This window comes from Kitasatospora sp. NPDC040550 (assembly GCF_055594965.1).
This window is the reverse complement of the sequence record NZ_JBVIWC010000045.1, coordinates 1-44265: the sequence shown is the minus strand read 5'-3', so window position 1 is coordinate 44265 and position 44265 is coordinate 1. Positions and strand designations below refer to the sequence as shown.

Genomic DNA, 44265 nt, shown 5'->3' with positions numbered 1-44265 from the left:
GGTCGGGGGGGGGGGGGGGGTGGGTGGGAGGGGGGGAGGGCTCTTTTTTGGACCAAACCCCCCTTCCCCGGCTTGGGGGGGGGGTGGGGGGGGGGGGGGGGGGGTTTTTCCCCCCCCCCCCCCCCTCCACTTGCTCGACCTCGGCGTTCGTGAGCGGGGGAAACGGCTGGTCCGGGAGACAGCCGTGGGGATCGCCTGTGGTTCCGGTGCCCCACGCGAGGTTGTGCAGCCGTTCCAGGAGTGCGTCGTTGTCTGCAGCGGTGCGGCGGAGGGCATCGGTCACGGGGCGGAACTGTAAGTGGGGTGGATACCTGGGGCTCCGTAGTGGAGGTGACCGTTCGGGGATTGTCATCAGTGCTTGAGGTGGTGGTGTTCAGGCGCCGAGGCCGATGTGGGAGACGTAGGTGTAGGCGCCCCAGTCGGAGTCGAGGTCGGCAATGACGTCGTCCCAGATCTCCTCCAGCTTCGTCTCGTCGCCGTCGACCATGGCGTCGACGGCCTCGTCCCAGACGTAGCGGACCTGGATGGTGCGCAGGCGGAGGTTGTCGCGGCGGCGGGGCTGGTCGACGAGGTCCTGGTTGACGGGGTGGATCTCGACTCGGGTGCCGCGGCCGGCGTTGTTGAGGTGCTGCTTGAAGCCGCCGGGGTTGGTGAGGACGTTGTGGGCGCGCAGGTTCCAGTAGGCGGTGTCGATGGCTTCGAGATTGTGGGGGCGGGGGCGCTGGGTGCCGTGGGTCCAGGCTCGGATGGTGCGGGGGGTGGCGGTGATGCCGGCGTCGCTAAGGGCCTGGGTGCCGCCGGTGGTGGTGGTGAGATAGCGCATCCGGGCGAGCAGGCCACGGCGGGTGGTGGGCGGGGATTTGATGCCGCCTTCGATGATCATGCGCTCGAGGGCGTCTTCGAGGGCGCGGCCGAGGGCGATCTTGCCGTGGACGTTGCCGGGGTCCAGATGGGCGCCGTACTTGCCGAAGTTCTTCCATCCGTCGGTCGACACGTTCAGGCGGCCTTTCGGGTGCGCGGGAGGGTGTACTGGTCCTTGAGCTTCATCTGGGTGGTGAGGCGGCCCTCGGTGAACACGGTGCGCCAGTCGGTGCTGTCGTTGGTGGTGTGGAGTTCATCGGTGCCGCGCAGGGCGACGATGGTCAGGCCGTGGGTGTGGGCGCGGTGGGCCTTGTACCAGAGGTTGGCGAATGCCTGGGAGCGGATGATGTGCATCCAGTCCGGGCGACGCAGGTCGCGGTTGTGGGTGGATTCGCCGATGGTGGAGACGAACTTGGCGTAGATCGCCTTCACGTAGGCCTCGGTGACGGTGTCGGCGGTGGTGATGGCGTTCTCGCGGGCGAGGGTCAGGACGCGGCGGTACTTCTCCAGCAGGCTTTCGCTGGCGCCGGAGGTCCAGGCTTCGGTGATGTGGGGGGCGTCGGCGAGGCCGAGCTTGTGGCAGCGGATCAGCAGGCGAACGGTGGCGTCGTCGAGAAGCACCGGGCCACTCTCGCGGCGGTTTCCGATCGGGTCGGGCAGGTGAGGGTGCTGCCAGATGGGGCGTTTGGGCAGCAGGTAGATACCGGAGCGCTTCGGGTCGAAACCACCGTCGGGCTGATGCTGCAGGGCGCCGATCGGAAGGTGGGTCTTCAGGGCGGTGCAGTAGGCGGCGTTGGTGTCCAGGACATCGACCGCCACCGGCAGCAATCGGCCCTTGCGCAGGTCGTCGAGCAGGACGACGTTCTCCCACTTGTGGCGGCCCTCCCAGATGTCGTCGGCGCCGTTGCGGGACTTCTTGCGCAGGAAGTCCAGGGTCTCGGGATAGACGGTGTGTTCGTAGGTGGCGCCGACGCGGGTCGCGTCGAAGAGTTCCATCCCGTTCGGGATGGCCTTGTTCTCCAGCGCGACGATCGCGGCCTCGGTGTCGCGGCCGTGCTCCTCCAGGGCCTGGTCAACCGCCGAGCTGATCATGTCGAGGTAGTAGCTGTAGTCCCGGTCCGAGTAGCCGGCGCCGCGGGCGGCGGCCGCCCGGGCGCTGCCGGACCGGGCGGGGCGCAGCGGCTGGTTGCCGGTCTCGAAGGTGGCAGGAACATCCGCGGCAGGGCTCTGCACGGCGGGCACGTGGGACGAGCCGTGGGCGCCCTCGGCAGCCAGGGTCGTGCCAGGAAGCGGCGTAGCGGGCTCCGGGAGGCCTTCGGTGGTCGTGTCGGGTGTCTGGGGAACCTCCGTTGCCTGAGCGGGTCCGGTTGCGGGCGCGGCGGGGTCCGGATGGGCCTGCTGGGAGGACGCGGCGGGGCCGGCAGAGGGCGCGGCGGGAGCGCCAGATGCAGCGGCCAGGGTCGCGGAGGACGCGCCGGGCGCGGCCTCGTGGTCGGGGGTGGGGTCGGTGAGGCGGGCGTGGGCCGGGTCGGCTGCCAGGGTGAGGGTGGCGAGGCGGCCGAGGTCGCGTTCGGCAACAACGAGGCGGACACGGCCGCCGCCGGTGCCGAAGGTGGTGGGGGCCCTGTCGGGGGTGAGGGTGAGGGTGACGTCAGCGGCCAGGGCGTGGATCAGGTCGGGGTTGTCGGTGTCGAGGGCGGCGAGCACCGGGAGGTGGTGGGTGCGGGCGAGGTGGGCCAGGGCCTGGCCGGCGTCGGCGAGGGCGGGCGCACCGGACAGCGGCAGGCGGGGGTCGGGGGCGGTCTGGAGGCGGTCGACCACGACGAGGGCCAGCTCGGGGACGTCCGCGGCGGTGGTGGTGATCGCCTCCGCGTCCAGGCCGGTACCGTCGTCGATCAGCAGCGGGGCCGCGGCAAGGAGTTCGGCGGTCTGGGCAACGGCCTGGCGCTCGGTGTCGTCGAGGGTCTGGGCGCGCAGGCGGCGGTAGTCGACCGGGGTGTGCGCGGCGATCACTCGGGCGGCGATGTCGGCCCGGGTCAGCCCGGAGGCCGCGTACAGGACGGTGCGCTGCTGGTCGAGCGCGGTGGCACGGGCTGCGCTGATCGCCAGCAGGCTCGCCCCGGCGCCGGGGGCACCGGCGACCAGGTAGAACCGGCCCAGCTGCAGACCGCCCAGCGCGGTATCCAGGGTGGGGATGCCGGTCGGCAGACCCACCGACGAAGCCTGCTCGCCGCCCCCGGCCGTAGCCGTGGCGGGGAGCAGGGTGTCCAGGGCCGCCCCCAGCGGGGCAAGCCGACGGCGCGGGGCCGACGGCACCACGGCGGCGGGCGCGGACGCAGGCGCAGCGGCCGCAGCTGACGGACCGTCGGACGAGGCGGGTTCGGTGGCTGCAGCGGGCCCAGCAACTGGAGCGAGAGAGGCGGCAGCGGGCCCGGTGGCCGTTGCGAGGGGGGCGCTCGCGGGGCGAGACCCGGCGGCCGGGGTCTGCACGGCCATGGCCTCCGGTGAGGCGGCGGGAGCGGTGATCGGCGGGGCGGGTGCGATGACCGCTGCAGTGGGAGGCACCGCGGACGCACTGGACGGTGGCGGTGTCGCAGTGGCCGGGAAGAGGGCAGTGGCATAGGCCAGAACGGCTACAGGCCGCTTGTGGCGCAGTAGCACCTGCGGGGTACCGGCGGCGGCCTGGGCGACCAGGTCGCCCAGGACGGGGCGGGCCTCGGCGATACCGAAGGCCGGCGAGTCGGCCGTGGCCAGGCCTGCCGTAGTGGCCAGGTGGGCGGAGACGAGCAGGGCCCGTTCCCCCTCGCCCCGGGTGAGTTCGGTGATGGTGCCTTGCTCGGCGTCCCGGATGAGCTGAGGTAGCAGCGACCGGGCCTTGTGCACGCCCAGCGACATGGCTGGCACTCCCGGACCGGCGGTGATGGGATCGGGCGGCGGAACGGACGCGGCAGGCACCAGAGACTCCAAACGGCGCAGCAGGAACAGCAGCCAAGAATGTAACGCAAACCCTAGCATGTGCGATACATAAAATAGGGTGTGCGGTGAGCTGCGGGATTCGAGCAGGTCGTCTGTGGTTCCGGTGTGCTGTCTGCCGATCAGATATGTAATGGTACATCGTCGCCGGAACGCAGAAAGGTCCGTGCAAGGACGCGAGTGGGAGGTTGCGGCGGCTGTCAGCGGGTCGGGAGCGGACGGGCGGAGTCGCCGGGTTTCGACGTCGACGAGCCTGCGGCTCGGTCTGCCCGACTGAGGGCCCGTAGGCGAAACGGGGCGACTGGTTCCAGTAGTCATACGAGAGCGAGTGCGTGGATGTCGCGCTGTTCCGCAGCCCGACGGCCGGTCCTGGCACCTGGCCGACGCGTGCGAGACCTGTGCCAGCGCCATCCCGCACGCCGCGCGCGTGCCCACGCGCCCGACGACGGCGGCACCGGCACCCGGATCGGCATGCAGGCGGCCGCGCGGTGGGGAGGCCCGCACCGCCGCCGAGCAACGGCTCGCCGCCCGGGCCGCAGTCGCCTACACCGATGCCTCCCTGCCGTCCGGGACGAGCGGCGAGGCACGGGTGCTCGCCGTGCTGTGCGCGCTGCGCGTACGGCCCACCGGCCTCGCTCCCCCACCGCCCGGAATCACCAGGTCGCTGCGCCTGCACGCGCCCGCCGGAGCGCTGGCCGAGCTGCAGGAGGCCCGGTGGCTGCACTACCTCGGCAGGCCCTGCGGCGGCCCGGCCGTGTTCGTCCCCGAACTCGCTGGCAGCCGCGGCCGCACACGAGCCGGCCAGTGGGCCCTGCATGTTCTCTCCGACCGCAGAGCAGCGACGCTCAGGGTTTCCGTGCGACTGGCCGCGCTGACGGTCGCGGCCTAGGCGGAGCCCTCCGGCACGTCGCACCTTCTGGAGCCGGAATCCGCCGCCCGTGGCTGCGGACTGAGCGGGCAGGCCTTCCGGCATGCTCTGGACGAGGTCGGCGCCGCTGGCCTCCTCGACAGCTGGCAGCTGCTTCCAAATGGGTTGGTCCGCTGCTCCCCCACAGTTCTGCCCCCGGCCCCAGGTGGGTTTGAGCTCGGCTGCGGCGAGAGTCCGCAATGACGGCTCCGCCCGGGCTTCGTGAGCGGTGTCGCTTCCGGACTTGTCGCTGCTCAGATACCCACTGGTGCCAGCTGTGGTGGCGTGGCCGGGGATTCAGCGTCTGTCCGACCAGCCGCCTCGTAGACCTCAGCCCATATTTCGGCCTCGGAGATGGCCCGGAGCGAGACCGTCTCCTTGTATCCGTTGTAGGCGAGGCCGTTGTCCAGGACCGGCATCCAACCGCGGGCCCGCCAGGACTTCACCGTGGCTTGCTCCAGCACGTTCGCATCCCGCCCGACGGGAAACCCCATGGTCTTAAGGAGTGTCCAGCCGTTGCGACGGTGCTCATACAGTCGGTTGTTCTTCGGGTGGTCCTCGCATATGCCGATCTTGGCCGCACCGAGATCGAGCTTGACCACCAGGTAGAGTAAGGCTGGCCTGTCGGGCTTAAATCCGTACTCAGCACACGCAGCGCACGGTCCGCTTTGGAATCGCATGTTCAGGTTGGGCGCACAGAAGTGCCCCTTGGCAAGGCATGTGCCGGGCCACTTGGCGGCGTCGTTCTCGTAGGGGATGGCAGGATCCGGCTCGTAGCCCCATGATCGGGCCAGCTTCCGCGCCTTCTCGTCCGGGAACTTCATCTTCCCGCTGCAGTACTCGCATCCGCGCTGGCCGGAGCGGATGTTGTCTAGCCTCGGTTTGTCGACCACGTTCCAGCAACGCATGCACCATCCACGAACTGGCTGCTTCACATCGCGAATGATCTCCATCGGAAGGATCAGGCCCCTGGAGATCATGTCGGCACGGCGCTCGTTCGCCCTGCGGCGGTCCCGGCAGTACTGACAGGCAGAGTCGCCGCGCAACGCACGCACCTGGCTGAGGTAGGTCGGGAAGGGCGTCTCCCGCCCTGAACACCCCTCGATGAGGCATCGGACATTGAACGGTTTCGATGTCACGCCCGGGTACTGGTCTACCGGCTCGCAGCCGGCCTCGGCGAGCTCTGCGGTCGCCCCAGCATGGTCGGTCTTGGATCGCTTGGCCATCCCGCCATCATGGCGCCCTCCCCTGACAGATCGTCAGTCCCTGATTACACAATCAGCCCGTCGAAAAGCGACTGGGCATGGACTGAATCCGGTCATGTTGGGGCCGCCGCCAGCGGCTCACAGTGGGACGGCGTGAACCACGGCGGACAACCATGAACCTCCACGGACAACGAAGGGGCCTGGCCGAACCCGTGCGGGCCGGGAGCACCTGTCGTTTCGTCAGGGTCGGCTCGCGCCACACTTCCAGCATGCCGAGCTTTCATGACAGGAAGGCGATCGGTGACGCCCACGAGCGACGCGTCACCGAGGAACTCAACCATCGCGGCTGGGATGTCAGCCCCTGGGGCCAGGGAGTCATGGGCGAACCCGTCCGCCTGGCCCTCCGCAACACCGACAGCTTCCTTCGTTGGACACCCGACCTCATCGCGGCCCGTGACAGGCAGGTCGTCATGATCGACTGCAAGAGCCGAATGACCAGCCGGACCAGCAGTCGGCACGCCATTGAGAACGCCGCCGTCACCGCCCATCTCCAGCTCGTCGCCTGGACCCGGCTGCCGCTGTACTACGCCTTCGACAACCTCGACCTCCTCACCCCCAGCGACGCCCTCGGCACGGGCATCCACGGACCGCGGACCACCGCCGGCTCCGGCGCGCCCTACCTCCTCGTCCCCACCGACCGTGCCCTCGCCTTCGACCACGTTTTCGGCCCGACCCGGCGCAGCTCGCTTCCGGACGCAGCCTGAGCCCGTACCCGCCCCGACCGCCAGTTGGCTCGCCCAACCTTGCCCGCGACTCTCCCGGACTGTCAAAGCACAGTGAGACTCCCACGACGGAGCATCCAGATCAGCGGGCTGGGCAACCGGAATGCCATCACTGGATCACTGCCCGAAGTTGCAGGTTCATGACTGATCAGCGTTCTCCTCATCGGTTGGTCCCTGGTCAGTGAAAGTGGCTCCCCGGTACTCGGCGTGATTCCGATCCACGCATCCGGCAACGTGGAGGGGGGCGGGGTGGCGGGTTCGGGAGTCCCAGACCAGGGACTGGTGGCACAGGGCGGCAGCAAGAGCGGCGAGTTTCTCCGCCGGGTACGGTCCAGGCTCGGGGACGGTGATCTGGATGGCTGTGAAGCTGCTCCAGTCTTTGGCCAGGAGCGCGGTGCGCTGGTGCTCGGGGATAGTGAACCGCGTGTGCTGGGACCCGTTGACGGAGGTCTGCCCAAATCCGCTGTAGGTCCGGGATGCCTGGGCCAGGTACCAGCTGGTGACGCCGGTGGTGGTCGTGCGCTGGTGCAGCCACTCGTCCGGTGTTGCGGGGCGGTGGGGGTCTCGGCGCCGGCCGTCCGCGCGGTCGACGGGGGTGGGGACTTCGCTGTAGGAGGTGTTGACGCAGACGGTGGCAGCGACGCGGCCCTCCTCTTGGAGGGTGTCGCTCGGCAGGGCGCCCTCGCCGAGGCGGGCGTGCTGGAGTCCCGGCCAGATCGTGCGGCAGGCCTCGGCGTCGACGAAGACCACGACAGGGGTGGTGCCGGGGAGGATCCTGAGGGCGGCACGGATCTCCTCGCGCACGAGTTGGGCGCCGTCCTGGTGGCGGGCGTGCCCGTCGATGCCGATCGGTCCTGAGCCGAAGGCCGCTTCCGCATCGGGAACGGGCAGCCATGCGTGGTGTCGGCGGCTGTACATCTCCAGGCGCCACGGCACGTCGGGGTCGGGGTGTGTGTGCAGGGCGGTGAGGACTTCGACCATCTGGGTCTTGTCGGCGGAGCCGAGCGTGCGGGTGCTGCTGCGTTGCTGGCGCAGGTGCAGTCCCACGAGGACGGCGGGGTGGTCCAGGCCGACGGCGTCGGCCATGCGCCGGTCGACGGCTCCGAGTCGCAGCAGGAGGTCGCTCAGCCCGTTGATGGCGGGGTAGTCCAGGCGCGGCCGCGCGCGGGAGGCCTTGGCAGGCTCTGCCTGGTCGAGGCCTGTGTCGGTGTGGCCGGTGCTGTCGGTGTGGAGGCTGTCCTCAGTGGTGTCGTCCTTGGGCTTGGGACGCTCCTTCTGCGCGATGAACTGGGAGACCATGCCGCGTTGGTGGAAGTGCCGGCGCAGGTCGCGCTTGGGGTCGTAATCGGCGCCCTGGTCGCGGCGGGTGGTCTTCTTCTTGGGGTTCCAGAGGGTTTCGACCCAGACGCCGCTCAGTCCTGCGGCGGGCAGGTCATCGAGGAAGGCCAGTTCGCGGTCCCAATCGGGGCGGGTGGTGGCGGTGAGCGCGGGCAGCCGGCGCAGCCGGACGCTGACCCTTCCGGTCAGAGGGCAGTCCTGTTCGTCTTGCCAGTGTTCGATGTCGTCTGGGGTGTCCGCGTAGGGGGTGAGGGCTGCGGTCATCCGGTCGCGGGTGTATTCGTGGTCGTAGAGAGCGAGGATGCGCACGTGCTGGTGCCCGGTGCCGGCGAGTGCCTTATCGAGATCCTCGCGCAGGACGGGGCCTTTGGCTGTGCGGGTGACCTGGTGGCCGGTTCGGGTGTAGGTGACCTGCTCGAAGCCGTACTTGGCGCCGAGGGCGGCGTTGATGTGCCGGGCGAGGGCGAGATTGAAACGGGTTCCTGTTCCCTTGCCGAGGGGGTGGTCGGTGGGTGCGGGGACGAGTGCGCGGACGGGGCCGCCGATGGCCGCGAGTTCTGCGTTGCTGCACAGGGTGATGCCTTCGAGTTCGCAGGCGTCGACGACCTGGGCGGTGTAGCCGCGGATGTAGGGCTGCCATCTGTCTTCAGTACGGCGGTGGCCGACGGGCAGGCGGAGCACGGTGCTCTTGCCTCGGGCGACGAAGGCGGTGCGGGTGCTGGCCCAGTGGGTGGCCAGGCGGCTGGAGGTGGGCAGGATGTGGACGGCGATGCGGGATTCGCCGGGCAGGGTGACGACGCGGAAGTCGAGTTTGTGCATGGCGGCGCCGGTGGTCTGGCGGCGCCCGGCGGTGTTGGTCAGGACGTGGTTCCAGGCCAGGAGGCTGCCGTTGGTGTCCATGAGCCACTCCAGGTGCGGCCCGGGCGATGCAGGGGTGTCCGGCTGGGGGTCTTCGCCAGTTGCTGATGACGCAGCGGTATCAGGTTCCTCCTCCGGTTCTGTTTCCTCGCCGACGGAGGTCTTCAGCCGGGGTGGGGGCGGGGGGAGGTGGAAGCGGTGCTTGGCGAGGGCCGCGGCGAGGTTCCAAGCTGCGACGCGGAAGAACCATTGGGGGGCCAGGGGGCGACCGGTTGAAGCGTCAGTGATGAAGTCGGCGAGGTTCCTTCGGACTTCTTCGCATTGTCCGAGCAGCGGAGCGAGGGTGTTGGCGTCGTCTCCGCCGCGGATGTGCCGCTCCCAAGCGCGGACCGCGCGGTGAAGCAGGCGGCGGTCGATGGGCTTGGTCGTGGCGAGCATCGTCGGTACGGCGGTTTCGGCGTCGGGCTGTCCGAGCGCGTCCGGCATGATCACCACGGGCTGGTTGGTGACTGCGGACAGGGCCGTGGCGAGGGCTGCGTAGGCAGGGCGGACGGGCCGGGCGCCGTCGTGGTCGCGGTAGCTGGGAAGGTGGCTCCAGGCGACGGCGAAGTCCTCGCTGAGGGAGTAGAGCACGACCTTTCCCAGGCGCTTGGGGTCCAGGGTGTAGGCGAGGGTCGTCAGCATACGGTGTCCAGGTCTGCGCGGTGGATGGCGTGTTGGTCGGCGAAGGTGAAGAACCCGTCGGTCGATGCCTTGTTGGTGGCGACGACGGTGCCGAGTTCACCGCTGCGCCTCCATGCAGTTCGCAGCTCGCGCAGGAGGGTCGGCAGGTCGGAGTTCCCCTTGCCGTCGACGAACGCGGCGTCTACGAGGTGCAGGCGTCCTGGGGTTCCTCCCCGTCGGGCGCGGCCGACCAGTTGGATGATGGAGGCTACGAGTTCTGCGGTGATGGCGAGCTTGGCGCGTTTCGGCAGTGCCTTGAAGTAGCGTTCCCCTGCCAGGAGTTCGTCGAAGTAGGCGCTGGCAGTGGCTTTGGCCTCGGCGAGGACGGTCCAGGGCTGGTGGTGGGCCCTGCGGTCGTCGAGGGCACGGGCTCCGACGTGGGCGAGCAGTTCGTCGGGTTCGTCGACGATGGACATGGGGCGCACCGCGAGCCAGATCGATCCGATGCGGGAGCGGTGTTCGCCGGGGGCGAGGATGTTCAGGCTGCGCTCGGCCCGTTGGATCGGCGCGATGAGGATGCGGGCCTGCGGCATGCCGCCGAAGTCCTCCAACTGGCCTGCCGGGATCTCGGTCCAGTGGCGCTGGCGGACTGTCGTGGCGATGTTCGGATCTGGGTCGGGGCGGACGGCTACGGCGAGGAGGCCCGGGGATGCCCCTGCGTCAGTCAGGCCGTCGGCGAGGTCGTGGCAGCTGACGTAGGAGGTGGTGGCGAGCAGGATGGTGTCCTGGATGCCTTTGGGGTTCGTGGCCTGGAGTTGCTCGAGTTCGCGTTTGAGTTCGCTCCAGAGGCGTTTGCCGAGTTCATAGGTGGCCTGGCGTCGTTTCTTCCCGGAGAGGCCGGAGATCCGCAGGAGTTCGGCGGTGTTCTCTCCGGGGATCGCCCTGAGGTCGATGACGACTTCGCTGCCCTCGTCGGGGACGACGAAGGACGGCTTGGTGTGGACGTGGTGGCGGTGTGCGCCGGGCAGGTAAGCGGTGGCGGAAAGGCCGAGCACGATGCGGCGGTGTCCGGCGTGTGCCAGTGCGGTGGTCTGCCCAATGTCGGTGATGTAGCGGTGGGGGTCGCCGCCGAAGGCGACGGCGGACAGGCGGGTGTTCTGCGGGGCGTCGGTGTTGACGTCCTCGGTGAAGGCGAAGACCAGTCGGCCGAGCGGGCCGTGCGGGACAGCACGCCAGGCGTCGTATCCACCGAGGGCGGAGGCGATCTCTTCCGCTGCGCTCACTCCGGCGAGTTTGAGCTGGGGGGCGTCGTAGACGAATCGGTAGAGCATGTCTCTCAGCGGGATCAGGAACATGCGGCGGACCAGCCGGTCGATGGCGTCGAGGCGGGTTTTCGCTGAGGGAATCCAGGTCCGCAGGAGGTCGTCGAGGCGCTGGCGGGCGTTATCGAGGGCGCCGGCTTCGTCCTGGTGGCCGACGATGGCGCGGGCGGCGGTGGCGAGGTCGCGGAGGTGTTCGGGCAGCAGGTGGGTGTCGGTCTTCCCCCACACCGCTTCGAGGAGGACCGTGTGGCTGCTCGTGCCGGCGGGCAGCGGGGTGGACCCGATCTGTGCGGGGTCGTTGTCGAGGAGGGGGGCGAGCGTCGAGGCCAGCCAGGAATCCCACCGCTGCGGCACGATCCACCGGCGGCCGGCGTCGCGCCGCAGGCGGCGGCTGGGTCGCGCGGTGGGCTCGTCCGGGACGTGGTCGCTGCGGCCGAGGTCGCCTCTGGCCAGGTGCATGGAGTACGTCTCGGCCAGTCTGCGGCATCCGGAGACGTTCAGCCGGGCGCGTTCCTCCAGTGCTCCGGGCAGGCGGTGGAACGCGGCGACCAGTTGCCCGTCCATGTCGAGGAGCGGCCGGTCGTGCGAGCGGTCCCCCCAGGCGAGGGTCAGGCCCCGGCCCGCGTGGGCGAGGACGGTCGACTGGAACGCGTCCAGTTCGTCGATCACCACGATCTGGCAGCGGCGCAGGATGAGTTCCTCGACCGAAACGCGTTCGCTGACCGTTCCGTCGGCGAGCTCCAGGGGGATGTGCATCCGCCCTTGGTGGAGGTTCGCGTGGGTGGTGACGATGATGCGGGCGGTGGTCGCCGTGCGGGTGAGCCGGAACTTGCCGCAATCCTGACGGAAGGGGCACACCTTCGGCTGCGGCATGGTGCGGTAGTCGTCCTGCCGGGGCGGACGCACCGGGGTGAGGTTTCGGCATGGTTCGCTGCCGGGCGACCAGGTGTCCACCTCCTCGTCCACGGCTGCCAGTGCGGGCAGTTGGCAGGAGTATCCGATCCGGGCGAACACCCAGTCGACGTAGTCGCGGTCCTTGGAGTTGCGGACCGTACGCTCCAGTTCGCGGGCGAGGCTGTTGGGCGACATGAGCGGAACGACGGCCTCACCGGGCTCGAGGCCGAGTTTGGTGAGGGCGCCGGACGCCTCGAGGTCCTCCTCGATCTGTCGTGTGATCTTGAGGGCGGCCGAGTTGGTGTCGACGACGATGGCGAGTGTGAGTCCCGATTCCAGCGCCCAGGTGGCGGTGCCTCGCATCATGACACTCTTGCCGGAGCCTGTAGGCGCGCTCAGCACCTGGGTAGGGCCGGCCCGCAGTTCGAGTTTCCCTTCCAGGCGCCGGCCGTTGCGGTCGCGCATGCGCTTGAAGAACGGCCTGAGGGTCTGTTCCCGGAACGCGGTGCGGGACTTGTCGTCCAGGCGGCTGCTGAGGCTGAGGAACTCGGAGATGTCCAGGACGGCTTCGGGCAGGTCCTCTGCTGTGGCGAGGGGCAGGGCGGGCGGCCGGTGTTCCGGGACGTGCTCGTCGCCGAAGGTATAGGAGGCCAGGATCGGGGCTCTGAGGCCCTGGGCCATTGGGACGTTCAGGGTATTGGTGTGTTCGCCGGCCAGGGCGATGGGTTGCGGGCGCAGCCCCTCGGCCGCGATGGTGTCCATCTCGTCGAGGAGTCGGTCGGCGAACGCGCGGGGCGCGATGCCGTGGTGGAAGCGGACGTGTTCGCGGTCGTCAAGGAGCCGGACCCCGGGCACTTTGTCCTGTTCGAGCTGCTCGACGGCGTGGGAGCGGAAGGAGCTGTCGTTCGCGACGTCGTTGTCCCGGTGGCGCAGCATCCTGGCAAGGCGCCGCTGGTCGTCGGTCTTCAGGGCGGGGTAGCCGCTCCAAGCGTCGTACTTTCCCGTGAGCAGGTAGTGGGCGGCGGTGAGGGTCGCGGCGTCGGGTGCGCGGAAGTGGGCCTGGGCGCAGGCGAGTGCGCAGGCGAGGAGTCGGGGAAGAAGGTGTTCCTGGCGCTTCGTCTGCTGGGGTGCGGTGGTGGTCACGTGGCCTTCTTCCGCGCTCGTGCCAGTTGCTTGGCGACTTCCCTGTTGACGTCTTCGACGAGCCACACGGTGTAGTCGGGCAGGAGGTCCTGCAGTTCGATCTTCTGGCCGTGGCCGCGGTGGTCGGGGATCACGATGGTTTTCGCGGCCAGGGGCTTGTCCCTGATCTTGTCGGCCAGTGCGCTTGCGCTGGCCACGTCCTTGAGGTCGACCGCCAGCGACCAGCCGAGGCAGGCGATGGTGAATTCGACGTCGTAGAGGTCGCGGCCGGGCCACAGGGCGACTTCCAGCGGTTCCTTGCCGTGCCATTTGAGGTAGAGGCGGAGTTCCTCAACTCCGGGGACGACGATGAACCGCCAGACCGCGTGCTCGACGCACACGGTCCGCTGCGGTCCTTGAGTGCGGCGTTCGCGTGCGGCCGGGGTCCTCGGTACGCGCGGGTCACGGCGCTGCAGCCTGGGCCGACCGTCGGCGGTCGTGCCGGTGCGGATACTGTAGTGGGCCTGGTGGTACTGGTAGGTGCAGCGGACCTGGGAGCCATTGACGCGCATCGGCCATTTGCACACGGGGCACGGCCACCACCAGCGGCCATCGTGGACGCGGTCTGCGGGCAGCGGGGTGTACGGGACGGGCATGTCGATGCCAGCTTCCACGCACAGGTCGGCGATCTCCCCCACTCCCCCGACCGGGTGCTCGACGACGAATCGGCGGCGGGCCACGTACAGGCGGTCGTCGGCTCCGGTCTTGATCGCGAGGAAGGCCTCGTTCTGCACGGCCTCCTGCCGGGTCCAGGTCCAGCTCGGCAGCCAGCCACGTCCCTGGTCGCCCTTGTGCAGGAGTTCCATGATGGCGGTGCAGCCGTCGGACCAGACGTCGTCGCTGAGCTCGTCCCACTCCAGGACGGTCAGGCTCCCCAGCGGGTCGTTCTCGAAGACGTCCGGAGCCAGCCGACTCATCGGCCGACTCAGACAGTCGACGAACTCCGCCGGGGTCAGCGCCCGCTGCTGCGGGCACAGGGAGTTGACTACTCCCGTCATACTCATGATTTCACGCCAGGCACGGGATTCCTCGTGCCGGACCGTCCACGCGTGAGCCGCGCGAATAGCCGCGGTCAGGATCTTCGTCCTGCGCCGGCTCAAGGCAGTATCGAGCACCGCCGCATCTCCTCCATCACACTTTACTGAGTGTCCTTGACAGAGCGCACTAAGTGACGAGAGAGATCATGCGGGACGGGTGAGGCGTGCGAGCAACACACGCACTCCGGGCGTGTCGCATCTGCGAAGCCCTCCGAAGAGACGCTGACCTGCGATGCTTCCGCGGTTGGAGCTCCGAGCAGACACCTGAACCAATCACACCATCGGGTGAACGCGCCTACAGCAGGTCGACACCGCCCGGAGACGAAACGCGACAGCTCATCGATGCCAGGCGGACGGCTTTCCTCCCCGGGCGAGTTCAGACGAGGTTCTGCGGCGCCGGCCCTCGTAGACGCGCCCCCAGAGGACGGCGCAGCGGCGTCCGCCCCGCCGTCAACAATGTCCTGACCGACCTCGTCGCGCTTTCCGGTCCCGCGGTCTCCCCCACGGCGCGGGCCGACCGCCACCACGGTCGGACGAGGGCTCAGCCGTGCGGAACCGGAGCGCTGGGGCGAGGCCGGAAGCCGCAAGAACAGGCACGTGCCCTTGAGGCTTCCAGTGCCTGTTCCGAAGTCGCAGTGGGCTGGGGTTGCATCCTGCAACACTGGGCGGTTACAGGGGCGGATGGCGATGCAGGGCTCAAGACCGGTGGAGTGCATGGGGCTGTGGTTCGAACGCATGGCGGCGATTCCCGGCGTGGGTTTCGCTGGTAGCCCGGGGGTTTTTCGCGCATCGATTCCCGGAGTGAATGATCGCCCGGACGAGTCGTACGGCTCACCGATGTGGCTGACCGCCTTAGGTCGCACGTCGGCGACACCTGCCAGTCGGCACGTTCCAGCCGAGGCGCAGGGCACCGAGTTGGCCGTGCGGGTCTGGGAAGCACTGGAGGTTCCAGGGTCCGCGATGGACTACCACTTCGTCCTGCAGGACGCGGTCAGTCGGCTGTGGGGTTCGCGCCGGTCGAACCCTGACGGACTGGAGTTGCTTGAAGTATTCGCGCTGCTCGACTTGGAGTTGATGGAGGCCGCTCCTCAGGCTGTGTCGTTCGACGTCGCCAGCGCTGAGAGATCGTTCGTGCATGTGACTTCTGTACCTAGGCTGATCGATTTGCTCGAACGTGAGGGCGCCGTCGTGGAAGCGCTCGGACTGGCACAGCGGCTGACCCAGTTCGATCAGGGTGAGGATCTGGTGACACGGCTGTCGGAGAAGGTCGGCGCGCTCGATGCGGAGACTGCCGTGGACGGCGGCATGGCATGAGCGCGGGACTGGAGCAGTTGATCCCCGCGACTTCGTTCCTCGAGGAGGCGTTCCTACGATGGGTTCTCACTCCGGCTGCGGAACGGGGCATCGTCGCGAGGGTGCGCAGCCAGCACCCCGTCACTGTCAATGAGCGCAACTACCGGCTGGACTATTTGATCGCGGGGGACGTCCTGCAGGTGGCCGTGGAGCTGGACGGCTTCACGTTCCACAGCGACCGGGCCGCGTTCACCTATGACCGCTTGCGGCAGAACGACCTGGCCGCCACCGGGTTGACGGTACTGCGGTTCTCCTACGATGCGGTGCGCACGGACACTGCGCGCTGTGTTGCGCAGCTTCAGGCGATGCTGCGCCAGGATCCTTTACTGGCACCGTTTGTGACTGACGATCCCCGTGTCGAGGTTCCGGACATGGTGGGTGATCCGATGCGGGCAGCGGATCCGCCCGGGTGGTCGTCTCCGCCCAAAGACGGGTCCTATTTCGACGGTGTGCGTGCGCGGGTGGACCGCGGGCCGTTGCGGGCGTGCCAGGACGAGGCGCTGGCGGCACTGGCGAACTACTACGCATCCGGCGGAAGGCACGCGGCCGCGGTGATGGCGGTCGGGGCCGGCAAGACCGCTCTGGGGGTTGCGGCCGCGCTGTCGTTCAGCAGGCGGCGGGTGCTGGTGGTGACGCCGGGCTCGGTCATCCGCGGCACGTTCGCCAGAGCTCTCGACGCGGCTGCGCCGGGCAATGTCCTGTATGGGCTGGCCGGTGGTCCGATGTTGCCCGGCGCTCCCCCTCCGGCAACTCTGGTACTGGACTCGGACGACGAGCAGATCAGCCTGGTAAGCCGCGAGCGACTGCTGGCCGCCGATGTCCTGGTCACCAACTTCCATGCCCTGGGAACCGGCGAGGACAACACGGATCTGCTGGCCAAGCTGGAGCCGGGCGATGTGGACTTCATCGTCGTCGACGAGGCGCACATCGCGGCCAGTGCCTCCTACCAGCGGTTGTTCGCTCATTTCCAGGGCGCCCGGACACTGCTGATGTCAGCTTGCTTCAGGCGTCTGGATGGCAAGCCGATCGACGCCGACGTCGTCTACCGGTACCGCCTGGTGGACTCCGTCGCGGATGGTTCGGCGAAGAATCTGCGGGTCCACCGGTTCGCACCGGACGTGGAGGCGACCGTCTACGAGGCGGCGTGGCCCGACGGGCGGCGGGAACAGATCGTGGGCCGTGATGCGCTGCTGGCTGCCCTGGGGGACGAGCGGAGGATGGCGCGGATAACCGCACAGTCCGAAGCCCCGATCCATCATGTGATGGCGGTTACGCGGTCCTGCCTGGACGCGCAGGCCAAGCTGCTTGCACCCGTCAAGCCACGGGTGCTGTTCTCCGCCATGGGCCAGGCCCACGCAGAGCAGGTCGCGCGGATCGCCGAGGAGCACGGGATCGCCTGCGCCACGCTGCACCACAGCATGCCGCCGTCGGCGATCGCCTCCACCCTGCGGCGTTTCGAGTCAGACTCCGGGGACCTTCAGGGGATCGTGCAGTTGCGGATGCTCGGCCAGGGCTACGACTTTCCGCCCGTCACCGTTGTCGTGCCGATCCGCCCCTACGGCAGCTTCGGTGAGTTCTACCAGTTCGTCGGACGAGGTGTCCGCGTGCTGCGCCATCCTGGTGTGCCCGCCGACCGGCAGTACCTGGACGTGGTCTGCCACGCCGAGCTCAGTCTGGAGGAGCACCTGGAGGCCCTGTGTAAGGACAACGACATGGACCCCGCCCTGCTGCTCGACGCTCCCGTGGTCGAGGTCTCCGAACTCCACGCTGACGGGCGGGACGACTGCAGCCCCACGGACAGCGACGAAGGCGGGCGCCCGGGTGGGCTGGATGCGTTCGTCCTGTACGAGCGAGGACGGGTTGAGCAACGTGTCGTGCATGAGCTGGACCGGGTGGAGGCCCGGCGGGCGGAGCGGGAAATGCAGTTGATGGCCCAGCGCTACGCCGTCTATGCGCAGAGCACTGGCTCGCCAGTGCCGTTCGAGCAGTTCGTCGAGTATATGCGGAGGATGACCGGTGGTCGGTGAGTCGTCGTGGTGGTGGCTTCCAGCCGCTCAAGCCGGCCCTGATGAAGCGCTCCGCGTGGAGGCGGCAGCCGGCCAGCAGCAGCGCTTCGCCGAGGTCGACGCGCTCGCGGCCCGGCTGCTGGCCCTCGCGCTCGACGGTCGACCGGTGGCCACTGTCACCCCAGGCCAGAGGTCTCAGGCACCGGACACTGCCGAGGTGACTGCTCTCACCCGTACAGAGGCCAGCTTGTGTTCCGACGTATTCGAGGTCAAGGAGCAGCAGCGGCGCGGCGCGTGGTACTTGCCGCAGAAGCTCTCGCTGAAGGCGGGTGCAGTCAACCTGCCCCATCTGCTGCGCCAGCGGCCAGCTCACGCGCTGACGTTGGCCGCGGACGACACGGCCCGCCTCACCGTCGTGGAGGGCGGGGACACGGTGCTGCTGTGGGCTTTGCTCGTGCCGCTGTTCGAGACCTTGTTGGAGCCAGTGCGGGTGCGGGCGGCGGGGCCGACCGGTTCCCGCGAGGAGCAGCGGCAGTTATGGGCCACGATCGAGGAGCGCTACCGACTGCTGGGCATCGGCGCCGGCGCGTTGGAGGTCTTCCGTTTCGGTGGCGGCTGGAACGCGCTGGACCGCAGGGAGCAGCAGCAGGCTCGCCTGGGTTTGCTGGATGCCCTCGCTGCCGCCGATCTGGCACAGGTCGTGGCCCGTCATCGGGTCCAGCGGGTGCAGGGGTTGATGGTGGGCTTCGCCGCGAAGGCGAAGAAGGGCACTGTGCTGGCGCGGCGGGTGCTCACGCGCGCGCTGCAACCGGTCGTCTCTGCTCACTTCGCGGGCGACTGGCTGGCTGTGCTCGACTACCTCCGGGTCTCGCCGCACCCGGACGAGGAGGTCATCACCGCTCTGCCGGAGCCGCGCCTCTATGTGGGCATGTCCTCCCAAGCGGCCGGTGTGGCTGCTGAGGCGGGCATCGGTGAGGACGAGGTCCAGGCGATGCTCGCGGCGTTCCTCGGTACCGACAGCTCCGCATCTCCTGTCGAGGAGCGGGTGGCGGCTATGCGCGGCTGGTGGGCAGGCTTCGACGAGGCACACGCACGCCAGTCACCTGGAATGACCTCCTTGTGGGGCCTGCTCGACGAGGAAGTGATGTCGCTGTCTTCCACTGGATGGGGACTGACTCCGCAGCTGTACCTGCGAGCCCTGCCTCCCGAGGTTCTCGAGCAGGTGGCGCGGTTGTGGGAGACGGTGACTCTGCAGCGCCACGCTGGCAGCATCGTGAGCAACCCTCAACCTCACAGGACGATGGCGGAAGCCTTCGGTCCGGCGGCCGATTTCTGGCACGGCATCGGGCTGACCGCGTGGTTTGTGTGCGAGGGTCCGTACTCGCGCACCACCTTGTCCGATGCCGAGAGCTACTACGACCGTCAGCTCGCCGCACTCCGCACGGCCGGCTGCCCGGTCGATTCTTCGCTCTTCGAAGAGCTGCGTGCTGCCGAACCACGGCTGGGGCCATCAGAGTCGGTCTTCGACAACCGGAGCACCCCGATCGAATCCGAGGACGGGCTGGTGACCGTCACTATCGGCATGAGCCGCGGCTCTCGCCGCAAGGGCTTCGAACTGGTGCGGGACATCGTCACCCGACACCGACGAGCCTGGGCCGAGCAGCACCTCGACGCATACCTGCAGCAACGCTGGCGCTCCGAACTGGAGGAGGTCGCCCACCAGCATCATCGATCCGTCGCAGCCAAGGGACGCCCACCCACTCTGCTTCAGTTCGCCCGGTTCGCCGCTGGCGCGGCGAACCACTGGACCGGAGGCGACCTCGGGGCGCTGTACACCGCCATCGGCGAGCCGACTCCCTCCCGGCAGGAGCGGCCTGCGCGCCTGCTCACCGGCGACGGCTACGACTTCGCCCGGCGGGTGTACCGGGAACTCGGCGGCAAGCCCGTCGCCAGGGACACGTGGACCACCGACCCAGACCCGGACGGAACCCGGCGGCAGTGGGACCTCGAGCGGCTGGCGACCGAGAGCCTGCGGTACCTCCAACTGCAGGAAGCTCTCGGACAACCCCCCACAGCCAAACAGTTCGGCACCCATCGCTTTACCTGGCCCTGGCCCGGCGAGGAAGCCGAGGGCTGGCCACTCCTCCAACGCGCCATCGCCGCCCTCACCCGCACCGACCCGGCCCCGGGTCATCCTCCTGCCGCGTCGCCCGGTGAACACGCCCCCGGACAACTGACCATGGCCAAGGGCAGCAATGCACCCCTGGGGATCGAACCGACGACAGTCCGCGTCACGACCACCGGCGCACCGGTCGATGTGTCAGCGGTTCTCCTCGCCGGCAACAACAAAGTCCGGGCCGACCACGACCTGGTCTTCTACAACCACCCGAGCCAGGACGGGGTAACCGCCGCCAACGACATGATCACCACCGACCTGGTCCGGATCCCCGAGGACGTCCGCACCGTAGCTGTCGCCCTGAGCATCGACCTCCAGGCTCAGCCCACTGCAGTCTTCGACCATCACAACACTTGGCGGGCAGAAATCACCCAGCCCTCGGGCCTCACTCTCTCCTTCCAACCGCCACCCCACGACGCAGGTGAGACCGTCACGGTGGCCGTGGAGCTCTACAGGCACGGAGCAGGATGGAAGGCCCGTGCCGTAGGGCAGGGCTACGACACCGGTCTGGCCGGCCTGGCCACCGACTACGGAATCAACGTCGAAGCCTGATCCAGTTACATGCCGTCGGCGCAGGTCCCGACCCGGCAAAGCCTCTCGCTCTGGAAAGCCTCCTCCCTGACCTTGCGGCTCACCTGTGCACCCACACCATGTCCAGGGCTTCCAGTTCTGAGATCAGCAGCGCCGGGAGTTGTCCGCGGAAGACCTTGTCGCGTTGGCGGGCGATCCAGGTGCCGAGGCGGACCTTGGCGTGCTCGACGCGCTCGACGAATCCAGATGGGACGTCCAGGTGGCCCTCCCGATCCCGGAAGGCTCGTGCTGCTTCGATGTAGCAGCGATACTCGGCCGGGAGGTGGTGGATCGGGGTGAGGGCAGACCGCGGCGGTCTGGGGGCTGGCGGGTCCGTTCGGGGTGCGGGCCGTTGGAGCGGCACTGCCGGTGGTGCGGCCGTCGGCCTGGCGTGCGGGGGCCGTCCACGGCCGGCACTGCCCTGCGCCCCGCGGTGCGGCTCGGGCTCGCCCCGTGCGGGGTGGGTTCGCCAGGCTCCGAGGGCGTCCAGGAGCGCGGTCTGGTGTGTGTCGAGGTTGCCGGCGCTGGCGTGTCGGGTCTGCATGCGCAGCCACGTACCGGGCCGGAAGCGTTCGTCGCCGGCTGTCCCGGTGCGGTTCACGGGACCGGTGAGGCGGCCGCCGGCTGCCAGGTAGGCGACGAGGCGGCGGTATGAGCGCTGCCAGTCCGGCGCCATCCGCCAGAGCGGGTCGAGTGCGGTGAGCCGTGCTTCCTGGTCCGCGGTCAGGTCGGCCTTTCGCTGGCGGCGCACCCATGTGCCGAGGTTGTAGTCGTCGACCTGCTCGTCGATGGGAACGGCCAGATGGCCGGTGTGCGCGGCGAAGTGGCTTTATACGTGAGTTGTGACAGCACCTGTCGGTCAGCGACGACAGCGTCCTGTGCCACGGGAGAGTGATGTCGCTGAGTTTTGACAGCACCTGAGTGCTTGCTTCGGGACCATGGTTGTGCTCTGCACGACGAGGGGGCATGGGTGCTGCCGAAGTCCAAGGTCGATCTGTACGCGGCGATCCGCCGCGACTCCCGGGCGGGCCTGTCCGGCCGTGCGCTGGAGCGCAAGTACGGCGTCGGGTTCCGCACGGTGCAGAAGGCGTTGTCGTCGGCCTGGCCGGAGCCGCGGAAGAAGCTGCGGCCAAGGGCAACCAGGCTGGACCCGTTCAAGCCGTTGATCGACCAGATGCTGCGGGCCGACCTGGACGCGCCGCGAAAGCAGCGGCACACGGTGAAGCGGATCTTCGATCGGCTGGTGGACGAGCACGGTGCGGACGAGATCTCCTATCAGATGGTCCGCGGCTACGTGGCGTCGAGGCGCGAGGAGATCCGCATCGAGGCAGGGCGGGGCACGGTGGACGCGTTCGTGCCGCAGACCCACAAGCCGGGTGCGGAGGCGGAGGTCGACTTCGGGGACGTGACGGTGCGTCTGGCTGGTGAGCTGGTGACCTGCTACCTCTTCGCGTTCCGGCTGTCCTACTCGGGCAAGGCGGTGCACCGCATCTTCGCCTCGGCCGGCCAGGAGGCGTTCTTCGAGGGCCACGTCCACGCTCTCAACGTGCTCGGCGGGGTGCCGACCGGGAAGGTCCGCTACGACAACCTTAGGGCCGCGGTCGCCCAGGTGCTGGGCTTCTCCCGCCAGCGGGTGGAGGCCGACCGCTGGACCGCGTTCCGCTCGCACTATGCCCTCGACGCCCTCTACTGCCAGCCCGGCATCCGTGGCGCCCACGAGAAGGGCGGTGTCGAGGGCCAGATCGGTTGGTTCCGCCGCAACCACCTGGTCCCCGTCCCCGAAGTCGCCACGCTCGCCGAGCTGAACGCCATGATCGAGCAGTGGGACGAGGAGGACAACGCCCGGCGGATCCGCTCCCGGCCCCGCACCATCGGCGAGTACTTCGCCGCCGAGCAACCGCTGCTGGCGCCGCTGCCGGACGAGCCGTTCGAAACGGGACGGCTGTTCACGCTGCGGGTCGACCGCTACAGCCAGATCAGCGTCCGCACGAACCGCTACTCGGTGCCGGTGCGGTTGATCGGCCGCACCGTCCGCGTGATGCTGCACGCCTCCGAGGTGGTCGTCTATGACGGACGTGAGGAGGTCGCCCGGCACGAGCGGCTGATCGCCAAGGGCGGCACCCGCCTCGACCTGGACCACTATCTGGAGGTGCTGGTCCGCAAGCCGGGTGCACTGCCCGGGGCGACCGCGCTCGAACAGGCCCGCTCCGCGGGCAGGTTCACCCCGGTCCACGACGCCTGGTGGGCGGCGGCCCGCAAGGCCCACGGCGAGCGCGATGGCACCCGCGCGCTGATCGAGGTCCTGCTGCTGAGCCGCCACCTGCCCCACGAGCACCTCGTTGCAGGCCTCGCAGTCGCCCTGAAGGCCGGCGCGCTGACCGCGGACGCCGTCGCGTTGGAGGCCCGCAAGGCCGCTGACGCCGACACCGCAGCGGTCCCTGCCGAGCCGGAGCCGCTGGCGACGGGCCGGACGAGCGTGACGTCGCTGACCGCTCGGCGCCTGGCCCACCTGCCGCCCGACACCCGGCCGCTGCCCTCGGTGGCCCACTACGACCAGCTGCTGCGACACCGGCGGCCGGACCGCCCGACCACCACCTGAAGGAGAGCGCCGTGACCTTCCCCCGCCAGCGAGGACTCACCGAGCAGGCCGCCAACGCCGCCGTCGACCAGGCCTGCCGGATGCTGCGGCTGCCCACCATCCGCGCCCAGTTCCCCGAGCTCGCCGAGACCGCCTCGCGCGAGCAGATGTCCTACCTCGGGTTCCTCGCCGAGCTGCTGATGTCCGAGTGCGACGACCGGGCCCGGCGCCGCTCCGAGCGCCGGATCAAGGCCGCCGGGTTCCCCCGCGACAAGTCGCTGCGGAAGTTCGACTTCGACGCGAACCCGAACATCGACCCCGCGATGATCCACACCCTCGCCACCTGCGAGTGGATCAAGAAGAGCCTGCCGCTCTGCCTGATCGGTGACTCCGGAACCGGCAAGTCCCACCTGCTGATCGCGCTCGGCACCGAGGCCGCGATGGCCGGCTTCCGGGTCAAGTACGTGCTGGCCACCAAGCTCGTCAACGAGCTCGTCGAGGCCGCCGACGAGAAGCAGCTCGCCAAGACCATCGCCCGCTACGGCCGCGTCGACCTTTTGTGCATCGACGAACTCGGATACATGGAACTCGACCGCAGGGGAGCCGAGTTGCTGTTCCAGGTTCTGACCGAGCGTGAGGAGAAGAACAGCGTCGCCATCGCCTCCAACGAGTCGTTTGGCGGCTGGACTAAGACTTTCACCGACCCCCGTCTCTGCGCGGCCATCGTCGACCGACTCACCTTCGGCGGCAACATCATCGAGACTGGAACCGATTCCTACCGCCTCGCCACCACCCGCGCCCGGGCCGAACAGCAAGCGGCAGCTGCTGGCTGAGGATCGCATCAGGGTCTTCCTCGGCTGCAACCGGCAGGCGCCGAGGAAGACCCCGTCACAGGTTCGGTTCACCCGATTCGGAGGACTGACCAAACACACGGGCCACCCAGCCGTCGAGCTGGACGCCGAACTCCCGAGCTGAAGCGATATCCGAAGCCGGAAGAGCGCCAGCGTCGTCCATGCTGGCGACGAAGTCGACGTCGGCCCAGCCCCCACGGAACAGCACAACCGACAGCTCAGCCTCCGCCGGACCCGAGATGAGCACACCAACGGAGTCAGGATCGTTCACAAACGACCTGTCCGTCTCAAGTCGCTGAGGCCAGGGAGCAGCTTCATCGCGCCAGGTCACCCGGCTGACTGTCAGACCACTAGCCCGCCACCCCGGCGCCCGATCAGCTACTTCTGCAGCCGCCTCATCAAGATCAATAGATCGCTCCATGGACAGATCATGGTCCATGCCCGGCGCGATGTTCCACCGACTTCGACCAGGGCGACACGACCCAAGCGCTGCCACTTCTCGGCAACATTTCACGTCGAACAGATCGACAGCCGCTGTCGGAACTCACCGACAAGTGCTGTCAGGTCTCACCTACGCAGCCACCCGTTCCCTCCGGATCGTCCGTCCAGCCAGGGCCCTACTCGATACGCTAAGCCATCAGACGTTCTCTCTAAGTGAGGAGTCGGCATGCCGTACTCACCGCAGCTGGTCAAGACGTTCAAGGGGGAGCTGACCCAGATCGGCTTCACCGATCTGCTCACCGCCGAAGCCGTGGACAGCGCGATGGAGAAGGCCGAGACCGGTGTCACCCTGGTGGCCGTCAACTCCATGAATGGATGCGCGGCGACCTTGGCCCGGCCCGGGGCTCGCCTCGCCCTGGAGGACACCGACCACCGCCCCGACCAACTGCTCACGGTCTTCGCCGAGCAGGATCTGGAGGCAACGGCGCGGATGCGCTCCTACTTCGAGGACGTCCCGCCCTCCGACCCCTCCTTCGCCCTCTTCAAGGACGGCGAGCTCGTCTTCTTCATGCCCAAGTACCGCATCGAGAGCCGCGATGTGAGGGGGGTCGCCGCTGCTCTCCAGGACGCGTTCGACGAATTCGGCCAGTAGCCCATCCCACCCCGCGCACCCGGCACAGGAACCCGATGAAGCCCTGACCCGGAAGCAGACCTGAGAGGCCGCGCTGACTCGCTGCCACAGGACGAGGACGCGGTTGGCCAGGAGCTCGGGGCCTCCCGCGCTCCTGGCCGGTAGCACGAGGACTCTGGTCATCTACGGTGCACGTTCGCACCAGGCCAACTGCGACATGCGCGCGGAAGGTCAACGCCACCGGTAGAACGTGCCGGTCACCGCCGGGAACAGCACCGGGCCGCCCGCGGCAGTGTCGGGCCTGACGGCCTGGCCGAGGACAGCGCCGACGTCCGGGTACAGGTGGAGGGTGCCTCCAGGTACCCGACCCCGGCACGGGCGAGGAGGCCGGCGGTGGTGACGATGTCCAGGGCGTGCTCGGAGAACGCCGCTGCCCGCCCGGCGGTCCGGATCCAGCAGCGCCAGCGCCCACCGCACCGCCGCGTCGGCGAGCCGGTCGGCGGTGGCGACCTGGAGAACGCCGAGCGCGGCGAGGACATCGGCCCGCAGCACGCTGGTCGAGCCGTTCGGGTTCGCAGACCCGCGCCGGAGCCCGGCCCGGCCCAGCCGGGACGGCTGCGGCGGTTCGACCGCGTCGGCCTGGTCGAGCAGTTGATGCCCAGGCTCCAGAGCGCCTCGCCGTCGTTGACGACGTCGAAGTGCCAGCCCGCACGGCCGTGGAGCAGGTCACCCGGGTCCCTCCATGCCTCCCGGTGGTCCACGCCTCCGTGGCGGTCGAGGGCGGTGTAGAGGGGCTCGGCGCGGCGGTGCCGGCGAGGCCCGGCCCCCTGCCCGGGTCGTCACAACCGGGACGGCGGCCATCCGGCGCGGACCGGGAAGGGAGTGGAAACGGCGGGCAGGCCTGACGGTGACCCATTCTGCCTTGTGCGGCATCTCGCGGGCTCGATACCAGAGCTGCTTCGACCAGTCACCTCGAGAGCGATACGCACGGCCGTCACCCATGTGCCCAATCCCCCCGGAGACAACATCATCATGGTATGGATACTGCTCCGTCACCGCCGCCAGCAGGAACTCCAGGAAGCCGCCCTCGAAGAGGTCCCACTGCCGCATCGAGTCGAACCTGGCGGCGACCGGCCACCGGTCCGGGTCCGGGCCCCGCATCAGCCAGAAGAACTGGTCGGAGTTCCAGTTGTTGCCCCATTTCAGCAACCCGCCCTCGGCCGGGTACAGCGGATAGGGGCACTCGTCGTAGTCTCCGTCCGCGAAAGCCTGGGCCAGCATGGCGGTGTATCCATAAGGATCTGTGGTGCAGTAGAGGAATCCCTCGAAACCGAGCGGCTGCCCGGTGTCAGGACTGGGCGCCGCCGACGGTGCGTAAATGTGCAGCTCGTCGCCGATGCTGACCATCCCGTACCGGTCGGCGAACGCTCGGTAGTCCGCGGGTAGATGGAAACCAAGTACCTCGGGGCCGAGCTCCCACGGGACCGGGACCACTCCACCCGGGGGCAGCCCGATCACCGCGCTCAGCCGGTCCAGCATTTCCTCGATGTTCACGTCCACTCCTATCATCAGCCCGGTCTCGCCGTAGGCTAAGGGCTGTCCCGCAAAGGATCTGCGCCTCAGGGCCGTCGCGGGTAGGCGGGGTGATCGGCGTAGGGCGAGGCGAGGTCGACGAAGTCGTCGCATGGCCAGGTCTCGCCGTCGTACTGGCAGTCATCGCGGTTGTCCCACGGCAGTTCGGGGTCGCCGGTGGCTGGACTGAGTACATGACGGGAGAGCACGCGTCGCTTGGCTTCGACCTCCCGCAGAACACGAGCCGGGTCGTGCAGCGCGACGGGCAGGGCAATCGTGGGATGGAAGCCGGAGAGTTCTCCATGGCAGAAGTCGACCGTGTGCCCGTGAGCGGTCCACTCCCCGCAGCCGTCACCGTCGCTGCGTCGGGCCAGGTCGGCCTCCTCGTCCAGCCGTGCGTGGAGGAACGTCACAAGGTCTTGGCTCACCTGGATAGCCCCGTTCTCCGGGCTGAGCCCTCGCGCCTTCGGCAATTCGCGATAAGGTCCCCGACAAGGCGCTCATATATCCGTCGGCCGATCACGTCGAAACAAAGCTCACCTGGGCAATGCAGCGGAATGGTTAGGGATACGGGCAAGTTGGACGAAAAGCTGCCCAAGGGACCGAGGGAAAGGCCAAAGAAAGAATGATTCTTCGCCTGTCATTCGATGGGGACGAGAAATATCCTTCCGACTGGGAAGAGGTCGATCGGCTGACCTCAGAAGCCCTTCACTTTATCAGTGCGAAGGAAACCCTCAATGGAGAGCATATCGCAGGAGGTCAGGCCTCGTTCTGCTACACCGACGAATCGGGAAAACACCCCAGTACCTACTTGTTCGCAGCCGCCAGTGAACTGAGCGGTTACGGAGCCCTCACATGGTTCACAAATGGACAGCCACCTCGACAGGGCGGAATCTATGACTACGCATGGATCTCCGATAACCCTAACCCGCCAGTGACCGACTCCCGGCTCGTCTCGGAGACCTATCATCCGAGGTTCTACGACAGGGCCAGTGCTATTCCGCTTACGCAGGTTCGCGCTGCCATCGAGGAATACTGCCGATCCGGAACAGGCGAACGACCCGAATGCGTCAACTGGACCACGGGGGAAATCGACGGCCGACGACACGATCGCCCTCCGGTCGACGATGAAGCCCCCGAGGGCTACTCGGAGCCGGACTGGGACACCTTCTTCGACGGGGCTCCACGGCCGGAGTAAATATTCGGCCAGAAGGCCCGGCCCATTGCTGGCCAACTATTACTGATCAGACGATGTGCTCGGCACCACGGGGTGCCGAGCACATCGTGCTTCAAACTCATTAGACAATGCCGACCTCGGTACGAGACCGTAGCGCGCCAACGACCGCGACCCTGGAGTACAGCAGCGACCGGCAGCGCTCCACGGGCTTCCCGACCATCGACCGGTAGAACCAGGGCCCACTGCCGACGGACGGAGGGCCTGCGCGCCCCCGCCGTCAAGGCCGCCGTCTTCGAGCTCGCCGACTCCGAGACCCTCGCCGAGGTGGCACTGCCCGTGCCGGTCGTCGCCCCTCGGGCGCAAGGTGGCCGGTAGGGGCAGCGGAGAGGGAAACGGCAGGGGGAACGGAAGCGGACGGAAGCCTGGCTACGGTAACTGACCCGGTCAGAAGCGGACGGTTCGGCAATTTCAGTGAGCTAAACAAATTCCTCATGAGCCCCGAGTCACCCCCCAAGAACGCCACGTTCTTCCCCAGTGCCGAACATGCGGAGCCGAAAATCGCGTGGGAGCTCGCGGACAAGCCTGAGATGAGGAAACCACCATAGAGGTGGTCATCAATAATCGCGATTTGGTGTGCATCGGATCCGCCGAGTGCTCATTCGCCGTCCGCGCCATCCTCTATACTGACCAGAAGATGCCGGTTCGATGGATCAACACGGATACCGGAATGCTCGTACAGACCGAAGAACTTCAAGGGTTGAGGGTTCGCAAGTAATGATCCTGAAAATTCTCTTCGCAGGAAAATGTATTTCCCCCTCAAGCCCGAAAGAGATTGATGAACTGATATCCGAAGCAATTCGGTTCATCAGCCCCAAGGAAGGAAACGGCGATGTTGCCTCACGAAATGAGGCGCGGTTCAGCTTCTCCGAGCCCCAGGCCGCCTTTCCCAGCGCTTCCCTCCGCGTTGCGGCCAACGAGCCAACTGGGTTCGGTGCCCTCGTATGGTTCACCTTCGGCCGAGAAGGCGGGATCTACGATGATGCCTGGATCTCCGACAATCCCACCCCGCCCGAGATCGACTCTCGACTTGTGTGCGATCCGTCCTACCCGAGATTCCACGATCCCGCCAGCGCTGTGCCGTTGCCGCAGGTACGGGCAGCAATCAAGGAGTTCTGTGGATCCGGCACAGGGGAACGTCCTGAATCCATCATCTGGACTACCGGAGAAATCAACGGCCCGCGACACGACAGGCCGCCATTCGAAGACGATGAAGTAGTCAGCTGATGCACAAGGTGATGGGGCCCTCACTCAACAGTGAGGGCCTCACCTCTTCCCAATAGTTCGATGCGAGCCTGATTCGGCTATTCAAACAGGGCAGTCCGCCGGAGAGGGAGGCGACGGCCCGCTGATCACATAGGTGGTCGACGATTCTTCTCAACGTTCACACAGGCGGTAAGTGGCGCCGCGGAGATACTCCAGAGGAGAAATCCAGGATCGCCTCAGAGACTTTTGAAGTTCTTGCAAAAATGGGAAGTGGAGGACCGGACTGGAGGCCGGGGCCTCCCAGCCGAGCGTTTCCCGAAACCAGTTAGTCCCGGCCGCCGAAAGGCGGCCGGGACTAACTGGTTTCGGCGTCACGGCGCCGCCAGCGGGAGGTTCTAAAGCTCCATGTCCATCCAGGCAACGTCGTTGAGCTCGACGTCGAGGCCACGGCCGCGGCGCCCGGTGTCCTTGAAGTAGTGCTCGCGCAGGCCCTCGGCGAGGATCCGTTCCTGCTCGTCCTGGCCGGCTCCGGCGTCGCGGGCCTCGTACAGCCGCTGGGCGACCGAGCCGGGCATCTTCTGGGTGATCATGCGGGGGAGCAAAGCGGAACTGCCCGCAGGTCGAAGGGCCATGGTCCGGCCCCTGGCATGGGACGGGGTTTACGCCTTACAGGTGAAGGAAAATCCTTTCTGCCTGGCTTCCCAGAGTGGCCGCGCTGCAGACAGGTAGAGATTCGGATGAACCTGCTGACTGCCCCATAGCTCCCTACACATCCTGGAGAAGGTCATATGCGTTTTCGTCACGCCCTTGTCTCCGTCTGCGGCGCCTTGTTGCTTACCGCCACCCTGGGCGCGCCCGCCCACGCGGCCACCGGTGACTTCGACTACAAGTACATCGGTCTGGACGGGCGACCGCATAAGGGCAGGCTCTCCAACCCGGAGGACATCGTCTGCATCACCCTCTCGCAAGTCGCCGACCCGGACACCTCCCGTCCGGCGTTCGCCCCGCACAACAAGACCGACATGTTCGCCAGGGTGTTCACCGAGCCCGACTGCTCGGGTCTTTCCTGGACGCTCAAGCCCCACAGCAAGCCCGCCACGGACCGTCTGGAGCTGCGCTCGGTCGCCTTCTTCAGCAAGTAGGACTCGGCAATGACGCCGTGCAACTGACTCACTGCCCGCGCTCCGCGCGGGCAGTGAGTCAGTTGCACGGCCGCCTGGTGGACCGCGGCGGAACCAGACCCGTCCGAAGCAAAGCGAAGAACGGCCCGACGGGCCGTCCCGGCCCGGGGCCCACCGAACGCAACGAGGTGGGGCTTTCCCAGCGCGCAAGCGCCGGGGTTCTCCGGGTCATGGCCTCGGCCGGGCCGGACCGGCGAGCCCTTCACCGAGAACATCTCGGTCGATGACGGCGCGGACGGAGCCGGCGGGCTGACGGAGCAGGTCCAGGTCGGCCAGGGCGGTACGGGTGCGCAGGTGGCCGGGGACCTCCCCCCACCCGGTGTAGGACGGGACCGGCTTCGTGGAGTCCGGCATGGTGCCTCCCCTTTTCTGAGCTGTGCGGTTCAACGGCGGCCGCCACCAGGTGGTGACGGCCGCAGGGGCGGCCCGGTACGCGGGCCGCCCCTGGACGGTTGTGCTACTGGTCGGTGGCGCAGTCGTGGTCGGCCTCGACGTACTCGCTGTCGGCGAAGTCGGTGTCCAGGCTCCTGCCGAAGCCGGAGCACTCGGCCCGGCCCTCCCACGACACCTCACCCTCGCCCTGGTGGCAGTCGTGGTCGGCGTCCACGAAGGTGCCGTCGTCGAAGTAGGCGTCACAGCCGTCCCGGCAGGAGGCGCCGTGCCACTCTGCGCTCCAGGCGACCTGGGCGGCCGGCGGGCGGGTGGTGGACGTCGTCACGGTCACGGGCTCGTTCCCTTGTGCTGGCGGGTGGTCAGGCGCCCAGGGCGTGAGTGTGCAGGGCGTCCAAGAGCGCGGCCTGGTGGTCGGTGAGCTTGCCGTCGGTGCGGGCCTTGTCCTGCTTGCGCAGCCACGTGCCGGGACGGAAGGCGGGGTCGTCGCCGAGGCCGGTGCGGTTGGCGGGGCCGTCGAGGGTTCCGCCGGCGGCGAGGTAGGCGAGCAGGCGGCGGTAGGAGCGGTTCCAGTCCGGTTCCAGCCGCCACAGCTCGTCCAGCGCGTCGAGCTTCGCGACCTGGTCCTCGGTGAGGTTGTCGGCCTTGCGCTGGCGGCGCATCCACGCCCCCACCGCGTAGCCGTCCAGCTTCGCGGTCGCCGGGATCGCGAGGTGACCGTGCTGGCGGTGGAACGCGGCGGCGTAGGCGTAGCCGCGTTCCCAGGCGTTGGCGTTCTTCGACCAGATCATCCCGAGGGCGTCCAGCTCCGAGATCCGGGCGGCGTCGAGCAGGTGCTGGCCGTGGAGGTGGCGCTGGCGGGTGAGCCAGGAGATCAGCTCGGCGTGCTTCGTCTTGTCGGTGGGGTCGAGGTGGCCGTGCTGGAGGTGGAAGACCGCCGCGACGGCGTGCATGCGCTGCCACTCGACCGCGCGCGGGTTGAACGCGCGCAGCTTGACGGTCTGGAGGATCCGGGCGGCGTGATGGCGGGCGTTGATCCGCAGCCACTCGATCGGCGACTCCACCGGGGCCGGCGGCTGCTCGCCTTCCCCGGCCTCCGCCGCCTCGCCCTCGGCGGCCGGCTTGGCCGCGGTGGTGTGCGCGGTCCCCTGCGAGCGGGAAGCGCGCAGTTCGGTGATGCGGCCGACCACCCGGGCGTCGTGCGCCGCCAGGGCCCGCAGGACCCGCCAGATGGTGCGGAGGGAGCTGGCCTCGATCTCGGCCTCGATCTCGGCGTCGGCCTCGGCCTTCACGGCCTCGCCCGCGTCGTGGACCTCGGCCGGGTCCGCGGCCGCGGTGTCGTCACCGACCTCGGGGGTGGGCAGGTAGACCGGGATGATGACCCAGGACACCTTGCCCTCGCGGTAGGACTGGCGCAGCGCCCGCCCGCCGGCCTGGACGATGTCGATCACGCTCGACCTCGGGTCCGCGAAGCAGATGGCGTCCACCGCTCGGACGTCGATGCCCTCCGTCAGGAGCCGGCTGTTGCAGAGGATGCCGCACTCCTCGCCGTCCTCACCGGTGGCGGACTTGAACGTGGTGAAGGCGGCCCGGCGGTCCTTGAGCCGGTCGGTGCCGGCCACGGCGAGCGCCGTCAGCCGCTCCGGGCGCTCCGCGTCGGGCAGCAGCTCCGAGGTGCCCGGCAGGAGGTGATCGCGGGTTCGCCGGCCATCAGGCCTTGGGCGGCGGCGGGCGTCGTGGCCCACTGCCCCCCGGTTCCGTTCAGGACCCACAGGCCGTTGTCGGTGCCGCGGGCAGCCAGCCAGACCTTGCCCTTGTGGAGGGTGAGTGAGACCCCCTCCGGAGTGCCCCAGGTGCCGGGCATGGTCAGGTCGGTGTCGTTCTCGTTGGGCCTGTCGATTGCCGGGACGCCCACAGGTGCCCCGGCACGCGGGCGTATCCGCTCCGGGATCAGAGGGTGCCGGTGATGCTGGCGGCGTAGTGGTTGCCGTAGACGCCGGCCAGGTCGATCGCGGTGGCGTTCTGCCAGGTTCCGTCGGTGTGGCGGATGGCGTGCAGGATGCGGTTGTCCGTCGTGACGAATGTGGCCTGGAACTCGCCGGCGACCGTTGCGGCACTCACGGAGGTTGTGGTGAACGAGCCCGCCACCGGGGCCAGGTCGGTCAGCGGCATCCACTGGCCGCCGGCGAGCCGGGCACCGTGGTACTGCTTCGTCCCTCCGTTCGACGCGATGATGATCTGCATGTCCGCACCGGAGCCGGTCATCGCGACGTCGGTTGCCGCGCCCGCGTCTCCGGCCATCGAGTACACGTCGCCCCAGGCGCTCCACGTGCCGTCGGCAGCGCGGGTCGAGTGGTACACGCGGCCTCCGGCGACGGCCGCCACCTGCAGCTGCCCGTTCACGGAGGCCTCGGACGCACTGGTGACCGCTGCCGGCAGCGAACCGGCCTGGGACTGGACGTCACCGAACGCCGTCCACGTCCCGTCCGCGTGCCGCACGGTGTGGAACAGTCGCCCGTTCGCGACCGCCAGCACGTTCAGCTCCGCACCGATGGATGCCGCCGATACCTTGGTCACCGAACTCAGCGCCCCGGCCTGGGAGCTGACGTCGCCGAAGGCGCCCCACTGGCCGTCGGCGAAGCGGACGGCATGGTAGATGTCGCCGTTGCCGCCGACCGCAACCACGTGGGTGTCGCCGTTGATACCGGCGTCCGCGAGCGAGCCGACGGGGCCGATGTCCCCGGTCTGGGCGTTGACGTTGGCGAAGCCGGACCAGTTGCCGGAGGCGTCGCGGGTCGCGTGGAAGATTCCGCCACCTCCGTTCACCAGTACCTGCGCCGTCCAGCTCGGCGCGGGAGCCGGGGTGGTTGCGGGGTAGGGGTCCGTGTGATCGGAGGCGAGGCCGGTGCCCGGCGCGCACGACCAAGCCCGGGCCCCCTGGTCGGCGAGGAGCTTCTCGGCGATGAGGATCTGCTGCTGCTTGCGGGAGCAGGGGGTCGTTCATGGTGTGTGTGCTGTCAGACTCCGGTCAGGGTGAACGTACCCGTGCCGTCCTGCCTGCCGCTGGAGTACTGGCGGATCAGTTCCCCGTCCGCGTAGCGGTCGTAGCCGATCATGGAGCCGGTGTACTTGTTCTGCAGGCCGATCTTCGAGCTGCCGGGGACGTCGCGGTAGATGTAGAACCGCTGGAGGTCGTCCTCCCCGCAGGTGGCTGTCGTCAGGTAGGCCTGTTCCTGGTTGGCGATGTTCGCCGGGATGGTCGCGCATCCGCCGTTGCCCCAGTTCCACAGGGACGCCTCGATGACGCCGTTGTTTTCCGTCACGTTGCACAGCCGCCAGTTGTCCACGTGGGCGCTGAAGAAGGTGGATTCGCGCAGGCGGATGCCGTCGTTGGCCAGGAGCGGTGCGCTCCAGTTCAACACCCTGCCGGGGACGTCGATCCTGTAGACGGCGGACTCGCAGTTGAGAGCGGCGGCGGACGTGGCGCTGACGGTGGAGGCCGGCTGCTGTGCGAGATGGTCCTGCGTCTGCTCCGTGGTCGGCGCCATCGCATCAGCCGGGTGCTTGGCCTTCGCGGCGGGCGAGCCGCAGTCGAGGAGGTCCTGCGACTTGCGCATGATGCTGGTGGCGGGGACCTTGTCCTCGCAGCGCACCGCGCCCTCCTCGAGGGTGGTGTAGGTGGTGAAGCCGCCGCTGCCGGGCCCCTCGATCCACTTCAGTCCGTAGGTGCCGCTGCCCAGGTCGACACGGTTGCAGTTGAGGCTGCCATACGTGCCGGTGACCTTTTTCGTCCCCTCGTAGAGGCCGTAGTAGCCGGGCTTGCGGAAGTCACATGTGATCGACTTCGACTCGCTGCTGGTGTGGGTGTAGTTCACCTGCACGTTCAGGCCCAGGCTCGCGCCAACCATGCCGAGGGTCTCGACCTGGAAACTGCCCTGGACACTGCCGTTGAGGCCGACCGACACCGAGATGGTCTCCGTGGTGCTGGTGTTGACGGTCTGGGAGCCCAGCGAGCCGTCTGTGACTTACCAGCTGGATGGTTCCGGAACTCAGTGACCGCGACTTGGACGCGATGCTGACGATGCTCATCGAGGACGACTCCAGCAGTCAGGTCCCTGGGCCTCGCCACGTCCTGTAGCCAGGCGTGGGCCGCTGAACTAATTGCCGATCTGAGCGAGTTGAAGAACGTCTTCGGTGCGGCCGCGGCTGCGGGCGACGTGATGGTCAAGTTCGAGTCGGCTTGAGCTGGTCCCCGGCCAGGCTGCCTCGGAATCCCAGTCGATTCAGCGTCGCGCGGAGAACTGCATGGCGTCGGCCCATTCCCAGAACGCTCGGCCCTCCGTCACCTCGCGTTCCATAGTCTCGAACAGCCGGGAGGTATCCATACTGGGCGGAATGTCGACGGCAACGTGACGGTCACCGCTCCATTCGCTCGGCAGTTCCGCTGTACTGATCTCGTTCTTAATGCAATCGGCTGCCCGGGCCAGTTGTGCCGGGGCCAGTCCAGGGAGGAAGAGCAACCGCAGAACACGGTGCCAGGAGAGAGCGACCACCTCAGTGACCTCGTCGTCGTCCGACAGGACGACTCGGTCGCCGAGGGCCAGTCCGTAGGTGCGAAACGGGATGCAGGCGATCGAGAAGGTCCCGTCGTTGAGCGGCTTCAGCCACAACTGCTCCTTCTGCCCGTCCAGCTCGAAGGGGGCGAGGTCGGCGTGAGCGGTGTAGTTGCTGTGAGCGCGCCCGACAGGGTCGTCGTGGACGATGAACTCGATCACATGCTCTCCCCGGTTGATGTCGCTGGGGTGCCATGATGTCGTGCCGGCCCGCTGGAGGTGGTCCGGGTGGAAGCGCCACTCCTCGATGCCCCCGACCTCCATGTCCACCGCGGTGGCGTCGATGGCGTCCGGGTAGATCCACAAGCTGCTGATCCAGTAGGGGTCTTCGCCTTCCTCGTCGTCCCAGAGTTCCTTGTCGTGGAAGAACACGGTGGCGCTGCCCTCGGCCGGGTCGAAGGCGAGTGCGTAGAGGGTGATCGGCCTCGGGACTGGTGAGCTCGCATGTTGATGTGTCACGTATGCGTGGATGTCATCAGTCGACCGTGACCGTGCGTCAGTGTTCTGCGGCATGATGCTCGCCATGAACACCGAGATACTCGTCGACGTCTGGAAGCGCCTTCTCACCGATCCCCGCAAGTCGTGGGTGCTGTTCGAACATGGCACCTGTGTCGTGCTGACCGTCCCCGATGGTGACCTTGCCGAGCAGGCTACGAAGATCCTTGGTGAGTTCGGTCCTGTTCATGCAGGCTCTGCGGCGGGCGATTTCGGAGTGATCAACGTCAAGGATGCCGACGGGTGGGTAGTCACTGGTCACCACCAGGACGTCCTCACGTATGTCGGGCCCGATGAACCCAGTGGTCAGGAGGATTTCGCTGTCGGGCTCTGCGGACGTTCCAAGCGCCATCAGGACGGCACCGAGCTGCATGTCGTCCATGTCGAGGACAAGCGCGGCTCGTCGGATCCCGCGTAAGCACGCAACCGAGGCTTAGTGATCGCCCGGGGCGTACCGGCTCCAGGTCCCGCCGGCTTCGGTGACGAGGCGGGTGGTGGTCTTGTCGTGGTAGCCGAGGGCCCGAGCGATCACGGGCGCGGGGGCTTGGAGGACCAACTGGCGGATCGCTGAGGCCCGGCCGCGCTGGACGGGAACTCCGGCGGTCCGGAGCTGGTCGAGCAGGCTGGTCGGGTCCATCGGAAGCCCGGGCTGCCGGCCGGGGAACAGCCAGGTCGAGCTGCGGCTGCTGGCGCGGGCGAGCCGGGGCTGTTCCGCCAGGTAGGCGCGTAGCCCTCCAGACGATCCTCAGAGACGCCGGCATCGCGCCCGCTGCCGGCCGTGCCGAGGCGCTGCGCCGGTTCGTCGCGCACACTCCGCGCCCGTGGCCGCGAAGGCACTCGGCTACACCGACTTCACCACTGAGCAGGCCGCAACGGAAGTCGGGGTCACCTGGAGCCGGTACGCCGCTGGTGAGCGTCGATGACTGTCGCTGCTCGTCAGCGCCTGTGGCGCCGAGGTTGACTTGGCCCGTTGAGCGTCGGGGTGGACCGCAGGGATACCAGCTGCGGAGATCGACCGGGCAATCGTGTTCCGGGAGCGATGGGGCGGCATCGCTCGGCCCCGCTCCCCGCCTACGAGACGGGCCCGCGCGGTTTGGAGGCATCTAGACTCCGACGATGATCGAGATCCTCGAAAACATGGACCTGCTGTCCCGGCCGAACCTCGACCTCGCCAGTGTTGAGGTGAACGGCATTGCCCTGGGGGCGCCGGCCGCCGCCATTCCGCGGCAGCGCATTGTGGGCGGCTTGTCCTCCGTCATCGCCCGGTACCGTGGTGGGACCACCATCGAAAGCGAGTACTACGACGCTGATGGACGGAGGCTGACGCTGGACGAGGTCATCGAAGACGTTCTTCGGTCGGACGGAGTCCTCTACGGCGCCGACAAGATCAACTATAAAGTGCGCGCCGGAGCAGTGATCGGCTTCGCGATCAGCGGCCCGCATCTGTCCCACTTCGCGCACTTGACCTCGTACGAGGAGTTTCTGACTGCGTTCGGCCCGCCTGATCGAATACACGAGAATGAGGCATATGGCGACCTCCTGAGCTACGAGACCTATTACTGGGGCGCTCGGAAGCATGTGACGTGGGACGCCTGGGAGGACCGGGTAAGCTTTATCAACTTGGGCGACTTCGAGGGGAACAGCGGCCCCTGACCGCACAACTTGAAATCAGCTCCTCACCTCCTGGACCGGCCACGGATCAGCCACGCGGTCCGCTGACGAACCCTCGACGCCGCCTGAGCGGTGCAGTTGGCCAGGCGGGCCAACTGCACCGCTCAGTCACAACGGGGTCGCGGTTTGTTCACCCTGGGTGGCGATCAGGCTGATCAGCGCCAGCTCGGCGCCGTCCGGATCAGCAGCCTGCAGCTAGGTTGCGCGGATCACCCACCGTGCGCCTCACCGCGCTCAGCCGCGAATACGGGACACCCCAACATGCGAGCTCACCAGTCCCGAGACCGGTGATGCCGTCCGCCGCGCGGTCAGTGGCGCGGTCGAGTTCCAGTCCGAGAATGTGCTGGAAGACTTCGTCGGCGCCCGCCGGGCGCGGCTGAGGCAGGGCTGCTCGCCGTGAGGCCGCGGCATGCTTCGCCCGGTCGAGGCGTTCCTGCTCGGTCCGGCCCATCGTGTCTCCCTCATCGGTGTGCACCGGCTAATACTCCAGTGAGAGTTCTGCGTTTTCGCTGGTCAGCGGCCTGGTGGCGGCGAGTGTACTCGGGGTGCGCCGGGGGTGGTGGGCTGTTCGCGGGGATGTCGCGCGAACGAGTGGCCGCAGCGCATGTAGTGGCAGCGCCGTGCGTGTGCCTGGTGTCGGCGGCGCCATCTGGACCAGGTCAGTGTGTGATCGCGGTCCGCAGGACGGTGGCGGGGTCGAGCTGCCAGCAGACGGCGAATCTCGGCCGGTGTGAGGTCCACGAGGTCGGGCGCGTCGTCGCTGCCGCCCCCTTTTCGCGCTCCTGGGCGGCCATGACGGCCAGGAACGCGTGGGCGAGCATCGCGAGGGTGATGTGCCGGTACCAGCCCACGTAGCGGCGGACCTCGTACTGGTCCAGGCCGCACTCGTTCTTCGCGCTCTGGAAGCATTCCTCAATCTTCCAGCGGCATCCGGCGACGCGGACCAGGTCGGCGACGGTGGCATCCAGGGGCGCGCAGGCCAGGTAGTAGGCGATGTCGTCGGGCTTGGACAGGCTGCGGCGGGCGAGCATCCAGCGTTGGCGGGTGGGCCGGTCGCCGTCGAATTCCCACACGGCTGGCAGGCGCGCTGCGGCCCAGTCGTAGAGGCGCTCGCCCTTGGCCCCGGAGCCGGCGGACAGTCGCTGCCAAGCCTCGGGCGGGGCTTGGGCGATGAGGAAGTCGATCCGTGGGCCGTGCACCGGTTGGGACTTGGGAACGGCAGCGACGTAGGAGAGCCCGGCGTCTTCGAGGAAGCGCCGGAAGTGCGAGTCCTGGCCGTAGGCCGAGTCCGCTGTGACCCACGCGATCGGCAGCGGCGAGGCCAGAGCTCGCTTGATCATCGACCGTGCGAGCTCCAACTTGGTGGCGAAGCCGCGCTCGTCGGGGACACGGGCGGCCTGGCAGCGTTGCCGGTCGTCGGTCCAGGACTTGTTCGACATGCGCGCGCTGCCTCAGCGGGCGGCGTTCGGCCACGCAATCGGTACACCATTGGTGTACCAGCGGTGTACGATCGCGGTATGGCTGATGCGACGATCAAGGTTTCCCCGGATACTCGTGACCGGCTGGCCGCCCTCGCGACGGCCCGCAAGACCACGATCGGCGCCCAGGTGGCCCTCCTGGTGCAGGCGCTGCCCACCGAAGAGCAGATCGCCGAGCGCGTCACCGAAGGCCGCCGGCTGCTGCGGGAGCACTTCGGGATGACCCTCACCAACACGGAGCTGGACGAGGGCCCGGACCTGCTGCAGCGGGTCTACGACATCGCCGCGGCCGACGCCCGCGCCAAGGTCGCCCCGAGGCGCAGCGCGTGATCATTCTGGATTCCAGTGCCCTGTCCGCGCTGGCCGCCGGTCACCCGCGTCTGCACCGGATCGTCGACGCTGCCCTGGGCAGTCCGTTCCAGCACCTTCTGGTGCCGGTGCTGTGCGTGGTCGAGGCCGAGGTCAAGGACGAGGGCGCGGCGCACGCGGTCATGGCGTTGCCCGTGCTCGAGTTCGAGCCGCTGGACGCGAGCACTGCGGTGGTGGTGGCGACGATGGTGCACGACGGCTACGGCGGTGCGGACCTGGCCCACACCATCGCGACGAGCCTGCCGACCCCGGCGCGGCCCTTGCAGCACCTGATCCTGACGGCCCGTCCGGAGCTGTATCCGCCCGGGGTCTCCACCGTCGACATCAACGACCCCCGCCTGGAGCCGTAGGTACCGCTGCCGGGTGCATTGGGGGAGGAACTCGAAGCGGGTGAGGGTGCGCGCATCCTCACCGAGGAGATCCTGCCCGCCGTGCTGCGCGTCGCCGTGGCGCAGGAGCGGCCGGTGGTGCTGCTTGTGGCGGGGCCGCCGGGCAGTGGCAAGACCACCCTGGGGAACCAGCTGCACGCCGTCCTGGACATGCGGGGTGGTGCGGTGCGGGTGGGCTCCGACCTGTACAAGGCCGCGCACCCCCAGTACGGGACGCTGCTGGCCGAGGACGTGCGGACCGCCGGTGTCGGGGTTCGGGCGGACACCCGGCGGTGGCCGAGCCGGTGCGGCGCACCGCCCAGCCGGTTCCCGGGCCGCCCGGCGTCGACTACCACCGGCTGTCCCCCGACGAGCACGAGTGGACGTATCTGAACCTGATCCTCCCTGGCCTCGGGGAGATGGTGGCGCAGGAGCGGCCCGTCGTCGTGTACGCGATGGGGGCGCCCGGGGCGGGGAAGACCTCGGCCACGATGATGGTGCGCCGGGCGCTGCGGCAGCGAAGGCCGGTATGGATCACGGGCGAGCTGTTCAAGGCGGCCCACCCGGACTACTTCCGGCTGCTGCGCGAGCACCCGCGCACCGCCTCCGCCCGGATCCGCGCGGACTACAAGGCGTGGCAGGCCCGGGCCGAGAAGTTGGTGCGCCAGCGGCGCGCGGACGCCGTGATCGAGGTCGCCCCCGGCAGCGCACACGCTTTCCTCGCCGATGCCGGGGCGTGGCGGCGGGCCGGGTACCGGGTCGAGCTGCTGGTGCTGGACGTCCGCGCGGCCGACAGCCGCCAGGGCACCGCCCTGCGCTACGCCGAGGTCAGCCGGGGCGGCACCCGCCCGGGCCGCTTCACCACCGCCGCCGGTCACGACCGGTGCCGGCGCGAGAACCTCTGCGTGGTTGGGCCGTCCGGCACGGGCAAGAGCCACTTCACCGAGGCGCTCGGGCAGGCCGCCGTCGACGCCGGGATGACTGTCGCCTGGTTCACCATCGAGGACCTCGGCGCCCTGGTCCGCCGTCACCGGGTCGACGACTCCGTCTCGAAGGCCATCGCCCGGATCACCCGGACCGACCTGATCATCGTCGAGCTATGCCGAGACCGCGACTATGCCGATCTGATGCCGGGCGGGTCCTAGGATTGCTCGCGGTGCGGCAACTGGACCAGCGGAGAGGCGTTTGATGAGCCAGTACTTCTTGCTGGGGGACGTGACCCTGTGGAATCCGTCGAACGGTGTGTCGGCGCTCTTCCTCGGTCAGGCGGCGGTCTTTGCAGAGGCGGTAGGTCTGCCGTCGGGGATCGGCCCGATGGAAGAGGATGAGGCCGAAGTGGTTCCGGACTCTTTGACAGCGTTCATCGGCGCCCTGCTCGCCTGGCGCGACGGCTCGAATCATGCCGTTCTGGAGGCGCTGTCTGACGGGTTCATCGCGACGATGCTGGTGTTGGCCGAACGGGCCGGTGCCGAGGTGCGCTGGCCGGGCCAGCCTGCTTCTGCCCAGGTCGGCCTGCACGATGTCCAGGTGGCTCCGGCAACGGCTGGTTCTGGTGTCGGTTGGGCAGTCCGACTTCGTGAGCGGGCTCGGCAGCTGGATCTTGCGATGGTGCGCTGAGAAGGCGCTTCGGCATAGTCACAGGCCGTCGAGGAACGCGAGGATCTTGTCACCAGGGCGGTAGCGGCCCGGCTTCGCGCTGACTGGGGCGGTGAGCGCCAGTGCTCTCTCCCTGATGGTCATATCGGCGTGAACGTAGGCGTCGGTGGATCGGACGCCGGCATGGCCGAGCCAGAGCGCGATGACCGTGGTGTCGACACCGGTCTGCAGGAGTGACATCGCGCAGCTGTGTCGCAGGACGTGCGGGTGGATGCTTTTGTCGAGCAGGGACGGGCAGGTTTGCCCGGCGGTCTTGGCGTGGATGTTCAGGCGTTGGGCAACGGCGTCGCGGCTGAGGCGTCGTCCGGTGCGGGTGCAGAACAAGGCGTCGCTGCGTCGTCCAGCGCGTTCGTTCAGCCAGGCGCTCAGCAGGTTCTGGACGGGGCGGTCGAGGGGGACGGTTCGCTGCTTGCGTCCCTTGCCCTCGCAGCGGACGGCGGCGCCGTCGCCGAAGCTGATGTCGCCGCAGTTCAGGCTGGTGAGTTCGGAGACGCGCAGGCCGGTTTGGACGGCCAGCGCGAGCATGGCCTTGTCCCGTCGTCCTTCCCAGCGTTTCGCCGAGCCAGCCGAGACCTGGTGCACTCCCGCAGCAGGAACGCGTTCAGATCGGCCCCGGTCAGAGCATCCGGCGCGAACTTTCCGTCCGCCGTGGCCTGTTCGGCCAGGATGCGCCGGGCGGTATTCCCGTAGCGCAGCATCGTCGACGCCGACAGGCCCCGCTCGGACTCCATCCAGCACCGGTACCGCTCCAGCAGGACGTCCGCCGGCGACCGAACCACCTGCGGCGCGGGCACCACTCCGGCCTCACGCAGGAACGTCAGCAGCGGGACCATTCCGCGAAGCCCGGCCACCCGGCGACGACCAGCCTCCTGCAGGTCGGACAGGTGCTGCTTCAGCCGCCCCTCATCCAGCTCAGCAGCATCAAGGCCCTGCTCCGAAAGCCACAGGCCGACCTGCCCCAGATCCTTGAGCCGTTCCTGGCGGTCAGGGTCGTGTACCCGCGTTCCGCCAGCCAGGCCCGGTAGCCCTCGACCTGTGGCGCCAGAGCACCCGCCTTCTGACGCGAACTTCCGAACGGCATCGCCACCCCCTCGTGGGAGCACCCTGCCCCCCACGCTGACGAGGCTGCCCGGCACGGAAACTATGCAGAGCCACGAACACCCGAAACCCCACGAAGGAGCGGAACAACGCACACGGCTTCGGCATAGTCGCGGTCTCGGCATAGGTCGAGGCGGACCTGGAACTGCACCGCCTGGTCGTCCGGGCCGCGCGCAACCCGGTACTCGTCCGCCTCTTCGACTCCTTCGTCGACGCGCTGCGCGGAGCGGCCGGCCACGTGGTGACGGACCATCAACTCCACGACGGCGTAGAGCGGGAGGCCACCGCTGGCGCGCACCGCGCACTGGTCGAGGCGATCGCCGCGGGCGACCCGGACGCCACCGTCGCGGCGACCCAGGCCAACCTGGAGCGCACCCTCGACCGACTGCGCGCGGCCGGAGCCGGACCGTCGTAGATCCGGCGACCCGGCCTGCCGGGCCCGGCCTCGAAGCACGTGCCCTCCTCCGTGTCCGCGCAGGGGTGGCGCGGTGGTCGGGCATGACGAGGGGTGGGTCGTGCGGGTGGTTGATGCCGGCCGGGGCCGGGTGTCCGGAGGTCGACGGCGGGTTCACCGGTGGGGTTCACCGGAGGACGGTGCGCAGGGTGGTGAGGCAGTCCGCCGCCCGGCGGTGCGGGTCGGGGTCGGTGCTGGCCCAGGCGATGCGGGCGTCGGGGCGGATGAGGGCCGCGGTGACGTCGTGCCAGATCGGGTGTGCGGAAGGGGTGTCGACGGTGACCGCCCGCCGTTCCAGACCGTCCGCGGTGCACGGCGTGCGGCTCCCGTCGAGGTCCAGCAGCAGTGTCCGTCCGTGGTGCATCAGCGGGTGGACAGTGGGTACCTCGGGGGTGTCCAGGGTGAGGCCGGCCAGGCGGGTGCCGGTCAGCGGGTGGGCGCCGGGGGCGGTGGCGGCGGGGAGCGGGTCGTCGAAGCCGGCGATCCGGCGGGCCCACTGCCGGTTGGTGTTCGGTTGGGCCAGTGCGGCGGACCAGACCTCGCGCAGCGCGATCTGTTCAGGGCTCGCCGCGGCGAACAGGGCGAGTTGCGCGCGGGTGTTGTCGATGACGGCGCGGGCGGCCGGTCGGCGCTCCGTGTCGTAGCTGTCGAGCAGTCCGTCGGGGGCCCACCCCTGGAGGGTGGCGGCCAGCTTCCAGCCCAGGTTGGTGGCGTCCTGGATGCCGAGGTTCATGCCCTGCCCACCGGCCGGGAAGAACATGTGCGCCGCGTCCCCGGCCAGTAGCACCCGTCCGGCACGGTACCGCGCGGCCTGGCGGGTGGCGTTGCCGTAGCGCGACAACCAGCGGGGGTGGCGGATGCCGAGGTCCCGTCCCAGGAGGGCGCGGGTCTGCTCGCGCACCTCCTCCAGGGTCAGCGGTTCGCCGGTGCCGCGGTGCATGGTGGCGGTGGACAGGCCCGCCAGCCGGTGGACGCCGTCCCCGATCGGGGCTGCCAGGAACGAACCGGCCGGCCCGGTGGCGGCGAGCGGGGCGGCGGCCGGGTCGTCGAGTTCGACGTCGGCGAGCCACCCGGTCAGGGTGGTGTCCTGGCCGGGGAAGTCGATGCCGGCCGCCCGGCGCACCGCGCTGCGGGTGCCGTCGCAGCCGACCACCCAGCGGGCCCGTACGCTGCGGTGGGTGCCGCTGGCGCGGATCACCGCCTCGACGGCGTCCGGGTCCTGGGTGAGCGAGACGACCTCCTGACCGCGCAGCACGCGGGCGCCCGCGGCGATCGCGTGCTCCTCCAGGAGCTGTTCGGTGACGGACTGGCCGAGCGCCAGCATGAACGGGTGCACCGCCCCGACGGCGGAGAAGTCCAGCCGGGTAGTCGACGCGCCGAAGTGGCCGGTGGCCACCGGGGTGCCGCGTTCGATGAACCGCCGCGCGAGTGAGCGGGTGGCGAAGGTGTCCAGCGTGCCGGCCTGCATGCCGACCGCGCGTGAGCGGCCGTCCGGTGCCGCCCGGCGTTCCACGACGGTCACCTCCACCCCGTGCAGGCGCAGCTCCGCGGCCAGCCAGAGCCCCACCGGACCGGCGCCGGCGATGAGTACGTCGAGCATGACGAGCACTCCTTCTCGTTGTTGGGACGGTGCGCCACGACGGCGCGGTGCCGATGCCGCCCCGCCCCCGGGCCGGGGCTCCGGCCCGGGGCGGGCGTCGTGGCGCCGGGTGTTCGGCGGGCGCCGTGTTCAGCGGCTGCCGTGTTCGGCGGGTGCTGTGGTCAGCGGGCGCTGCCGAGGTCGCGGTCGTGGTCGGCGCCCTCCAGCAGCAGGGTGGTCTCCTCGATCCGGCGGAAGCGGCCGTCGGGGGCG

Annotated in this window: 38 protein-coding genes and 6 pseudogenes; 20 read left to right on the top strand and 24 right to left on the bottom strand. The window is 68.7% G+C overall.

Translation table 11 applies throughout. From position 1 onward, the window contains the following. Nucleotides 1–373 precede the first annotated feature (373 nt). Complete coding sequence (locus tag ACZ58X_RS38610; RefSeq protein ID WP_470338238.1) at nt 374–994, bottom strand: hypothetical protein; 621 nt, start codon at nt 992–994, stop codon at nt 374–376. Nucleotides 995–996: 2 nt separating this feature from the next. Then, on the bottom strand, nt 997–3756 hold the full coding sequence (locus ACZ58X_RS38605) for a DnaB-like helicase C-terminal domain-containing protein (RefSeq protein WP_470338237.1): 2760 nt from the start codon (nt 3754–3756) through the stop codon (nt 997–999). 505 nt (nt 3757–4261) lie between these two features. Here ACZ58X_RS38605 and ACZ58X_RS38600 point away from each other — a divergent pair. Continuing rightward, nucleotides 4262–4723 (top strand): hypothetical protein, encoded by a 462-nt coding sequence (locus ACZ58X_RS38600; protein WP_470338236.1) that lies wholly within the window; start codon nt 4262–4264, stop codon nt 4721–4723. 272 nt (nt 4724–4995) lie between these two features. Here the strand turns inward: ACZ58X_RS38600 and ACZ58X_RS38595 are convergent, their stop codons facing one another. Beyond that, entirely contained in the window at nt 4996–5967 is a 972-nt protein-coding gene (locus ACZ58X_RS38595; RefSeq protein WP_470338235.1) for a hypothetical protein, read from the bottom strand. Between the two features lie 248 nt (nt 5968–6215). Between ACZ58X_RS38595 and ACZ58X_RS38590 the strand changes: the two genes are divergently transcribed. Then, entirely contained in the window at nt 6216–6710 is a 495-nt protein-coding gene (locus ACZ58X_RS38590) for a hypothetical protein (RefSeq protein WP_030308740.1), read from the top strand. A gap of 156 nt (nt 6711–6866) precedes the next feature. On the opposite strand, the gene ACZ58X_RS38585 is transcribed toward ACZ58X_RS38590, so the two are convergent. Genes ACZ58X_RS38585 through ACZ58X_RS38575 form a run of 3 tightly spaced genes read right to left on the bottom strand, consistent with a single transcriptional unit; the run spans nt 6867 to nt 14100 of the window. Next, on the bottom strand, nt 6867–9608 hold the full coding sequence (locus ACZ58X_RS38585; protein WP_470338234.1) for an RNaseH domain-containing protein: 2742 nt from the start codon (nt 9606–9608) through the stop codon (nt 6867–6869). Next, on the bottom strand, nt 9602–12946 hold the full coding sequence (locus tag ACZ58X_RS38580) for a DEAD/DEAH box helicase family protein (RefSeq protein WP_470338233.1): 3345 nt from the start codon (nt 12944–12946) through the stop codon (nt 9602–9604). The genes ACZ58X_RS38585 and ACZ58X_RS38580 overlap by 7 nt, the downstream gene beginning before the upstream one ends. Continuing rightward, nucleotides 12943–14100 carry a restriction endonuclease-related protein gene (locus ACZ58X_RS38575; RefSeq protein ID WP_158960286.1) on the bottom strand — a complete coding sequence of 386 codons (1158 nt, stop codon included), beginning with the start codon at nt 14098–14100 and terminating at the stop codon, nt 12943–12945. The genes ACZ58X_RS38580 and ACZ58X_RS38575 overlap by 4 nt, the downstream gene beginning before the upstream one ends. Before the next feature lie 636 nt (nt 14101–14736). Here ACZ58X_RS38575 and ACZ58X_RS38570 point away from each other — a divergent pair. The 3 genes from ACZ58X_RS38570 to ACZ58X_RS38560 are packed head-to-tail and all read left to right on the top strand — an operon-like array spanning nt 14737 to nt 20109. Beyond that, nucleotides 14737–15336: a hypothetical protein gene (locus ACZ58X_RS38570; protein ID WP_470338232.1), complete on the top strand. Its 600-nt coding sequence runs from the start codon at nt 14737–14739 to the stop codon at nt 15334–15336. Then, nucleotides 15333–17402: a DEAD/DEAH box helicase family protein gene (locus ACZ58X_RS38565; RefSeq protein WP_470338231.1), complete on the top strand. Its 2070-nt coding sequence runs from the start codon at nt 15333–15335 to the stop codon at nt 17400–17402. The genes ACZ58X_RS38570 and ACZ58X_RS38565 overlap by 4 nt, the downstream gene beginning before the upstream one ends. A 55-nt stretch (nt 17403–17457) precedes the next feature. Beyond that, nucleotides 17458–20109: a TerD family protein gene (locus ACZ58X_RS38560; RefSeq protein WP_470338230.1), complete on the top strand. Its 2652-nt coding sequence runs from the start codon at nt 17458–17460 to the stop codon at nt 20107–20109. 79 nt (nt 20110–20188) lie between these two features. On the opposite strand, the gene ACZ58X_RS38555 is transcribed toward ACZ58X_RS38560, so the two are convergent. Both ACZ58X_RS38555 and ACZ58X_RS38550 read right to left on the bottom strand, forming a co-directional pair. Then, nucleotides 20189–20803, bottom strand: a complete 615-nt coding sequence (locus tag ACZ58X_RS38555; protein WP_470338242.1) for a helicase associated domain-containing protein — start codon at nt 20801–20803, stop codon at nt 20189–20191. A 24-nt stretch (nt 20804–20827) separates the two neighbouring features. Continuing rightward, nucleotides 20828–20941, bottom strand: a pseudogene (locus tag ACZ58X_RS38550) (helicase associated domain-containing protein); the annotation flags it as partial. A gap of 159 nt (nt 20942–21100) precedes the next feature. On the opposite strand from ACZ58X_RS38550, the gene istA reads away from it, so the two are divergent. Continuing rightward, nucleotides 21101–22726: an IS21 family transposase gene (gene istA / locus ACZ58X_RS38545; RefSeq protein WP_470338241.1), complete on the top strand. Its 1626-nt coding sequence runs from the start codon at nt 21101–21103 to the stop codon at nt 22724–22726. A gap of 11 nt (nt 22727–22737) precedes the next feature. Beyond that, on the top strand, nt 22738–23538 hold the full coding sequence (gene istB, locus ACZ58X_RS38540) for an IS21-like element helper ATPase IstB (protein WP_470338229.1): 801 nt from the start codon (nt 22738–22740) through the stop codon (nt 23536–23538). Between the two features lie 55 nt (nt 23539–23593). Here istB and ACZ58X_RS38535 read toward each other — a convergent pair whose 3' ends face one another. Continuing rightward, the gene (locus tag ACZ58X_RS38535) at nt 23594–23995 is read right to left on the bottom strand and encodes a hypothetical protein (RefSeq protein ID WP_470338228.1); all 402 of its coding nucleotides are present in this window, start codon (nt 23993–23995) and stop codon (nt 23594–23596) included. A gap of 228 nt (nt 23996–24223) precedes the next feature. Here ACZ58X_RS38535 and ACZ58X_RS38530 point away from each other — a divergent pair, with 228 nt between their 5' ends. After that, a complete protein-coding gene (locus ACZ58X_RS38530) occupies nt 24224–24649 on the top strand; it encodes a BrxA/BrxB family bacilliredoxin (RefSeq protein ID WP_470338227.1) in 426 nt (141 codons plus the stop codon). A 705-nt stretch (nt 24650–25354) separates the two neighbouring features. On the opposite strand, the gene ACZ58X_RS38525 is transcribed toward ACZ58X_RS38530, so the two are convergent. Continuing rightward, nucleotides 25355–26182, bottom strand: a complete 828-nt coding sequence (locus ACZ58X_RS38525; RefSeq protein ID WP_470338226.1) for a hypothetical protein — start codon at nt 26180–26182, stop codon at nt 25355–25357. A gap of 65 nt (nt 26183–26247) precedes the next feature. Further along, nucleotides 26248–26613, bottom strand: coding sequence for a DUF6221 family protein (locus ACZ58X_RS38520; protein WP_470338225.1), 366 nt, complete (start codon nt 26611–26613; stop codon nt 26248–26250). Nucleotides 26614–26825: 212 nt separating this feature from the next. Between ACZ58X_RS38520 and ACZ58X_RS38515 the strand changes: the two genes are divergently transcribed. Together ACZ58X_RS38515 and ACZ58X_RS38510 are read left to right on the top strand one after the other, a co-directional pair. Beyond that, nucleotides 26826–27398 carry an Imm1 family immunity protein gene (locus ACZ58X_RS38515; RefSeq protein WP_470338224.1) on the top strand — a complete coding sequence of 191 codons (573 nt, stop codon included), beginning with the start codon at nt 26826–26828 and terminating at the stop codon, nt 27396–27398. Nucleotides 27399–28151: 753 nt separating this feature from the next. Continuing rightward, on the top strand, nt 28152–28661 hold the full coding sequence (locus ACZ58X_RS38510) for an Imm1 family immunity protein (protein WP_470338223.1): 510 nt from the start codon (nt 28152–28154) through the stop codon (nt 28659–28661). Nucleotides 28662–29035: 374 nt separating this feature from the next. Here ACZ58X_RS38510 and ACZ58X_RS38505 read toward each other — a convergent pair whose 3' ends face one another. Then, entirely contained in the window at nt 29036–29230 is a 195-nt protein-coding gene (locus ACZ58X_RS38505) for a hypothetical protein (protein ID WP_470338222.1), read from the bottom strand. 240 nt (nt 29231–29470) lie between these two features. Here ACZ58X_RS38505 and ACZ58X_RS38500 point away from each other — a divergent pair, with 240 nt between their 5' ends. Then, nucleotides 29471–29782 carry a hypothetical protein gene (locus ACZ58X_RS38500; RefSeq protein ID WP_470338221.1) on the top strand — a complete coding sequence of 104 codons (312 nt, stop codon included), beginning with the start codon at nt 29471–29473 and terminating at the stop codon, nt 29780–29782. Nucleotides 29783–29989: 207 nt separating this feature from the next. Here the strand turns inward: ACZ58X_RS38500 and ACZ58X_RS38495 are convergent, their stop codons facing one another. The 6 genes and pseudogenes from ACZ58X_RS38495 to ACZ58X_RS38470 form a co-directional block, all read right to left on the bottom strand. Continuing rightward, nucleotides 29990–30175, bottom strand: a complete 186-nt coding sequence (locus tag ACZ58X_RS38495; protein WP_470338220.1) for a hypothetical protein — start codon at nt 30173–30175, stop codon at nt 29990–29992. Nucleotides 30176–30278: 103 nt separating this feature from the next. After that, on the bottom strand, nt 30279–30545 hold the full coding sequence (locus ACZ58X_RS38490) for a hypothetical protein (protein ID WP_470338219.1): 267 nt from the start codon (nt 30543–30545) through the stop codon (nt 30279–30281). Between the two features lie 28 nt (nt 30546–30573). Then, a complete protein-coding gene (locus tag ACZ58X_RS38485; protein ID WP_470338218.1) occupies nt 30574–31956 on the bottom strand; it encodes a helicase associated domain-containing protein in 1383 nt (460 codons plus the stop codon). 205 nt (nt 31957–32161) lie between these two features. Further along, entirely contained in the window at nt 32162–33037 is an 876-nt protein-coding gene (locus tag ACZ58X_RS38480; protein ID WP_470338217.1) for a PLL family lectin, read from the bottom strand. A 191-nt stretch (nt 33038–33228) separates the two neighbouring features. Beyond that, nucleotides 33229–34236, bottom strand: a pseudogene (locus ACZ58X_RS38475) (hypothetical protein); the annotation flags it as partial. A gap of 258 nt (nt 34237–34494) precedes the next feature. Further along, nucleotides 34495–35349, bottom strand: coding sequence for a DUF4265 domain-containing protein (locus ACZ58X_RS38470; RefSeq protein ID WP_470338216.1), 855 nt, complete (start codon nt 35347–35349; stop codon nt 34495–34497). On the opposite strand from ACZ58X_RS38470, the gene ACZ58X_RS38465 reads away from it, so the two are divergent. Beyond that, nucleotides 35348–35737, top strand: coding sequence for a hypothetical protein (locus ACZ58X_RS38465; protein ID WP_470338215.1), 390 nt, complete (start codon nt 35348–35350; stop codon nt 35735–35737). The genes ACZ58X_RS38470 and ACZ58X_RS38465 overlap by 2 nt on opposite strands. Nucleotides 35738–35752: 15 nt before the next feature. On the opposite strand, the gene ACZ58X_RS38460 is transcribed toward ACZ58X_RS38465, so the two are convergent. After that, nucleotides 35753–35956: a hypothetical protein gene (locus ACZ58X_RS38460; protein WP_470338214.1), complete on the bottom strand. Its 204-nt coding sequence runs from the start codon at nt 35954–35956 to the stop codon at nt 35753–35755. Between the two features lie 479 nt (nt 35957–36435). Between ACZ58X_RS38460 and ACZ58X_RS38455 the strand changes: the two genes are divergently transcribed. Beyond that, nucleotides 36436–36972 carry a hypothetical protein gene (locus ACZ58X_RS38455; protein WP_470338213.1) on the top strand — a complete coding sequence of 179 codons (537 nt, stop codon included), beginning with the start codon at nt 36436–36438 and terminating at the stop codon, nt 36970–36972. A gap of 199 nt (nt 36973–37171) precedes the next feature. On the opposite strand, the gene ACZ58X_RS38450 is transcribed toward ACZ58X_RS38455, so the two are convergent. Further along, a complete protein-coding gene (locus ACZ58X_RS38450) occupies nt 37172–37465 on the bottom strand; it encodes a hypothetical protein (RefSeq protein ID WP_470338212.1) in 294 nt (97 codons plus the stop codon). Nucleotides 37466–37649: 184 nt separating this feature from the next. Beyond that, nucleotides 37650–38420 (bottom strand): annotated as a pseudogene (locus ACZ58X_RS38445) (IS701 family transposase); the annotation flags it as partial. Nucleotides 38421–38507: 87 nt separating this feature from the next. On the opposite strand from ACZ58X_RS38445, the gene ACZ58X_RS38440 reads away from it, so the two are divergent. The 6 genes and pseudogenes from ACZ58X_RS38440 to ACZ58X_RS38415 all read left to right on the top strand — a co-directional run bounded on the left by ACZ58X_RS38440 (nt 38508) and on the right by ACZ58X_RS38415 (nt 40822). After that, nucleotides 38508–38798, top strand: a complete 291-nt coding sequence (locus ACZ58X_RS38440; RefSeq protein ID WP_470338211.1) for a hypothetical protein — start codon at nt 38508–38510, stop codon at nt 38796–38798. After that, nucleotides 38795–39187, top strand: a complete 393-nt coding sequence (locus tag ACZ58X_RS38435; protein ID WP_470338210.1) for a PIN domain-containing protein — start codon at nt 38795–38797, stop codon at nt 39185–39187. Before ACZ58X_RS38440 ends, ACZ58X_RS38435 begins: the two co-directional genes overlap by 4 nt. A gap of 18 nt (nt 39188–39205) precedes the next feature. Continuing rightward, nucleotides 39206–39598 (top strand): zeta toxin family protein, encoded by a 393-nt coding sequence (locus ACZ58X_RS38430; protein WP_470338209.1) that lies wholly within the window; start codon nt 39206–39208, stop codon nt 39596–39598. A 26-nt stretch (nt 39599–39624) separates the two neighbouring features. Continuing rightward, nucleotides 39625–40086: pseudogene (locus tag ACZ58X_RS38425) on the top strand (zeta toxin family protein); the annotation flags it as partial. Nucleotides 40087–40092: 6 nt separating this feature from the next. Next, nucleotides 40093–40302: pseudogene (locus ACZ58X_RS38420) on the top strand (ATP-binding protein); the annotation flags it as partial. A gap of 91 nt (nt 40303–40393) precedes the next feature. Beyond that, nucleotides 40394–40822 carry a DUF6086 family protein gene (locus ACZ58X_RS38415; protein WP_470338208.1) on the top strand — a complete coding sequence of 143 codons (429 nt, stop codon included), beginning with the start codon at nt 40394–40396 and terminating at the stop codon, nt 40820–40822. An 18-nt stretch (nt 40823–40840) separates the two neighbouring features. Here the strand turns inward: ACZ58X_RS38415 and ACZ58X_RS38410 are convergent, their stop codons facing one another. Then, entirely contained in the window at nt 40841–41443 is a 603-nt protein-coding gene (locus tag ACZ58X_RS38410; RefSeq protein ID WP_470338207.1) for a tyrosine-type recombinase/integrase, read from the bottom strand. 655 nt (nt 41444–42098) lie between these two features. Here ACZ58X_RS38410 and ACZ58X_RS38405 point away from each other — a divergent pair. Beyond that, on the top strand, nt 42099–42374 hold the full coding sequence (locus ACZ58X_RS38405; RefSeq protein WP_470338240.1) for an FCD domain-containing protein: 276 nt from the start codon (nt 42099–42101) through the stop codon (nt 42372–42374). A 166-nt stretch (nt 42375–42540) separates the two neighbouring features. Here ACZ58X_RS38405 and ACZ58X_RS38400 read toward each other — a convergent pair whose 3' ends face one another. After that, nucleotides 42541–44013, bottom strand: a complete 1473-nt coding sequence (locus ACZ58X_RS38400) for an FAD-dependent monooxygenase (protein ID WP_470338206.1) — start codon at nt 44011–44013, stop codon at nt 42541–42543. 161 nt (nt 44014–44174) lie between these two features. Further along, nucleotides 44175–44265: pseudogene (locus ACZ58X_RS38395) on the bottom strand (nuclear transport factor 2 family protein); the annotation flags it as partial.

What these genes read in the sequence shown, in the direction of transcription:
- ACZ58X_RS38605 (WP_470338237.1), bottom strand. Translation starts at nt 3,756, where the DNA reads ATGTCGCTGGGCGTGCACAAGGCCCGGTCGCTGCTACCTCAGCTCATC.
- ACZ58X_RS38595 (WP_470338235.1), bottom strand. Translation starts at nt 5,967, where the DNA reads ATGGCCAAGCGATCCAAGACCGACCATGCTGGGGCGACCGCAGAGCTC.
- ACZ58X_RS38590 (WP_030308740.1), top strand. Translation starts at nt 6,216, where the DNA reads ATGCCGAGCTTTCATGACAGGAAGGCGATCGGTGACGCCCACGAGCGA.
- ACZ58X_RS38585 (WP_470338234.1), bottom strand. Translation starts at nt 9,608, where the DNA reads ATGCTGACGACCCTCGCCTACACCCTGGACCCCAAGCGCCTGGGAAAG.
- ACZ58X_RS38570 (WP_470338232.1), top strand. Translation starts at nt 14,737, where the DNA reads ATGGGGCTGTGGTTCGAACGCATGGCGGCGATTCCCGGCGTGGGTTTC.
- ACZ58X_RS38565 (WP_470338231.1), top strand. Translation starts at nt 15,333, where the DNA reads ATGAGCGCGGGACTGGAGCAGTTGATCCCCGCGACTTCGTTCCTCGAG.
- ACZ58X_RS38555 (WP_470338242.1), bottom strand. Translation starts at nt 20,803, where the DNA reads ATGGCGCCGGACTGGCAGCGCTCATACCGCCGCCTCGTCGCCTACCTG.
- ACZ58X_RS38535 (WP_470338228.1), bottom strand. Translation starts at nt 23,995, where the DNA reads ATGGACCATGATCTGTCCATGGAGCGATCTATTGATCTTGATGAGGCG.
- ACZ58X_RS38530 (WP_470338227.1), top strand. Translation starts at nt 24,224, where the DNA reads ATGCCGTACTCACCGCAGCTGGTCAAGACGTTCAAGGGGGAGCTGACC.
- ACZ58X_RS38515 (WP_470338224.1), top strand. Translation starts at nt 26,826, where the DNA reads ATGATTCTTCGCCTGTCATTCGATGGGGACGAGAAATATCCTTCCGAC.
- ACZ58X_RS38510 (WP_470338223.1), top strand. Translation starts at nt 28,152, where the DNA reads ATGATCCTGAAAATTCTCTTCGCAGGAAAATGTATTTCCCCCTCAAGC.
- ACZ58X_RS38505 (WP_470338222.1), bottom strand. Translation starts at nt 29,230, where the DNA reads ATGATCACCCAGAAGATGCCCGGCTCGGTCGCCCAGCGGCTGTACGAG.
- ACZ58X_RS38495 (WP_470338220.1), bottom strand. Translation starts at nt 30,175, where the DNA reads ATGCCGGACTCCACGAAGCCGGTCCCGTCCTACACCGGGTGGGGGGAG.
- ACZ58X_RS38465 (WP_470338215.1), top strand. Translation starts at nt 35,348, where the DNA reads ATGAACACCGAGATACTCGTCGACGTCTGGAAGCGCCTTCTCACCGAT.
- ACZ58X_RS38470 (WP_470338216.1), bottom strand. Translation starts at nt 35,349, where the DNA reads ATGGCGAGCATCATGCCGCAGAACACTGACGCACGGTCACGGTCGACT.
- ACZ58X_RS38460 (WP_470338214.1), bottom strand. Translation starts at nt 35,956, where the DNA reads ATGGACCCGACCAGCCTGCTCGACCAGCTCCGGACCGCCGGAGTTCCC.
- ACZ58X_RS38455 (WP_470338213.1), top strand. Translation starts at nt 36,436, where the DNA reads ATGATCGAGATCCTCGAAAACATGGACCTGCTGTCCCGGCCGAACCTC.
- ACZ58X_RS38440 (WP_470338211.1), top strand. Translation starts at nt 38,508, where the DNA reads ATGGCTGATGCGACGATCAAGGTTTCCCCGGATACTCGTGACCGGCTG.
- ACZ58X_RS38415 (WP_470338208.1), top strand. Translation starts at nt 40,394, where the DNA reads ATGAGCCAGTACTTCTTGCTGGGGGACGTGACCCTGTGGAATCCGTCG.
- ACZ58X_RS38400 (WP_470338206.1), bottom strand. Translation starts at nt 44,013, where the DNA reads ATGCTCGACGTACTCATCGCCGGCGCCGGTCCGGTGGGGCTCTGGCTG.